Here is a 57,671-nt window from a genome sequence, read left to right on the forward strand (position 1 = left end):
ATGAATATGTCGCGCTCGGCAGCCGAACCAGTGACAGCTACACCCTGCACATCTTTCAATGCGTCGGTCAGATCGCGATAAGCGCCCTTTTCCAACTCTTCACCGGGAACGACGGTGATGCTTGCTGGAGCATCGGTGATGTTCTGCTCGAACCCTGTCGCCGTGACGACGATCTGGTTGAGCTTGACGGCACCGTCAGCGGTTGTTTCGATGCCCGCTTCTGTCGCAGATGACTTTTTCTTCTTGGCACCAGCTTCGTCTGAAGTTGCTTCTTCTGCAGTGTTGGCTACCGTTTGCGCAATGGCAGTCGTTTCGCTCAGAAGTAGTGCTGTGGAAAGGCAGGTCCCTGCAAGGATCGCCCGATAAATGAGCGATTTGCTGGCCAAACGCCTGTCTTGTGTACCGTTGGCCCACAATCCCCGAAACAAGCTGGTCATTTTCGTCACCGTTTAAAGTTGAGTTTTCAAGTCTCCTTATGTATGGCAACAAGGTGACGTCAATCGTCATGTTTTATAAGCATTCCAAATTTCAAAAACCGCAAACGAACGGGCGATAGAGTGATGTCGGGCAAGCAAGCGAAAACCCAGCAACAAACGGAGAAAGGTGAGAATGAAAGTCTTCGTTTGGGGCAATTGCGCCTGCTGATCGCGCTTGATGCACTTCTTGTGGAAGGCAGTGTTGGCGGTGCTGCCAAGCAGATGGGATTGAGCATTGCAGCCATGAGCCGGTTGCTTGGTCAGATTCGCGAGAAGTTCAATGATCCCATTCTGGTTCGTTCTGGCCGAAACATGGTTGCAACCCCAAAAGCAGAGGCGTTGCGTGGACGGCTGCGGCGGTTGGCGAGCGAAGCTGAAACGCTATTGAGTTTGGATCTTACTGAATTGCCGAAATCGAACTGCACTGGGCATCACGGGTGGAAACGAAGCGCCATTATAGCACCGCCGCCGCTTGGTATCCGCAAGGTTGTCGAGCTCGAAAATCATCCAACACCGGAACAGCTTGCCGCACAGTTCGCGAATATTCAGGGCGAGAACGACCCGGTCAGGAGACTTGCAAAATATATTGCAGTGATAGGGCGAAAGGTCGGGCACACCCGTCCGCTCGAAATGTCCGAAGCCGAAGACGCATTCACGATGATTTTTACAGGCAATGCCGATCCGATGCAGATCAGTGCATTGCTCCGGCTTATTCATTATCGCGGAGAAACCGCTCCCGAACTTGCTGGCATGGTGCGTGCGGCGAGACGAATTTATTCGTTCGACCCGGGATTGAATATACCGGCCCTGGATTGGCCAGCCTATCTGTCGCCCAATTCCATGCAGTCACCCTGGTTCATGCTTTCGGCCCTGTTGGTCGCCCGGGCCGGCTATCCGGTCGCCATGCATGGCAACTGCGGTATAGGTGAAATCTCGGGCAAACTTGAGATAGCGGCTGAAGCTATCAATCTGCCGATTGCAACGTCCCATTCCTTGGCTGAAAGTGCTTTGAGAGCGCATGGTATCTGTTTCATGCCGATGGCCGGCTTTGCGCCTCAGATTCACGCGCTGATGGCGCTTTACCCTTTATTCGAGTCACGTTCATCGATGAACAGCCTTGTTCATCTTCTCAATCCGATGAGTCTCAAGGCATCATTTCTGGGTGTTACTCAACCTACATATCGTGAATTGCATCGCGATGCGGGTGCGCTTCTTGGTATATCGTCGATCTCCGTAGTTTCAACCAGTCGTGATGTTGCCGAGCTGGTTCCGCACCGAACGCATACGATCCACAGGCTTCTCGCCGGCCGTGAAACGGATTTGTTGCTCCCAATTCTTTCCAGAGAGAGCAGTGACAAGCATTCAAACTTCAGTTCATTCGAATATTGGTATGGTGTCTGGTCCGGTGCGGCCGTGGACAAACGTGCAGAAAATACGATCGTCGCGACGGCAGCCATGGCGATGATGACGGTGGCGTCTGCGGATAATGAAAGCTATGCGCAGTTCTTTGAGAAAGCGGAAGAGCTCTGGCGCAATCGTCACGGTCGGGCGGCGGTGTGAATCAGAGGTGATTGCGATTGCGGAATGTAAAACTGTTTACGATCTGCAAAATTTGAAAAAAGCTTTCTCACGCTCGCTCGACGATGGCAAGTCTATGCTTTGTCTACTAATTTTATAGGCTTTATCTTTCTCCCCGTAAATTCGATTGAAAGAGGGGAGCACCGGTGGCTAATCCGATATTCGGCGCGGCGGGAACGTCGATTTTCGAGGCGATGTCGCGGCTTGCTGTCGAGCGTGGAGCCATCAATCTGGGGCAGGGGTTCCCAGAAGGCTTTGAACCTTCTGAACTTCTTGAAGCGGCTGCTCGTGCTCTTCGTGAAACCTCGCAACAATATCCACCCATGATGGGCCTGCCGGTTCTTCGTCAGGCTGTCGCAGAAAACGCCAGACGGTTTCTCGGTCTCGACGTTGACTGGGAAAAAGAGGTTCTGGTGACCTCCGGAGCGACCGAAGCTCTCGCCGATACGTTTCTGGCACATCTGGATACGGGCGACGAGGCCATCCTGTTCGAGCCGGTTTACGATGCGTATTCAACGCTTATCCAGCGCGCTGGCGGGAAAGTGGTGCCGGTGCGGTTGAGGCCACCTCATTGGGAACTACCGCGTGAGGAGCTGGTAAACGCGATTTCTCCCCGCACCAAACTCATTGTCGTCAATACGCCGATGAACCCAATTGGCAAGATATTCGATCTGGATGAATTGGACTTTCTCGCTGAACTCGCGGTCAAGCATGATCTCGTGATCGTTTCGGATGAGGTATACGAACATCTCGTCTTCGATGGTCGCCCGTTTCATTCTATGTTCGGTGTTGAGAAAGTCCGCGACCGTGTCGTGCGAATTGGCTCTGCTGGAAAGAGCTTTTCATTGACAGGATGGAAGGTCGGCTATGTGACAGCTTCCGCGAAGCTTCTAGCACCGATTGCTCGCGCTCATCAGTATGTCACTTTCACCACGCCGCTGGCGTTGCAGTCGGCGATTGCCGTTGGGCTTTCGTTACCTGATAACTACTTCGCCGACCTTAGGGCAACGCTGGCATCGCGGCGGGATTTGCTGGTTGGAGGGCTGAAATCCGCCGGGTTTGAAGTCGCCAGTGCGCCAGCCACCTATTTCGCCGTGGCCCACATACGGCAGCTTGACCACGGCGACGATGATCTCGATTTTTGCCGACGGCTGACACATGAAGCAGGTGTAACTCCTGTCCCGGTCTCATCTTTTTACGGTGCGCGTGATGTACGCAGCCATGTGCGTTTCTGTTTCGCCAAACGTGAAGAAACGCTGCGCGACGCCGTTTCACTACTGGCCAAGTGGAACAACAAACGGAATTGGCGTGCTGCGTCTTAGGCGTCTTTCGATATCACTACAGGGAAATCAGTATGCATTCAGTTTCATTCTTGCGCAGTGCTGTTTCAGCAGCCCTCCTTTCCGTATTCGCAGCTTCCCCTTCATTAGCGGAAAAAATCCGTTTTGGCGTGACGTCCGGGCCGCATGCAGAGATCGCCGAGGCGCTTGCACCTGTCGCCAAAACAAAAGGGCTTGATATCGAGATTGTTGAGTTTTCCGATGGTGCGCTGATTGATCCAGCCACGAATGACGGCGACCTGGATGCCAATGGCTTTCAGCATACGCCTTATTTCGATCAACCAAAGATCGAGGTCTCAACCTCGTTGCCGTTGGTGGGCGCACTGTGTTGCTACCGATGGCTGGTTACTCACGCAAGTACAAATCTCTTGCTGAACTGCCCGAGGGTGCGCAAATTTCAATCCCCAACGATCCCAGTAATGCGGGTCGCGCCTTGAAGCTTCTCGAAGCAGGCGGCATTATCAAGCTGACGCCGGGTGTGACTTTCAACGCAACTGAACTCGATATCGTAGATAATCCGAAGAAGGTCAAAATCATTCCGATGGAAACAGCCCAGCTTCCGCGGTCGCTGGAAGATGTGGATTTTTCCGTCATTACTTCACATTTCGCGCTGAGTGCCGGGCTGGTTCCGACCCGTGATGCGATCCTGATCGAAGACCAGTTATCCGATTATTTCTGCCTGCTTGCCGTCGCGGAAAAGAACAAGGATGCACCCTGGGTCAAGACGCTGGTCGAAGCCTATAAGTCTCCTGACGTCAAAGCCTTCATCGAGAAGAAATTCGATGGCAACATTATAGCGGGTTGGTGAGATGAATCTGTTCGTGCGCAGCGAATCTGTGTCGAAAGCAGTACCGGACGAAACGGGTCCGGTTCCGCCAATTATCGAAATATGCTCGCTGACAAAGATCTATGATGAGACCGCTGGTCCGGTGATTGATGACGTCTCGCTCAAAATCACGAGAGGAACCATTCACGGCATCATTGGTCGTTCAGGTGCCGGAAAAAGTACGCTCGTGCGCTGCCTCAATGGCCTTGTGCGTCCAAACAGCGGAGAGGTCTTTGTCTCGGGACGTGAGATCACAACGCTGCGTCAAGACGAATTACGACGGGTTCGTCGTGAAGTATCAATGATATTTCAGCATTTTAGTCTGCTGTCTTCACGAACTGCTTTTGGCAACATAGCACTGCCACTGGAGCTCGCAGGCGTTGATCGCAGCACTATAAGAACCCGAGTGAACGATCTACTGGATCTGGTGGGCCTCAAGGAAAAGGCTGATGCTTATCCATCAGAATTATCAGGTGGCCAGAAACAACGCGTGGGTATCGCAAGAGCATTGGCCCTGGAGCCGAGCGTCTTGTTGTCGGATGAGGCGACATCGGCGCTTGATCCGGAAACCACGGAGCAAATTCTTTCGCTATTGAAGGATATCAATCGGCGGCTGGGGCTGACGATTGTACTCATTACGCATGAAATGGATGTCGTGCGCCAGATCGCAGACCATGTGACGGTTCTTGATGGCGGCAAGGTTGTTGAAAGCGGGGGGACCTTCGACGTCTTCGCCTTTCCGCGGTCCGCTATCGCCCGGTCGTTTTTGGCAAGTATCGTTGCCCACGATTTGCCGTCGGAAGTATCGCAGCGGCTGCTTCGGGAACCGATTGCTGGGTCAGACCCCGTTCTCCGCATCATTTTCTCCGGCGAAGCCGCGCACGCACCGGTTGTTGCAACGTTGGTACAGCGCTTTGGTATCAATCCGAACATACTGCATGGACGCATAGACTATATTGCTGGGCAACCTTTGGGCATCATGACACTCGTTGCTGAGGGGGCTCCGGCCAATCTTGCGGACGTCCTCAGCTATCTTTCTTCACTTAATCTTCATGGAGAGGTCATCGGTCATGTTGTCCGATCTGTTTCCACCGGCGCTCGTTGGGCTGTTGCTTGAAGCGCTGAAGCAGACGACCACTATGGTGGCTGCATCTGCCATCCTGTCCACATTGATAGGTCTGCCGCTGGGTGTTGCGCTGGTCGTGACCAGCCCGGGCCAGTTTCTTGAGAGACCGGTCTTCAATCGCGTGGCGGGGACCGTTGTCAATCTGGTTCGATCCACACCATTCATCATTCTGATGGTGGCGATCATTCCATTGACGCGGCTGATCGCCGGAACCACCGTTGGCACCTATGCGGCCATAGTTCCGCTAACAGCGGCAATCACCCCACTCTATGCACGACTCGCCGAAACAGCGATGCGTGAAGTGGACCAAAGCTTGGTCGAGGCTGCCGAAAGCATGGGCGCATCGCCAATTCAGATCATTTTCAAAGTGCTTTTGCCTGAGGCACTCCCCGGTATCATCGCCGGGCAAACGGTTACTCTTGTCAGCCTTGTCGGGTATTCGGCGATGGCTGGAACCGTTGGCGGCGGCGGTCTGGGTGATCTGGGAATTCGCTTCGGTTATCAGCGATTCATGCCGGAAGTCATGGTTGCTGTCGTCATCATTCTGGTTGCTATCGTGCAGTCCATCCAGATCACGGGCGACTATGCCGCTCGTCTCGTCAATCACCGCGTGGCACGCAGCCGTCGCTCGCGCTGAGAGTTTTTCAGGAGGTTTCAATGACTATACACACCACCCCAATCAATCTGCCTTTGCTCGACTTGTCGCGTTTCAATGGAACTGCCGAAGAGCGTAGCAATTTTATTGAAGAGTTACGCCGCACGCTTCATGACCATGGCTTTTTCTATCTTACAGGGCATGGTGTCGACCCAAAGCTCGTGGAAGATGTGGTTGCGACGGCAAAGAAGTTTTTCGCACTTCCAGCGGAAGAAAAACTCAAGATAGAAATGGTAAAATCGTCGCATTTTCGCGGCTATAACCGTGCTGGGTTTGAACGTACGCGCGGTCAGCAGGATTGGCGCGAGCAGCTTGATATCAACACTGAATCGGAACCGGCTGCGATCGGTGCCGATAGCCCGGCATGGAAGCGTCTGATTGGTCCAAACCAATGGCCGGAAGCATTGCCCGAACTCAAGCCGTTGCTGCTCGCCTATCAGGCCGAAGTAACGCGCGTCGGTATCGATATTCTGAAAGCAATCGCTGCCTCTCTTGGGCAACCGGAAGATTTTTTCGCCCAGATCTACGAGCCGCATCCATCCCAGCTATTGAAGATTATCCGGTACCCGGGGCGTGATGTAGCGGAAAGTGAGCAGGGAGTGGGAGCCCACAAGGACGGCGGTTTCGTCACCGTGCTGCTGCAAGATGTCGTCCCCGGTCTGCGCGTCCAGCAGGAAGATGGCGAGTGGATTGACGCACCTCCGGTTCCCGGCACGTTTGTCGTCAATACGGGGGAACTGCTCGAGCTTGCCACCAATGGATTTGTGCGTGCGGATGTGCATGGTGTCGTCGCTCCCCCGGCTGGCGTGGAACGCTTCTCTGTCGCCTTCTTTCTTGGTGCCCGATACGATGCAACGATCCCGGTGATAGACTTACCGGATGAGTTGAAGACCAAGGAACGCGGCGTAACTGTTGATGCGCTGAACCCGATCTTCCGTGAAGTCGGTGCAAACAATCTCAAAAGTCGCCTCCGGTCGCATCCGGATGTTGCACGCGCCCATCATGCGGATTTGCTAACGCCTGAGCAACTGGCAGAGCGGTTACCAGGATCGGCGTATTGACGGGTTGACCGTCGTTTTTCAAGGCGTCGCGGTCATGTCGACTGGGACGCCTTTGTCCCCCATCCCTTGACGGCTAATTGCGCTGGTCTCATCAGCCGCCAAGGAACGGGCTCGGGGGTATGCCGTTAATCCAGATTTTCTGGATCGTGCGACACTCTAACGGGTGATCGCCGTTCATACTTCGCCTGTTCGCTGACATTTATAAGCTGCGATTACTGGCAGGAGAGGCGGGGCTGTCATTTTGGCGGTAGCCTTTGTCGTTTTGTGCGTTAAATTCCCACTCAACTTTGCAAAAATTTCGGCAAATTGACCGTATAGTTGTCATTTTGAACAGTTTGCCCCTCTAAATTTAACAAATCCACGGCTTGATCGTTCAAAGCAACAATGGAAATCTCCCTGCACTTATAAAAAGCGTGACGTAGGGAGGGGATCGCTGAAATGCCTGTAATGCCCGAATTGTGTGCCGATACAATAGTTTATAACGGTACTATCTGGTGTGGATATGAAGAGGGCACAGTTGAAGCCCTGGCAATCTGGCAAGGCAAGGTTCTTGCGACGGGTACGAAGGACCAAGTTTGGTCTTTGAAGGGCGACAATACGCATTTGGTCGATCTGAAAGGGCGCTTTGCTACGCCCGGACTGAATGATGCTCATTTGCATCTAATTTCCGTCGGACTGACACTCAAGTGGATCGACGCGACGCCTCAGGCAGCGCCGACATTGCAAAGCTTGCTCGATGCGATTCGGGATGCGGCTGCTTCGACACCTCCGGGAGCGTGGATTAGAGCTCGCGGTTACGACCAGACCAAGCTCGATGTAGGTCGCCATCCACATAAATCAGAGCTCGACGCCGTGGCACCAAACCACCCGGTCATGCTGGTGCGCGCCTGTGGCCACGTTTCGATTTTCAACTCCAAAGCCTTTGAGCTGGCTGGAATAGATGAAAAATCGCCAGTGCCGGATGGTGGTTTGATCGAACAGCGAAATGGGACGTTGACCGGAATGGTTGCCGAAAATGCACAGGGTGCAGTTCGCAAGGCAATTCCGAAGGCAACGACCGAAGAGATGATCGAAGCCATTGAGGCTGCAGGCAATCTGTTGCTCTCATATGGCATTACCAGCGTCATGGATGCAGCCGTCGGACAGGTTGCGGGCTTTGATGAAATTCGCGCCTATAATGTTGCGAAGCTTCAAAAGCGATTGCCGGTGCGCACCTGGCTTGTCCTGTTGGGCGACCCTGGCCCGTCGATTGTCGAGAAATGTTATGAAGCCGGATTGGTGTCTGGGGTCGGCGATGACATGCTGACGGTTGGTGCGGTCAAGATTTTCCTTGATGGTTCGGCAGGTGGGCGGACTGCATGGATGAGTAAGCCTTATCTCGGCAACGATAATAATATCGGCGTACAGATATTGCCGGATGCGGAACTGGAAGCGCTGGTGCTTGATGCCCACAAAAAGGGTTATCAGCTTGCCTGCCACGCAATCGGTGATGCAGCGATTGGTCAGCTCATTACTGCCTACGAAAAGGCGCTTGCAGCGCATCCCGATCCTGACCGTCGTCACCGTATCGAACATTGCGGTTTCTCCACGCCGGAACAACATGAGCGGATGAAAAAAGCTGGCATCTATCCATGTCCGCAGCAGGTTTTCATCTACGACTTTGGCGATGCCTATATTTCCGTTCTCGGCGAGGAGCGCGCACTTTCCAGTTATCCGCTGAAGACCTGGAAAGATCTCGGTTTCAAGCCTGCGACCGGTAGCGATTCACCTGTCTGTCACCCGAATCCCTACCCGAATATCTATTCGATGCTGACACGTGAAACGGGCAAGGGAACAGTGATGGATGCTCGTGAATGCGTGACAATCGAAGAGGCTCTTCAGGTCTATACGGAGTTTGGAGCGTTTTCTCAGAAGCTTGAGAATGTGAAGGGTAAGCTCATACCGGGGCAGGTCGCTGATCTGGCAGTCTTTTCACGCAATATGCTCACCGCAAAACCGGAAGAGATTCTCAACGATACGCATTGTGTTCTTACCATACGCGATGGGGAAGTCGTATTCGAACGATCCTGATACATATGCTCCCGATGTTCGGGGGTAGATAAAAAGAATTGAAGCGCAAACGCTTCGGGGGAATTTCGGGCGGCGAGGTTTCGACAGAGCTGCCCGAACGAACGGTTCGGTTGAATCGCAATAATGAAATCTATGAAGGGGAACAACATGAGAAAATTCGCAATGCTGGCGGCACTGTCCGCAGTTCTGTTGGCTGGAACAGCTGCCCATGCTGCGGACGAGCCGCGTTCGGGAGGTGTCATCAATTTCGTCGCACCTTATGGTGACAGCTTCTCGACACTCGACATTCAGGCTTCGCCTGCCACGCAGGATGAGTTTTACGCGAAGGCCATCCACCGCACACTCTACGATTGGGATGCTGACCTCAACAAGCCAGTGCTGGGACTTGCAACTGATGTAACGGTGTCCGAAGACAGGCTCGTCTATACCTATAAGCTTCGTCAGGATGCTTTTTTCCACAATGGCAAGCCTTTGACAGCCGATGACATCATCTGGAGCTATACCCGGATAATGGATCCGAAAAAGGCTTTCCCTCCGGCACGTTATATTGCCGAAATCAAGGGTGCAGAGGAATATACTCAAGGCAAAGCCAAGGAAATTTCCGGTCTGAAGAAGATCGACGATCATACGCTTGAGATCACGCTCAAGCAGCCAATTGATCCGGGCTTCCAGTTCATGCGCAACAACACCTCCATTTACCCGGCTGGTGAGGGCGATAGCGAAGAGTTTCAGCGTCATCCTATCGGTCTTGGACCCTACAAGTTTGCCGAATATGTTCCCGGCTCCCGTTTGACGGTCGAAAAGTGGGACAAGTACTATGAAAAAGGCAAGCCATACGCGGACAAGATCAATATCATGATCATGGGCGATGCTGCTGCTCGCGACGTCGCATTCCGCAACAAGGAAATCGACGTGGCAGTGCTTGGACCGGCGCAGTACACTGCCTATCTTGCCGATCCTGAACTTGCGAAGAACATGGTCGAGGTAGCCGAGGTCTATACGCGTGCCGTCGGCTTTAATCCGGATTTCAAGCCGTTCCAGGACAAGCGTGTCCGTCAAGCAATCAACTACGCTATCGATAGCGATCTCATCATCAAGAGGCTCGTCAAAGACAAGGCCTATCGCGCGGTTGGTTGGCTGCCAAACTCATCGCCAGCCTTCGATAAGGATGCGAAGCCTTATCCATACGATCCTGAAAAAGCAAAAGCCTTGCTTGCAGAAGCTGGTTATCCCGATGGCTTCGAATTCGAGCTTACGGCAACGCAGAACGAGAGCTGGGGCTTGACCATCGTTCAAGCGATCATTCCGATGCTCGCGAAAGTCGGTATCAAGGTAAAGGCAAAGCCTGTGGAAGCATCTGTTCTTGCCGATGTGGTTCCGGCTGGCAACTTCCATGCCTATATGTGGTCGCTTGAAAGCGGTCCAGATGCATTAACTGCGATGCAGTGCTTCTACTCCACGACCCCTCAATCCGCGTGCAACTATCAAAAGTTCTCTAACGCTGAATTCGACAAGATTGTTGATGCAGCAAAACTGGCTAAAACCGAAGAAGAGAAGAACGAGCTTTTGAAGAAAGCCAACAACCTGTTGCAGGAAGAAGCGCCGGTCTGGTTCTTTAACTACAACAAGGCTGTCATGGCGCATCAGCCGTGGCTGCATGGCCTGCAGCCAAACTCGGCAGAGCTCGCGGTCCAGTCCTATGAAAAGCTTTGGGTCGACGACACGGTTCCGTCCGGGCGTTAATTCCGGCTGATAAGGATCGGCCCGCTCGATTTCGGGCGGGCCACTGATCCCCTTTGCTCCAGCGTAATCTACGCTGATCCGAAAGGAGGACCAAGTGCTCTATTTTATTCTCCGGCGCGTCCTGCAGATGATACCGACAGTTGTTGCGGTGTCCCTGCTGATCTTCATCATTTTCAGTGTTGTTCCCGGCAGCATCGCTTCGGGACTTATTGCCAATGGCAAGGGCATGAACGATCCGAAGATGGTCGAAAAAATTACACAGGAATTTGGGCTCGATAAGCCTGTTCACGTGCGTTTCGGCAACTATCTGGTTCAGTTGGCTCAGTTTGATCTCGGGACATCCTATCGATCAAGGCAGCCGGTTGTTTCGCTTATTCAGGAGCGTATGTGGCCGACGCTGAAACTTGCTTTCGCGGCCATGGGCTTTGCGATCCTGATCGGTGTGCCGCTTGGATTTATAGCGGCGCTGAAGCCGGGAAGCATTCTCGACAGTGTGACTATGATAGGCGCGGTCTCTGGCCTTTCACTGCCGCAATTCTGGCTAGGCCTGCTCGCAATGTATCTCTTTGCACTCACACTCGGTTGGTTACCGAGTTTCGGTTACGGTGATGGCGGTATAAGGAACATCATTCTGCCGGCGCTGACCTTGGGGGTAGCGCCACTGGCATTGCTTGCAAGAACAACGCGCGCAGCCGTGCTTGAAGTGATGGGCGCCGATTTCATCCGCACCGCCCGCTCAAAAGGAATGAACAGTTTCAGGCTCGTGAAATGGCATGTCATGCGCAATGCACTGGTGCTGATCGTTACGACAATTGGCCTGCAGTTCGGATCGATGATGGGTCAGGCTGTGGTGGTTGAGAAACTGTTTTCCTGGCCGGGCCTTGGTTCATTGTTGATTGATAGCGTTTCGCTGCGCGATATCCCTGTCGTGCAGGGGGCAATTCTCGTGATCGTATTGTGGTTTCTGGTCATCAATACAATCGTTGACATTCTCTATGCGGTCATCGATCCGCGCATAAGCCACGAGTAAGCTCATGAAGCTGCGTTTCAATCTTGTATTCGGCGGGTTCGTGTGCATCGTCATCGTGGCAGCAGCCGTCTTTGCGCCACTGCTGGCGCACTATAATCCGGTTCTCGATGCCGATTTGATGAATGCCGAACTGCCGCCCGATGCACAATTCTGGTTTGGCACTGATGCACAAGGTCGCGATGTCTATTCGCGCATCCTCTATGGCGCCCAGGTGTCTTTGACCGTGGGCGTGGTCTCACAGTGCATCAACACCGTCATAGGTCTCTGTTTTGGCATTTCTGCGGGTTATTTCGGCGGCTGGTGGGACGATTTCGTCAATGGTCTCACAAATCTTATGCTGGCAATCCCGTCGCTGATCTTCGCTTTGGCAATCATGGCGGTTCTAGGCCCTGGTTTGCCGAGCCTTTTGCTCGCACTTGGTCTCACGAACTGGTCCTGGACTTGCCGTATTGCGCGCAGTTCCACCCTTTCGCTCAAGAAGCAGGGTTATATTCAGGCCGCCAAGATGCTTGGTTATAGTGATGTTCGTATCATGATTACGCAGATCGTGCCGAACATGATTGGACCTATCCTTGTGATCGGCACACTCGGAATGGGTGACGCGATCCTCGCAGAAGCAGCACTTTCCTATCTTGGTCTTGGTATCAGTCCTCCAGATCCAAGTTGGGGCAACATGCTCACTGATGCGCGTGAGTTGATCGTGAATGCACCCTGGGCAGCCGTGTTCCCCGGTCTTGCCATCTTCTTCACAGTGCTTGGACTCAATCTGTTTGGTGACGGTCTTCGTGACTGGCTCGACCCGCATATGAGGACGCGCAAGGTATGAGCGAGCAAACACTTCTCGAGGTCGAAAACCTGCGGATCGATATCGTATCCGGTTCGGCCAAGCATAATGTCGTTGAAGACGTATCCTTCACAATTGGCGCTGGTGAAACATTCGGACTGGTGGGAGAGTCCGGCTGCGGAAAAAGCATCACCGCTTTGTCGATGATTGGGCTGCTGCGCAAACCGTTGACCATAACGGGAGGAGCGATACGCTTCAAAGGGCAGGATTTGCGTTCCATGTCGTCACGCGAAATGCGAAGGCTGCGTGGCAATCGCATCGCGATGATCTTTCAGGAGCCGATGACCGCACTCAATCCGCTTTCACCTGTAGGGCGGCAGATTGCGGAAATGTTTGTGCTGCATCAGGGTGCAACCTGGCATGAGGCAGAACGCAAGGCGGTCGAAGCATTAGCCAGTGTTCAGGTGCCCGCGCCAGAGCAACGCGTGAAGAATTATCCGCACCAGATGTCTGGCGGTATGCGTCAGAGGGTGATGATCGCTATCGCGCTTGCGTGTGATCCCGATCTGCTGATCGCTGACGAGCCCACAACAGCACTTGATGTGACGGTTCAGGCGGAAATTCTGCGTCTGATGCAGGAACTTTGCACAGCGCGGGGAACCTCTGTACTCATGATCAGTCACGATCTTGGTGTGATTGCCAAAATGTGCCGCCGCGTCGGTGTCATGTATGCCGGGCATCTGGTCGAAGAGCGGATAACATCGGGCCTGTTCCATCATCCGGCGCACCCTTATGCGCATGGCCTTCTTGCTTCGCTCCCGCAGCTTGGCTCACGTCAGAAAGAAGGCCAGTTACGGCTTCAGGAAATCGAAGGCGTCGTACCTTCTATCTCGGCCTTTCCTAAAGGCTGCAGATTTGAGCCGCGCTGCACGCGCGCGACCGATATTTGCCGCGCGCAAAAGCCGGGCTGGACGCCACTTGAGGATGCTGGTGTGGTGAGGTGTTTCCATCATGAATGATATGCATTCAACCAAACTAGCAGAGCCGCTGGTCAGCATTGATGATGTCTGCGTTTACTTCCCGGTGAGTGGTGGCATCTTCAGTCGCTCCAATCAATTGCTGCGCGCCGTCAACAATCTCAGCCTAACCCTCAACAAGGGCGAGTGCTTGTCCATCGTAGGTGAGTCTGGCTGTGGCAAATCTACGCTCGCACTCTCCATCGTCGGTTTGCAGAAACCGACTAGCGGGCAGATCTATTTTGAGGGGCGTCCGATCACTGGCAAGAATGAGCCTTCGCGGCTGGAACGGGCGAAGATGGCGCAGATGGTCTTTCAAGATCCGTTTGCTTCACTCAATCCGCGCCAGTCAGTCTATACTTCACTCGCCGCACCTTTGCGACTTCATGGTGTGACATCGCGCAGCGAAGTTGATGGACGCGTAGAGGAAATTCTGCGTCTCGTCGGATTGAAGCCCGAACAGGCAAAACGTTTCCCACACGAGTTTTCCGGCGGTCAACGCCAGCGTATTGGGATTGCGCGCGCCTTGCTGCTTAATCCCAAAGTCATTGTGCTGGATGAGCCTGTCTCCGCACTCGATGTTTCGATCCGGGCGCAGATCATCAATCTGCTGCTGGAGCTGAAAGAGCGACTTGGTCTTTCCTACATCATGATCAGCCATGATCTGAGCGTCGTAGAGCACATGAGCGATCGGGTGGCCGTTATGTATTTCGGCCAGATTGTTGAGAGTGGCCCGTGGGATCGGATATTCTCGAACCCGACGCATCCCTATACGCGGCGGCTGATCTCCGCTATTCCCGATCCGATGACGGAATTGACAGGCGGCCGACTAATTGACGACACCAACCCGCCTCGTGCACCAGACGGTTATGCGTTTTACCCCGAAAGCTTCGGTACGCACGACGTTCATGAAGTGCCGCCACCAACGCAGTTCATCGATATTGGCGGCGATCAGCGCATTCGAGTTATCGGGAAAAATTAACTTCGAGTAAAAGACCAAAAAGCGCCGCTAAACGGCGCTTTTTTATTGTCATCTTATTGGTCAGCCGCTGATGAGCTTTACTTCCATGAAATCTTCCAGACCCCATTTCCCGCCTTCGCGACCATTACCCGATTGCTTGTATCCTCCGAACGGGCTGCCCGGCGCACGCGAGGTGCCATTGATCTGCACCATACCTGCACGCAGTTTGCGGGCCACGCGCTTTGCCCTTTCCGGGCTCCCGGTCTGGATATAAGCTGCAAGCCCGTAAGGTGTATCGTTGGCGATAGCGATTGCTTCTTCTTCTGTATCGAAGGGGATCATGGCGAGTACTGGACCGAAGATTTCCTCGCGGGCAATCGTCATATCATTGTTCACGTCAGCAAAGACGGTCGGCTTGACGAAGTCACCTTCGGAGAAGCCATCTGGGCGACCGGTGCCGCCGGCCACAAGTCGCGCGCCTTCATCAATGCCTTTCTGGATCAGCGTTTGAACCTTCTCGAACTGGATCGATGAGGACAGCGGGCCGATATGGTCGCCTTCTTGTGCAGGATCGCCGACCTTTGTGTCTTCAGTCACCTTCCTGGCGAGTTCAACCGCCTTGTCATAAACTGATCGTTCGACAAGCATGCGTGTCGGCGCATTACAGGACTGTCCGGTATTCTCGAAACAGTGAGCGAGGCTGCGCGCAATGGTTTTTTCAAGATCGGCATCGGCAAAAACGATGTTTGGTGATTTACCACCAAGTTCCAGCGAGACCCGCTTTACTGTTGTTGCCGCTGCGCGGGAAACCGCTGTTCCGGCGCGCGTTGAACCGGTGAAAGACATCATGTCGATATCCGGGTGTTGTGACAAAGCTTCGCCAACGATAGCGCCTTCGCCATTGACGAGATTGAAAACACCCTTTGGAACGCCAGCCTGATCCACAAATTCTGCAAAGAGCATGGCCGACAATGGTGCAATTTCCGAAGGCTTCAACACGACTGTGCAACCAACAGCTAGCGCAGGAATAACTTTCAGCGCGATCTGGTTCATTGGCCAGTTCCACGGCGTAATGAGGCCGCAAACACCAATTGGTTCGCGCACAACCGTCTGGTTCGGATACTTCGAGGAAAAGACCTCTTCGAATTCAAAGTTCTCAAACGCGGCGATGAAGGCTTTTGTATGCGATAGGCCTGCTGCAGCTTGGGATTCCCGAGCGAGTTTAATTGGAGCGCCCATTTCGAGTGAAATCGTCTTGGCCATTTCGTCCAGACGAGATTCGTAAATTTCGACGATACGTCGGATATAGCCGATGCGTTCTGCGGCTGGCGTTTCGCTCCAGGATGGAAAAGCATTGCGTGCGGCAGCGACCGCCAGATCTATATCTTTCGCAGAACCTGCCGAGATGACGGCATAAGGCTTTTCATCGGCAGGATTGATGACCTCGATGGACTTGGCTTCCATTGGGGCACGCCACGCCCCATCGATATAGAAGTCGGTTTTCTGGGTGAGGTTTTTCTGAAGCATCGTGCCGTCCTCCGTCGTGCTCACTGTTCAGGGTCAGCATAAGCCAGCCCAATTTGTTTCCAACACTAATGTCCGGATACAGCAGCGTCAAAACAGAAGGGTGCATGGAAACATCAATTTTTCTTATTCATTATCGTAGGCTTCGACGTCGAAGCCGAGAGCAACCAAACCTTCTTCGAGATAATCGCCGAGAAGCGGCGTGCCAATGAGATATTTGGCTTCGCGGCCATTATCGCGATCAGCAGCAGTTGAGAGGGCTTCGTCCCATTCTTCGGCGCTGAAATCGCCGCGCCCCACCCACATGAGTGCCAGCAATTCCTGCCGTTCATCAATGTTCAGAGATCGTATGGCGGCAAAAAGCTCCTTGCGGGTAGGATTTGCCAGTGAAGCGTCGAGAATGTCAACTTCACTGTCGTCGCTGGCATTAGACCCGGATTCTTCATCAACTGCGGGAACCTGAACGTCATATTCCCGAGCTTTGGCGATTATAAATTCCAAGTTGTCGATATTGTTTACCAGCTCAACCACGCTTGCCTCCGTCACTTTGGCTGTTTGGCAAACAACGCTTCTGGAAAGCCTTGGTTCCCGCTGTCTCAGAGAGCTGGATCAGCTTCGCGCAGCCTGTAGCCCACGCCCGTTTCGGTTAGAATATAATGCGGCTGATCCGGGGATTTTTCAATCTTCTGCCGCAACTGCCGGACATAGATGCGGAGATATTGCACATCAGCGGCCGGTCCCCAGATCTGGTTCAGAATATAATGATGGGTCAGCACTTTTCCGGCGTGCTGTACGAGTAGACGCAGAATGTCGTATTCCTTTGGCGACAGCTTAATTTCTTCCCCATTTACTTTCACAAGGCGGCGCACGAGATCGACCATCAGACCATCGCTTTGGAAAAGCGGCTTTTCGCCCTGCTGTTGAAGCCGATGACGCAAAGCGACACGCAGACGCGCGGCAAGCTCCTTCATACCGAAAGGCTTTGGGACGTAATCATCGGCACCATCTTCCAGCGCACGGACGATTCCTGCTTCGTCGGTACGGCTAGAGAGGATAAGAATGGGCAAAACGATGCTATTTTCTCTCCAGCGTTGCAGCAAAGCATGCCCATCAGTATCGGGAAGCCCAAGATCCAGAAGCACAATATCCGGTTTTTCTGTCGCTATACGCTCCTCGGCTTCACCACCATTCACCGCTTCTACGACGGTATAGCCCTCCGTCGTCAGCCCCACCCGCAACAGTTTGCGGATAGCTGGTTCATCGTCAACAACAAGAATTTTCAATTTCAGATCGTTCATGAGTTCCTGTCAATTTCGTCAACGAGCACGGGTAGCGTGACTGTAAATATAGCACCGGTACCTTCATGCCGGTTGCCTGCCCGGATGGAGCCTCCCATCGCCTCGATGAAACCGCGAGCAATGGGAAGACCCAGCCCAGTTCCAGCCTGCACGTGGTCACCTTTGCGCACACGATAGAACGTATCGAACACGCGCTCCAGATCGGCCGGCGGAATACCGGGACCCTGATCGCTGATTTCCAGTGTGATACGAGCCGGATCGGCGCGAACTGCAATTGTAATGGAGGAATTCTGCGGCGCGTATTTGGCTGCATTGTCGAACAAGTTGAACAATGCCTGTTCGAACAGGACGGCATCAAGCTGAACCATCGGCAGGTCGACTGGAACGACAACGTTCACCTGATGATGAGCTAATATTTTGGCTGCACGCTTGAGGGCGGCTCCGATAAGGTCGCCAACGTCGTGAAATGATAGATTGGGCTTCATAGCACCCGCTTCGATCCGTGTCATATCGAGGAGGTTGGCAATGAAGCGGTTCAGGCGCTCCGACTGGTCGACCACCGTTGCCACCAGTTCAGAACGGTCGGCATCTGGCAGCGATGCAGAATAATCGCGCAGCGTCGTCGCTGCACCCAGAATAGCGGCCAAAGGAGTCTTCAGATCGTGTGAAATCGAGGTGAGCAAAGCTGAACGCAGCTTGTCAGCTTCCGCCGCAAGTTTCGCTCGCTCTACATCACCGACAAGCTGAACGCGTTCGATCGCAATTGCGGCCTGATCGGCCAAAGCTTCAAAGAGGCGTTGTTGTTCAGGTGTGAGGATAGGGCCCGCACGATCATTGTCGAGACCGATGACGCCTACCGATGTCCTCGCGGTTTTGAGAGGTAAATAGAGGCGTTTGGCACCCGGTAAAGTATTAGCTCCGCGCCCCGCTGGAAGATCGTGTTCCCAGGTCCAGTGTGCGGCGGCGATATCAGCGTCATCCAAAGTGTCATCCGGCGGATAACCGCCCCTGACGGCGATGCTATTACCTTCAGGCAAAAGGATCACGGCTCGTACCTTGAGCATCGATGCGATCTGGAATGCGGTGGCCCATAGCACATCATCGAGTGAGCCGGTCCCTGCGAGCTTTTTGCTGAAAAGATACAGATCTTCCGTCATGCGCGCGCGCTGTCGTGCTGCTGCGGCCTGGCGCTGGACCCGGCTTGCCAGATTGCTGGCAATGAAACTTACAAACAAAAAGAAAATCAGAGCTACGACGCTTTCGGGATCTGCGATAGAAAGTGTGTAGAGTGGTGAAAGAAAGAAGAAATTATAAGCAAATGCGCTAAGAACGGATGAAAAAAGCGCTGGCCAGAGACCAAGTGTGACTGCGACGCCAAGCACGCCAACAACAAACACCAGTGCGATGCTGCGCACGTCCAGAAACTGTTCAAGCAATAATCCCGCAACAAGCGCAATGCCTGTTATCGCGATGCCGATCAGATAGGGCCCAATGTCAGGCGATGTTCTTTGAGTGGCGGTATTTACCTTGCGGGTTGGCGCTCCGTTTTCAACGTCGACACCCGCAGTTATATGAATATCAATAGCGCCGGAGAGCCGGACCAGTTCGCGTGCTATGGAGCCGTCAATCATCTCCCGCCAGCGTGATTTTATTGATTTTCCGGCGACAATCTGGGTGAAGTTGTGAGCCGAGGCGTAGCGCACAATATCTTCGGCGACCGATTGGCCTGGAATGACGATTGTTTCTCCGCCAAGCTGTTCGGCCAGCCTCAACGCAGTTGCAAGCCTATCCTTTGCTTGTTCGGTAAGTCCGGCAGACCGTGCCGTTTCTATATGGATGGCGGCCCATGGTGCACGAAGACGATCTGCAAGCCGACGCGCGTAACGAACCAGCGATACACTACGGGGACGCTCGTCGATGGCAACCAGTATGCGGTCGCCAGCAGCCCAGGGTCCTTCGATAGCATGGGCTCGCATATGGCTGAGAAGTTGCTCGTCCACACGCTGGGCGGTACGACGTAGCGCCAGTTCTCGTAGTGCTGTCAGATTTCCGGGCGAAAAGTAATTGCGGATCGCCCGTTTCGCAGTCTTGGGAAGGTAAATTTTGCCTTCATTGAGACGCTTGATGAGATCATTCGGCGTGAGATCGATCAGTTCGATATCGTCGGCTCGGTCGATGATACTGTCGGGCACGGTTTCACGTACTCGGATGCGGGTGATTTGCGCCACAACATCGTTGAGGCTTTCGACGTGCTGGATATTGAGCGTTGTATAAACATCGATCCCGCGCGCCAGAATTTCCTCGACATCCTGATAGCGTTTAGGGTGTCTGCTGCCCGGCGCATTCGTGTGCGCCAGTTCATCCACTAGAACCAGTTGTGGTTTGCGGGCGAGCACAGCATCGATATCCATCTCATCGAGAAGATGACCACGATAGGCCACTTGTGCACGCGGGACGATCTCAAGCCCGTCTGTCAGGGCTTCGGTTTCAGCGCGTCCGTGGGTTTCGACCACGCCGATGACGACATCTACTCCATCGGCTTTGCGCGCGCGGCCGGACATCAGCATTTCATAAGTTTTACCGACACCTGGCGCGGCACCGAGAAATATTTTCAGGCGGCCACGCGTCTCGCGTTCCGCCTGTTCAAGCAGAGCATCGGGTGAAGGTCTGTTATCGCCAAAGCGAAGGGCATCCGATGTCAAGCAAAGCTCCTGAAAAGAAGGGGCGGCAAATCATGCCACCGCCAGTTATTCTACTTGGTGCCGGTCCTGTCCAGAACAAGGTTCAGCTTCAAAACATTGACCACTGGTTCACCGAGAAAGCCAAGTTCACGGGCTTCAACCTGTTGCTCGACAATTCCGCGTAGTGCGGTTTCATCAATCCCCCGCGCTTTCGCGATACGAGACGCCTGATAGAACGCGGCTTCCGGTGAAATATGCGGATCGAGACCACTTGCAGATGCAGTTACGAGGTCGATCGGCGGCGGCGCAGAGCCTTCGCTTTGCACCAAAGCGGTAGCGTCGGCTTTAACCCGCTCAATGAGTTTTGGATTGGTCGGTCCCAGATTGGAGCCACCGGAGCTTGCGGCGTCATATCCGCCACTCCCTGCGGCAGATGGTCGACCGTGAAAATAGCGGTCACCGGTAAAATTCTGGCCAATCAACTCGGAACCGACGATTTTGCCGTCCTTTTCGATCAGGCTGCCATTGGCGCTGGCTGGAAAGATCGCTTGGGCGATACCTGTCATGCCAAGCGGATAGAGCAAACCTGTTATGACGGTAAGCGATACGATCATGACAAGTGCTGGACGAAGCTGTTTCAGCATTTTTGCAAATCCTTATGCGAGGCCAAGAGCCGTAATGGCCATATCGATGGCCTTGATGCCGATAAAAGGCACGATGACGCCGCCGAGGCCGTAGATCAGAAGATTGCGCGAAAGGAGCGCTCCTGCACCAACTGGCTTGTAGGTGACGCCTTTCAGTGAAAGCGGGATCAGGGCCACAATAATCAGGGCGTTGAAGATAATGGCCGACAGGATGGCGCTCTGTGGCGTAGCGAGCCCCATGATGTTGAGCGCACCGAGTTGGGGATAGAACGCCAGGAACATTGCCGGAATAATCGCAAAATATTTTGCAATGTCATTGGCGATGGAGAAGGTCGTCAATGCTCCTCGTGTCATCAGCAATTGCTTGCCGATTTCAACGATTTCGATGAGCTTGGTGGGATCGCTGTCGAGATCGACCATATTTCCGGCTTCTCGCGCGGCAACTGTACCGGTGTTCATGGCCACGCCGACATCCGCCTGCGCAAGAGCAGGGGCGTCGTTGGTGCCGTCGCCGCACATTGCAACAAGTTTGCCCTTGGCCTGTTCCTCGCGGATCAGCGACAACTTGTTTTCTGGTGTTGCCTGCGCAAGAAAGTCGTCCACGCCCGCTTCAGCGGCGATGGCCGCTGCAGTCATCGGGTTGTCACCGGTAATCATAACCGTGCGGATTCCCATGCGGCGCAACTCTGCGAAGCGTTCACGGATACCGCCTTTGACGATGTCTTTCAGGTGCACGACACCGAGAAGAAATCCATCTTTGGCAACAGCGAGCGGCGTGCCACCCGCTTTGGCGATTGTGTCAGCAATGGATTGCAGTTCCGCAACCGCTTTTTCATCGGCGCGGCTATTCTGGCTTACATAGGCCAGCACCGCATCAACAGCACCTTTGCGAATGACCGAACCTTCGATATCGACACCGCTCATGCGGCTTTGTGCGGTAAAGGGCACGAAATGCGCGTGAAGCCCCTGCATGTCGCGCCCGCGCAACCCGTATTTTTCCTTGGCCAATACAACAATGGAGCGGCCCTCCGGTGTTTCGTCCGCAAGTGAGGCCAATTGTGCTGCGTCGGCAAGCGTCTGCTCGGTTACGCCGCTCACAGGTGCAAACGCAGCCGCCTGACGGTTTCCGAGCGTAATCGTACCCGTCTTGTCGAGAAGAAGCGTGTCGACGTCACCTGCCGCCTCGACCGCACGACCGGACATGGCAAGCACGTTGAACCGAACGAGACGGTCCATGCCTGCAATGCCAATAGCAGAAAGCAAAGCGCCAATCGTAGTTGGGATCAGGGTGACGAAGAGTGCAACCAGCACCGTTACAGGAATATAGCCGCCTGCATAGGTCGCAAAGCTAGGGATGGTAACAACGGCCAAAACGAATATCAGCGTCATGCCTGCAAGCAGAATGTTGAGCGCTATTTCATTCGGCGTTTTCTGACGTTCGGCACCTTCTACCAGACTAATCATCTTGTCGATGAAAGTCGAACCTTGTGCCGCAGTGATGCGAACCTTGATCCAGTCTGAAAGAACCTGTGTTCCACCGGTAACAGCAGAACGGTCTCCACCGGATTCGCGGATGACGGGCGCAGACTCCCCGGTAATGGCGGCTTCATTGACGGACGCAACGCCTTCGATGACTTCGCCATCCGAAGGGATGATGTCGGTGGCTTCCACCAGAACGACATCACCGACTTTCAAGCTTGTTCCCGGTACGCTTTTCCAGCTTGGCCGTTCTGGATTGTCCAGAAGTTTGGCTTGCGTTTCGGTCCGTGTCCGACGCAATGAATCCGCGTGTGCTTTGCCGCGGCCTTCGGCGACGGCCTCGGCAAAATTTGCAAACAGCACGGTAAACCACAGCCATAGGACGATCTGGAATGAGAAGCTGACATCGGGATTGCCGGCGGCAACGTCTTTCAAAAGTAGCAAAGTCGTCAGCAGTGAAACAACTGCAACCACGAACATCACCGGATTACGTGCAAGACTCCTGGGATTGAGCTTGCGAAAGGCATCGCCAATGGCGGGTAAAAGGATGCGGGCATCGAGAACGCTCGCGGATTTGGACTGGCTCATAACAGAGGCTCCAGTGAGAATACGTTTCCGTTCGGAAAACTTAGATCAGTCCGGCAAGCTGAACCGCGAGAAGGAGGGCGGTCGTTACCAGAAGAATCGAGAGAATGCAGCTTGAAGGCCTGAGCATCAGAACGTCTGTCCCTTGATTATCGCGAGGTGCTCGGCAACCGGGCCAAGCGCTAGCGCCGGGAAGAAGATCAAACCTCCAACCACAAGTATGACACCGATCAGCAAGCCGACGAAAAGCGGCCCGGTTGTCGGGAATGTGCCTGCGGATTGTGGGGCCGCTTTCTTGGCGACAAGCGAACCGGCTATGGCGAGTGCGGGAACAATCACGAGAAACCGGCCCATCAACATGGCAAGACCGATGGTGATATTGTACCAGGGCGTATTGCCTGAGAGGCCGCCAAAGGCTGAACCATTGTTCGCGGTGCCTGAAGTATAGGCATAGAGAATTTCCGAGAAGCCATGCGGTCCGGGGTTGGCGATAGAAGCCAGGCCGGTCGGAAGAACCGAGGCGATGGCCGTGAAGCCCAGAATGGACAATGGCAGACAGAGAACGGCGAGCATCGCCATTTTCACTTCCTTGGCTTCGATTTTCTTGCCCAGATATTCGGGAGTACGCCCGACCATCAACCCGGCCACGAAAATGGCAACGACAACGAACAGGACGATACCGTAGAAGCCTGCGCCTACACCGCCGATGATGATCTCACCCAGCATCATATTGATCATGGGGATCATTCCGCCCAGCGCCATCATACTGTCATGCATGGCGATAACGGCCCCGCATGATGCAGCGGTTGTGACGACTGCGAAAAGCGCAGACATTGCGATGCCGAAGCGCGTTTCCTTGCCTTCCATGTTGCCGCCATCAATACCGAGCGCATGGATGAGGGGATTGCCAGCAGCTTCTGCCCAGTAGCAGATTGCGACACCTGCAACGAACAATATGCCCATGGCAGCAAAGATCGCCCATCCCTGACGCTCGTTGCCGACCATTCGCCCGAAGACGTTGGTCAGTGAAGCGCCGATGACGAAAATCGCAACCATCTGGATCATGTTGGAGATGGCATCAGGGTTTTCGAAGGGATGCGCGGAATTAGCATTGAAGAAGCCGCCCCCATTGGTGCCAAGCATCTTGATGGCCAACTGTGAAGCAACCGGCCCAAGTGCGATCACCTGTCTTGCGCCTTCCAGCGTCGTAGCTTCGGCATAAGCGCTAATTGTTTGCGGCACGCCCAGGCTGACGAACGCCAACGTAAGCGCGATGCAGAGCGGTAAGAGAATGTAGAGCGTGCATCGCGTAAGGTCGATCCAGAAGTTTCCGAGTGTCTTCATGGATTTGCGCGAGAACGCTCGAATGAGCGCTATGGCAATGGCAACGCCTGTTGCGGCCGAAACAAAGTTCTGCACCGTCAGCCCCACCATTTGAGTCAGGTAGGACATGGTACTTTCTCCACCATAGTTCTGCCAATTCGTATTGGTGACAAAACTAGCAGTGGTGTTGAAGGCGAGATCTGCCGGAACGTTGCTCATACCCATCGGATTGAAGGGCAGGGAGCCCTGAAACCGTTGCAGCATGTAAAGCAGCAGAAAACCGGCAAGGTTGAATAGCAGCAGGGAGGTAGTGTAGGTCGTCCAGTGCTGTTCTTCTCGTTCGCTTGTGCCTGCGAGACGATAAAGCCCGCGCTCGACAGGAACGAGGACAGGTGAAAGGAACATCCGTTCACCGCTGAAAACGCGCGTCATGTAGCCGCCGAGCGGCTTGACGAGCAAAATGATGATCCCGCAAAAAACGAGAATCTGAATCCATCCATTAAGTGTCATGATTTTTTCCGAGGCCTGAATGGCTGCCGGTTACGCGGTTGGCCGGAGACCGGCTTAGAACCGCTCCGGTCGTATAAGCGCGTAAAGGAGGTAGGCGGCTATGAAGACCGCAACCAAAGCGCCAGCGATGTATTCAATCATCATGGCGTGCCTCAGAGCTTTTCGCAGATGCGCAGATAGCCGAACAATAGCGCAAAGAAGCCGATGCCAATTGCAAGGACGGCGAGATCCATAGTCATGCCTGAATTGCCCGAAAGGGCTCCCTGTTTCTTACAGGGGCATTATGTTGCTGCTATGCATAGGGTTTCGAGAGCAGGCACGACGCAAAAAAATAAAAAACTCATATATGGAATGCGGTCGAAGGCGAAACGGCCTGGGTTGATGTTGCGCCTCAAGCTGCTCAGGAATTAGAGCGATGTTGCCGCAGCGGCTGCACGACCGGCCGCTCGACCGGAAAATATACAGCCGCCGAGAAACGTTCCTTCAAGTGCATTGTAACCATGGTAGCCGCCCCCACCGAAGCCGGCAGCTTCGCCTGCTGCATATAGTCCGGGTATCTTTTCGCCGGCCTCGTTCAGCACTTGCGCGTCCAAGTCCGTGTGCAGCCCGCCAAGTGTCTTGCGCGTTAGAATATGCAGTTTGACGGCAATAAGTGGCCCGTTCGAGGGGGCCAGCAGCGGGTGTAGCGGTACAGCACGTGTGAGACGATCACCGATATAAGCTCGGGCATTGTGTATCGCCATCACTTGAGCATCCTTGGAATAACGGTTCACTATCTCGCGATCCCGTGCTTCGATTTGATCGCGGATATGGTCGAGTTTGAGAAGCTTTTCTCCTGTCAAGCCATTCATTTTTTTAACGAGTTCTTGCAGAGTTCCGGCTGTAAGGAAATCGGCTCCGTTTTCCAGGAACGCTTTGACTGGCGGTGGCGGCGCTTTGCCGAGGCGGCTTTTCAGTAAGAGCTTCCAGTCTTTGCCGGTAAGATCCGGATTTTGCTCCGATCCAGACAGAGAGAATTCTTTGCGGATGATTTTCTCGGTTAGAATAAACCAGGAATAGTCGTAGCCGGTCGAAAGAATGTGCTTGAGCGTACCAAGCGTATCGAACCCCGGGAGATAGGGAGCGGGAAGACGATTACCCTTGGCGTCGAACCACATTGAGGATGGTCCCGGTAGAATACGAATACCATGGTTCGGCCAGATGGGGTCCCAGTTCCGGAGTCCCTCGGTATAGTGCCACATGCGGTCGGCATTGATGACGTGACCGCCTGCAGCCACAGCGATATCGATGCCTCGCCCGTCGACATGGGCTGGTACACCCAACACCATTTCTTTCGGTGGGTTGCCGAGCCTGTCGCGTGGCCAGGCTCTCCGGACCTTATCCGGATCGCCGCCGATGCCGCCAGATGTGACGATTACACAGTCAGCGAAATAGGCAAACTCTCCCGCGATATCCCGGGATGAAGATTGCCCACGCTCAACGGTCGAGGGTGCCAGTACTTCGCCGTAAACTCCACTGGCTCGTCCGCCGGTAGTGGCGATGCTATTGACGCGATGGCGGCATTTTAAGGTTATGAGTCCTTTGTTGATAGAATCACGGAGCGATCGCTCGAATGGAGCCACGACACCTGGTCCAGTGCCCCAGGTTACGTGAAAACGTGGTACTGAGTTGCCGTGGCCATCTGCTCTCGCCCCGCCACGTTCTGCCCAGCCGACGACAGGAAACCAGCGCATGCCTAGACTATGCAGCCAGGATCGCATTTCGCCAGCGGCGAACTCCAGATAGGATGCGGCCCAGCGCTTCGGCCAATGATCCTCGAGCCTGTCAAATTGTGCCGACCCGAACCAATCCTGCCGCGCGAGATCGATATTGTCCTTTATGCCAAGGCGACGCTGTTCGGGACTGTCGACCATGAACAGTCCACCGAGTGACCAGAACGCTTGTCCGCCAATGGAATTCTCACCTTCTTGTTCGAGAAGAATGACTTTGCGCCCGGCAGCGGCCAGTTCATGCGCTGCGACAAGTCCGGCTAGTCCTGCTCCAATGATAATGGCGTCTGCATCCTCCATCCCCGCTTCCTCTCTCCAAAAAGCGCTTGATAAGCGCATCGTGACCGAAGGGATGATTTGTTGCAAGCTGCAGCCGCAAGTCGTCAACCGAAGAAATACGGCACGATCCAATCGGTAATCAGCTTGATGGAAAGCCCGAACAAGGTCATCTGTACCAAGAGGAAAAATGGGCCATCCGGCATGATCCGGGTCAGCTTGGCGCCGACGAAGGTGCCGATGACTGCGGCAGGGACAAGCCAAAGACCAAGTGATGTGTCGAGATTGGAAAACTGTTGCAACTGCCAGTAAGGCACCAGCTTTACGGCGTTGACGATGGCAAAAAGAATGGTCGATGTACCAGCGAAAACCAGTTTTGGAAGGTGCTGCGGCAGCACATACATCTGAAACGGTGGTGCGCCGGAATGAGAGACAAAGCTGGTCAAGCCTGTGATTACGCCCCAGAAAATGCCGCCGGGAACATCCGCCTTTCGTGCCTTTTTACGATAATGCGCACCGAACCACGCATTGAAGCAGAAAAGGATGCCGACCAACCCAACCAGCATTCCAATGAATGTGGGAGACAGATGTGCGCTGAACATCCAGCCTATGCCGACGCCGAGAATTGCCGCTGGTGTCAGGATCGCAAGATTGCGTGCGGAAAAGTGATGGCGATAAAGATACAGGCCGAACATGTCGCTGATAACATAGATCGGGAGCAGAAGTGCGGCTGCGGTGACTGGAGATATGACAAGTGCCATCAATGGAACGGCAAGCGTACCGACCGATGGTAGTCCGCCTTTTGAAAGCCCGACGAGAAATGCTGCAATCACTGCGATTGCCAGGAACAGGGGCGTATGTTCGATCATATGATGGTGAGGTTATCTTTTGTGGGGGGCAGGAACACATCTCCGGTCGTTGGGCCGGAGATGTTTTGTTTGGAGATCAGGCGTGAGCCCATTCCCAATAAAGAGCACGAGCGCGTTTCGTCAGCGGTCCATATTCAAGTTTGCGATCATCAAACCCGATAATCGGCACGACTTTACTCATATTACCTGTTGAGAAGATTTCGTCAGCTTCGCGGAAATCGTCAATCTTCAAAGTGGTTTCGTGAACGGAGATACCTGCTTCGCGTAACAGATTGAGTACACGCTGACGAGTGATGCCGTTCAGGAATGTGCCATTGGGAACCGGTGTGAACACCTCGCCGCCCCGGACCATGAAGACGTTCGAGGTTGCAGTTTCGGCGACGTTTCCGAGAACATCGGTCACCAATGCATTGTGAAAGCCTTTTGCCTTTGCCTCACGCAGCATACGTGCGTTGTTCGGATAAAGACAGGCGGCCTTAGCATTGACCGGCATGACTTCCAGGTACGGTCGCCGGAATGATGTCGTGGTGATCGTAAAACCCTTCGGCTCGACCATAGGGATCGCTTCAAGGCAGAGCGCAAAATCCGTGGATGACGCAAGCGGCGCGACTGTGCTGGCGTCACCTTCTTCTGCCCAGTACATGGGGCGGATATAAACATCCGTACCCGGCGCGAACTTTTTCAAGCCCTCACGTGCGAGTGCCTCGATATCGTTGGCGGAGAGCGTCGGCTCCAGGCCCAGGGCACAGGCTGAATCATTGGCGCGTGCAGAGTGACGATCAAGGTCCGGTGTTACACCTTCAAAGAGGCGTGCGCCGTCAAATACCAGCGAACCAAGCCAGGTCGCTTGTGAGGCCGCACCGAGAATGCGAACATCGCCTTCGCGCCATTCGCCCTTGTAATAGGTCCACATCGCCCGTTTATCGGTCATTTCCCTAGTCCTTTAACAGTATCAGTTTTCATGTTTTTGCCTGCGTCAGGGCGCATTCAGACACAGATCGTTATCGGAATAATGTTTGAAACGCGTCTCGACAACTTTGGATCGGATCAATGTCCTAAGCACTTCTAATCGAAACGTAATTTTATCGATCATGTACAGGTTACCTATATCGTAGGAGGAGGCAACGCTGTAGACAAGCGCGAAGTTGTCATTACCTGCTTTCAAGATTGCTCCATTTTGTCTTCTACAAGTGCCGGGGTCGGTTCCGATGTGGCAACAGCAGGAGGCCCTTTGACGCCCCGTTGCCTTTCGCGGATGAAAGTGAAGAGCCCGGAAATGGTGATGAGAACAATGCCGATCAGCATCGGCGTGTCTATGTGATCGTGGAAGACAAAATATCCGAAAAGGATCGCCCATATCATCTGGCTATACTGTGGGGAGGCAATCGCACTCGCCGGCGCGCGTTGGGCCGCGAGTATCAGCAGGATGTTGGCAAGCGCGGCGAGAAGGCCATATCCTGCGAGATAAACCCATTGCTCGGTATTTGGCGCTTCGTATGAGGAAACCATCAATGCGCCACAGATGATGATGGGTCCGATCAGTCCGCTCGTATAGAGCGATATGCGCTTTTCGTGCTTGCCCATGACACGGAAGATGATGATGCTCATCGCGCCACCCATGCCGGCCGCAAGCGCTCCGAGGTGGCCGATTGAGAGCTCCCTGAAGCCGGGGCGGAGTACAATCAGCACGCCAACAAAGCCGATCAGAACCGCCGACCATCGCCGCCAGCCAACTTGCTCCTTCAAGAACACGACAGAAAGTATTGTCACATATGCCGGCAGGAGGAAAATGAGCGCGAAGGCTTCCGCCATGGACAGATGCGTAAATGCTGTAACGCTGCCTATCGTTCCCATTGCAGCGGTCACGGTACGCAGCAACCACATTTTGATATTGGTTGTGCGAAACATATCGAGCCAGACATCGCCAGCTTTTTTTGTAAAGGGAATGGCAAGTAGACCAAGTACAGCGCCGAAGAAAGCAACTTCGTAAGGCGACAGCGTGCCATCAAGAAACTTGACGCAGGCATCGCTGACGGCGAATGCCGCATAGGACGCAAATGCGAGAAAAATACCATAAAGCATGACGATGTCCGAAAGAAACGGGGGAGGAGTTCGTTCCGAACGCTCCATTAATCGATTAGAAGCCTATTGGCAAAAGACATTTCGGAAATTCCGCATTTAAGTCTATAAGCGAGCCATTGCTTTGAAGAGAAGTAAATTCGACCTTTTCAAGGTTGCGAGCTCAAGCAAAAACGCATGCCTTGTTTGCAATCATATCCGTGGTGGAAATTTAGACAAACGCCTATTTAGCAATCATCCAAACGAGGAGAAAGCAAATGAACATTCGTCAGAAAGTACAGCAGTTCGTATCCCGCCGCCGCGCTATCCGTGAGCTTGGTGCTATGGACGACCACCTTCTTGCCGACATTGGTGTTTCGCGTTCGCAGATTCATAGCGCCGTTTTCGGTAAGTAATAACTTATGGCGTGTCTCTCGAAGGATCGCCCTGTAAGTATAAATCGAATAAAGTAACAAAGCGTCGGTCTCCAGTCCCGGCGCTTTTGTTTTATGGATTGCTCATTTAATTAATTCTTTGATCAGAACCCTTCAGTCTTCGGTCGTGTGATGCCTCTTTTATGTTCCGTTATCAGCTTGAAATCCTCGTTTGCTTATTCTTCGGTCACACATCGCTAATGAGACGCAATCCGTACCATTTTGGGACAGGCGGCAATTGTCGTCGGGCCAATTTTCCGTCAGCTTATATCTGCGGGGGCAGGCGATGAAGATGGGATCCTTCCGTTGTAGCTGCGGTAAATTTGCCGTTCTTCATCGCCTCTTATTTCATAGCGATGTCTATTGCCGGAATTTATTGCATTCATTATCCGAAGTGATTGCTACAGGCATTGTGAAAAATGCAGGAGTGCACGTACATCTACCTCTTGCGCATCGGGTGGTCTCCGGCTTATCTGGCCACCCGATGACGCAAAGGCAATTACATCATGGACATTATCTGGCGTGGGATTCTGATTGGAATCGGCGCAACGGTCGTAATGGACTTGTGGGCACTTTTGCTGGCTGCATTGCCGGGGCAGGCACGCCCCAATTGGGGATTGGTTGGCCGGTGGTTCTGGCATCTTCGCCACGGGAAAATTTTTCACGATGATATTTCCGACGCCGAACCTTATGGGCATGAAATAGCGCTTGGGTGGATTGGACATTATGCCGTCGGTATTCTTTACGGTGTCGTCTTTGCCATTTATGGTGGCTCGGAATGGTTCGCTGACCCCGTATTTCTACCGGTCTGGATTTTTGGCATTCTGACAGTTGCGGCAGGGTGGTTTTTGCTGCAACCCGGTTTGGGAATCGGTTGGGCGGCATCCAAATTGCCGAACGCTCGCAATGTCCGCTACCTCAACCTTATTGCGCATACGGTTTTTGCGCTTGGCATGTATGGCACGGCACTGCTCTTACAAAGCCCATTTCAATCAGTCAGTTAGAAAAAAGAACACACGCTCGCGAACTGTCTTTTTTGAATCTGTTTCAAATATTTCCTGACAAATGAGTGGCTGGCGCACAACGAGATCTCAGTCCACACTAAATCATGTCAACAAACTGGCATGCACACGGCAGAACTGTGCTTTTGTTCGTGATGGGTGTATGGGGAACATGTCCGACTGCAAATCTGCAGCGGCAACTAACATTATGGCAATCGCATAGGTTGCTTCAGTTCGACACATTGCGAAGCGCAACAGGTTGCGCGTCGTGATTTCACGCGAACTGAGGTGCCAATTGACGGGCGCTTTGCCTTGGAGGGACGATGCTCGAAAAGCTGTTCAAATTGCAGGAACACGGCACTACGGCGAGAACGGAAATTATCGCCGGCGTGACGACCTTCCTGACCATGTCTTACATCATCTTCGTAAATCCGGACATTCTGTCCACGACAGGTATGGATCGAAACGCTGTTTTCGTTGCCACCTGCCTAGCGGCAGCTCTCGGCTCGATCATCATGGCGCTCGTTGCGAACTGGCCTATCGGCATGGCGCCAGGCATGGGTCTCAACGCCTTCTTCGCGTTCACCGTTGTCGGGGCGATGGGTTTTTCTTGGCAGCAGGCGCTGGGTGCCGTTTTCATTTCCGGTATTATCTTCCTTCTTCTGACCGTGACAGGCATACGCCGCTGGCTGGTTGAAGGCATTCCGCATTCGCTGCGAAGTGCGATCGCTGCGGGTATCGGCATGTTCCTGGCCCTGATCGGTCTGAAAAGCGCTGGTGTCGTCGTTGGCAATGAAGCAACTTTGGTCGGGCTTGGGGATCTGACGAAATCTGGTCCACTGCTGGCTATTGCCGGCTTCTTCATCATCGCCGTGCTGGATGCTTTGAAAGTTCGCGGTGCGATCCTTATAGGTATTCTTGTCGTCACCGTTGCATCTATCGCTCTTGGCATCAGCCAGTTCGGTGGTGTTTTCTCGGCTCCACCGAGCCTTGCGCCGACCTTCCTTCAGCTTGATGTGATGGGCGCTCTGCATACCGGCATTCTGCATGTCATTCTGGTTTTCGTTCTGGTTGAAGTTTTCGATGCTACCGGTACGCTGATTGGTGTGGCGAAGCGGGGCGGCCTGATCGAACCAGGTAAACCCAACCGTCTCGGGCGTGCCCTTTTTGCCGATAGTACTGCCATTCTTGGCGGCTCGCTTCTCGGTACTTCCTCTACGACGGCTTATGTCGAAAGTGCATCGGGTGTTCAGGCTGGTGGCCGTACGGGCCTGACAGCTTTGGTTGTCGCACTTCTGTTTCTTGCAGCCTTGTTCATTTCGCCGCTTGCCGGTTCGGTTCCGGCTTATGCGACTGCACCGGCTCTGATCTACGTCGCTTGCTTGATGATGCGTGAATTGACCGAGATCGAATGGCACGATGTAACGGAAGCTGCACCTGCAGCGCTGACGGCTTTGGCCATCCCGTTCACCTACTCGATTGCCAACGGCCTGGCCTTCGGCTTCATCAGCTATGTCGTTCTCAAAGCCTTCACTGGCAAGGCACGAGACATTCATCTCGCTACATGGCTGGTTGCCGCACTCTTCGTCATCCGCTTCGCATTCTTTGCGGAATGACAATAAAAGCGCCGGGCTGAAATGGTCCGGCGCTTGTTCTGCAATATCGGGAGGAATAGAACTGTGCAAACAGATGAACTGAAACTGCTGGAAAAACTGATCGACGTTATCGAGCAGGATGTTATTCCGCTGACTGAACGAGGAGTTGCAGAAGGCAATAAGGTGTTCGGTGCGGCCTTGTTGCGCAAATCAGATCTATCTCTTGTTCTTGCTGAAACCAACAATGAGACTGAAAATCCGCTCTGGCACGGCGAAGTGCATACTTTGAAGCGCTTCTACGAGATGCCGGAGAACGGACGTCCAGACCCGAAGGATATGGTCTTTCTTTCCACCCACGAGCCTTGTTCGATGTGTCTTTCAGCCATCACTTGGAGCGGTTTCGACAATTTCTACTATCTCTTCAGCCATGAAGATTCACGAGATGCTTTTTCAATTCCGCACGATTTGAAGATTCTCAAAGAAGTCTTCACGCTGGAGCCAGGTGGGTACAATCGCGATAATGCTTTCTGGCATAGTCATTCGATTCCTAAGATGGTTGCATCTCTACCGGACGCCGATCGGTCGCGCCTCGGCAAGAGGCTTGACGCCATTTTCGCCCAATACGATGAATTGTCCCGGACTTATCAGGCCAGTAAAGATGGAAACGCTATTCCGCTTAACTGAGAAATTTATGGAATTCGGCGAAAGCGTTTCAGTACCGAACAGGCTCACAGTCTTGCGCGTACTCGCAAGCTGGCTGAACGGATCAATAATTGTCTGAAGGCTGCTTGAATCATCAGAATAGGCGGCGCGATGAGCGCGGCCTATTCTTTTGGTTCAGGCTTTATTATTTGCGGATTTCACTGATCTGCTTTTGTACCGCATCGATGACATCGTCGCCGATCTGCGACTTGTACTTGGCATAGATCGGCTGGGACTTCTCGAGCATGCGGGCATGCTCTTCCGGTGAAAGAGTGTTCACCTCCAGACCTGCTTCCTTAATCTTCTCGAGCGACTTCTGGTTCAGTTCGCGAATGACCTTGCGTTCAACGTCGCGGCCGACAACTGCGCATTCACGCAACGCGGCCTGTTCCTCCGGTGAATACGTGTCGAAGATCGGCTTGGAGTACAGGAAAAGAAACGGCGTGTAGGCGTGTTTCGTTTCCGTGACGAATTTCTGTACCTCATAGAACTTTGATGTATCGATCGTGACGTAAGGGTTTTCCTGTGCGTCTATAGCCTTTGTTTCCAGTGCTGAGAAGATTTCACCAAAAGCCATAGGCGTGGCATTGGCACCGAAATTCTGGAACGTATCGAGGAAGATGTTGTTCTGCATCACGCGGACTTTCATACCGCTGAAGTCTTCCCACTTATTGACCGGATGTTTTGAGTTCGAAAGATTCCGGAACCCGTTCTCCCAATAGGCAAGATTGACGAGGCCGACGGCTGCCAACTTTTCGTCCATCATCTTCCCGAACGAACCGTCGACGACAGCATCTGCTTCTTTATCATTTGCGAAGAGAAACGGCAGGTCGAACACGCCCAGTGCCGGAACGATGCCGACGAGCGGTGATGATGACGTGACCACACCTTCTTGCACACCGGAACGTAGCGCCTGTGTTGCCTGCAAATCGCCACCCAGCGCTCCACCCCAGAAAGCGGTTATCTTCATCTTGCCGCCGGACTTCTCTGCAAGGCATTCATTCATGGCCTTTATGCCATTGCCGACGGGATGATCCTCATTAATACCGTTCGAGACGCGGATGTTGCGATCTTGAAATTCGGCGAATGCAGGTACGGTTAGCGCTCCCGCCATGAGGGCGGTCGTTGCCAGCATAATCAGTTTTCTCATAGAACTCTCCTCCCAGAGTTGATGTTAAACCTAATGAAGCCAGTTCATGGGCACCAATACGAGACTTGGAAACAGAACCAGCAGGAACAGAACGATCACCTGTGAAATCAGGAACGGATTGACACCAGCGACCACTTTTCCAAGCGGCACCTTTGAGACGCCGCTCACCACGTTCAGCACTACGCCAACAGGCGGAGTGATAAGCCCGATACTGTTGTTCATGATGAACAGGACACCGAAATAGGCCGGATCGATGCCCGCTTGTTTGACTATCGGCATCAGGACCGGAGTCAGGATCAGGATTGTCGGCGTAAGGTCCAATGCGGTTCCGACCACGAGCACCAGGATCATGATCGCAAACATCAGCAGTTTGGGGCTGTCAATCAGCGGAGCAATATAGCCGCTGATTTCTGCCGGAATGTTTGCTGCCGTTATCAGCCATGACGAAACCAGCGCCGAGGCGACAAGAAACATAATGACGGAGGTTGTTTTCGCGGCCCGTAGAAAGACGCCATAGAGATCGACAAATCTGAGTTCTCGATAAATGAACATACCAACAAAGAGAGCATAGGCTGCGGCTACCACGGCTGCTTCTGTTGGCGTCATGACACCCATTCGAATGCCGCCGAGGATGATGATTGGCATACCGAGCGCCCATAGTGCGCGCGCGGTCGCTTGTAGCCGATCTTTACCGGATTGCTTCGGAAGTACTTTTAGATTGTCTTTTCTGACAACAATCTGCCAGGTGAAGAGAAGGGCGATACCCATCATCAGGCCCGGCACGATGCCGGCCATGAAAAGCTGCGTTATGGATACATTGGCCGCAACACCGAATACGATCATTGCCATTGATGGCGGGATAACCGGCGCGATGATGCCACCGGCAGCCATTAACCCGGCAGAACGCGGGATGTTGTAGCCCGCTTTCGCCATCATGGGGACGAGGATGGTTGCAAGCGCCGCAGTATCGGCAGCGGCCGAACCCGATACGCTTGCCATGATGATAGCCGCGAGAATTGCAACGACACCGAGGCCGCCGCGAATATGGCCCACACAAGCTATGGCGAAATCAATGATGCGGCGGGATAAACCGCCCGAATTCATCAGTTCACCGGCCAGAATGAAAAAAGGAATTGCCAGAAGGGTGAAGGAGTCGACACCGGCAATCATGTTCTGCGCAATGATCTGCGTGTTGAACATTCCCATGTACAGCATGAGAATGACACCACAGAACATAAGCGAGAATGCGATCGGAACACCGATGGCCATGGCGCCGAGGAGCGAGCCGACAAATACTACAAGTGTCATGTCGTCTACTCCATAAGATGGTCGAGTGAGTGTTCGCCCGCAAAGGTGGCAATTTCCTCATCGGTCAAGCGACCGGTGACAGCCCGCAAGAAACGCTCGGTAGCAATGATGAACATCGCACTGCCTGTGAATAGCCCGACGCCATATACCCAGATCATCGAAAGGCCCGTAACGGGTGCAACCATGCTGGCATTGATGTCGAACTGTTTCCACGTGCCCCAAAAGAAGATTCCCGAGCACAACATGACGATCAGATAGCTGATTGCCATGCACGTGATACGGCCTTGTCGCCCGAAGCGAGCAACGAGGGACTCAATACCCAGATGGCTGTTCTCTCGGAAGGTGAGAACAGCGCCGAGAAACGCTACCCAGACGAAGAAATAACGTGAAAGTTCTTCCGATACGGTCAGTCCGGAATTTGCGGCGTAGCGCAAAATCACGTTGACGAAGACCATGATAGCCATGCCGGCGAGGAGGAAGACGAGAATTGCGCCAAGTATCTTATAGAAGAGGTCGATGGCTTTCGTCATATGTCCGCCCTCAGACTTTATCGAGCAGATCGCGGGCTTGCAGATTCTGGATCAGCGCCCTGATGCCGAATGTCCATTCCGGACATTTGTCGGTGCGGTCGACCCAGTTGACGAGTCGCCCGAGCTTGGGAGTGGATATTTCAACGCGGTCACCGACTTCGTGCGTGAAGCCTTGTCCGGCACCACGACGGTCCTTGACGGGGGCGAACATCGTGCCGAGGAATAATACAGCGCCGTCTGGATATTGATGATTGCGGTTCATCATCTGTGATGCGAGATTTTCCGGGTCGCGGCTGATTGCTTCCATCGGGCTTTCGCCCGTCATTTCGAAGCGGTCCGCTCCATGGACCGTCAGCGACAGCTTGAGCTTGCGCAATACATCCATGGTGAATTCACCGTCAAACAGACGAATGAATGGCCCGATAGCGCAGGATGCATTGTTATCTTTAGCTTTGCCAAGCAGGAGTGCCGAACGCCCTTCGACGTCTCGAAGATTGACGTCATTGCCGAGGGTTGCACCAATAATGCGTCCGTCTGAAGCGACGACCAATACGACTTCAGGTTCGGGATTGTTCCATTGCGAAATCGGTAGAATGCCGACAGTCGCACCGCATCCGACGGCGGACATAGGTTGGGATTTGGTGAAGATTTCTGCATCTGGGCCAATGCCCACTTCCAGATATTGGGACCATAGCCCCATTTCCTGGAGGAGCGCTTTGACCTCCGCGGCTTTTTCGGAGCCAGCCACGACGCCCCGCAAACTGTCGCCAATAACGGGGGCGAGACGTTCACGAACTTCGCGGGCGCGGGAAGGGTCGCCCTTTGCCTGTTCCTCAATCACGCGTTCGAGCATGCTGTCAGCGAAGGTGACGCCTGCTGCTTTTATGGACTGTAAATCGATAGGAGCTAGCAACTCCCCGCGGTTGCCGGAAAGAAAATCGTCGAGTGAGCCAAGGTTTGGGAAGCTGTCCGTATTTTTTAATTCGTTTACTAGCGAATTGCGTTCCAGAAGACCTGAAACAGTAGCCGACAAGCCGGATAAATCGTGCAGATGACCGTCTTTCACCAGTACCGGACAGGGGCCATTTTCTGCTTTTGACCATGCTCGGCCGATCAAAACCGCAGAATGGCTGTCTTCAGGCAAAATCGCCGTTGCTTTCAATTCACGCTTGTCTTGCACAGATATCCTCCCAATGCATGACCGTTTCCCGTGGGCCATATGTTGTCAGGATGTCTGACAACAATAGTAATATTATTATTAGCAGTCTGGAGTTGAGTCCAGCCTTCAGGCAGCGCCAAACTCAAAAATTAGATCGATCTGTTTTTCTTCGACTTACAGTGTATGCCTTGTCCATTTCCGGATTGAGTTCCATCCCGAGGCCTGCACCGGGTGGAACCGTAATCATGCCGTCCTTTACTTCGGGCAAGGCCGTAACAAGATCGCGATACCAGGTCTTGTAGAATGCGCGCACACTTTCCTGAATAAGTGCGTTCGGTGCGTTGAGCGACAGGTGCGTTGAAGCACACAGAACGACAGGACCGGTACAATCGTGTGGTGCAACCGGAAGATGCCAGGCTTCTGCCATAGCTGCGATCTTACGGGCTTCTGACAGACCACCGCACCAACTCAAGTCGAGCATGACAACGCCTGCGACGCCCGTTTCGAGCAAATCACGAAACGCCCAACGGCTTCCCAAGGTCTCTGAGGCACAGATTGGTGCGATGCTTGCTTCCGAATAACGTTTAAGACTGCCAAGGCTGTCCATCTTGATCGGGTCTTCGTGCCAGAAGGTCTTGAATGGCGCGAGTTCTCGCGCAATCTGCATGGCCGGTAGAAGCTGCCACATAGAATGGAATTCAACCATGATGTCCATGCGATCACCGACGGCTGCACGGATTTTCTCGAAAGGCTGCAATGCCGCCTTCAGATCAGGCTGGGAAATATATTGCCCGCGTGTTTTCTCCGCCGCCATGTCGAACGGCCAGATTTTCATTGCCGTTATGCCCTCGTCCAGCAACGAGAGTGCAAGTTCGTCTGCACGATGCAGGAAGCCATTAAGATCGTCATAATTGGCTCCTGCATTTGCAAGGCCATAATTGGTGGACTGCTGGCCAGTCGCTTTCTTTATGTATTCTGTTCCGGCACATGTATTGTATGTACGGATGGATTGACGGCTGAAGCCGCCGAGCAACTGAGCGATCGGAAGGTTGGCGGCTTTACCGTAGAGATCCCACAAGGCGATGTCGAACGCGGAGTTCCCACGCACTTCGGCGCCGGTTGAACGAAATCCGAGATAACCCACAAGGTCAGAGGCTAGCAGATCGATTTGCAACGGATCGCGCCCCAGAACACGCGGTGCCACATATTCGTGCAAGTAGGACTCGACCGTCTCGGACATGAAAAAAGTTTCGCCGAGCCCGGTAATTCCTTCGTCCGTATGAACTTCGACCCACAACAAGTTTGGCCGTTCGGCTACGCGGATCGTTTCGACTGCGATAATCTTCATTGCACCTCCCAATGCAACCGGAGTGCGTATGTACTAGCTCTTTCCGCCTTCATTGAGTTTTTCGAGATGAAGGAGCAGGGCGCTATGATCCTTTTCGCCACCACCTTCTTCCACGAAAGCGGCAAAGGCATCGCGTACGGCCTCGGTCAACGGCAAGTTCAACGATAGGTCGCCCGCAGTCTTGAGGATCGAATTGAGATCTTTCAACTGAATACGCGATGTGCCGCCCGGCTCAAAATTACGATCAATCATTCGCTTGCCGTGCAGTTCGAGAATGCGGCTTTCACAGAAGCCGCCGCGGATGGCGTCGCGGAACGCTGAGCGCGAACCGCCACCTTTTTCGACAAGAACCATTGCTTCCGCAATCGCTCCGATGGTCACGGCAACAATCTGCTGATTGGCGAGTTTTGCCAGTTGACCGGCACCAGATGGGCCGACGCGGGTAAGGCGTCCCATTGGTTGGAAAACATCAGCGAGTTCAGCAATGACCGCCTCATCGCCTCCAGCCATGATGGCAAGCGTACCTTCCTGTGCTCCCACCACGCCTCCTGAAACCGGAGCATCGATATGATTGATGCCAACGGCCTGCAAACGCTGAGCATGTTCGCGGGCAAAGTCGGGCGAAATTGAACTCATGTCGATGACGGTGCTACCATTTTTCATGACGGCAGCAACCCCTTGGTCGAAAAGAACGTCGCGTACTGCCGGGCCATCGGTTAACATGGTGATGACTATATCGGCGTTCTCTGCCGCCTCGGCGGCGGTTTGGGCGAGTTTGGCACCTTTTCCGCCAAGAGAGGCTAACTTGGCGCTATTCCGGTTCCAGGCTGTTATACCGAAGCCAGCATCCAGAAGACGACCAGCCATCGGCGCGCCCATCAGGCCAGTCCCAAGAAATGCAATCCTGCGCGTCAAAGTTTGCCTCCCATCTCATCTTCGATGTGAACACGAATGATCTCATCAAAGGATGTTTCTGCGGTGAAACCAAGAGCCTGCGCGCGTTTTGCCTCGAAACCGGGAGCCCAGCCGGCAACCATACGCATGATCATTTCGTCCGGCTCATGGCGGATCAGCCCTACGGCCGATTCACCAGCAACACGGCGCAATGCTTCAATCTGTTCGCCTACTGTCGCACTGAGACCGGGCATGGAAAGATTGCGGCGTGCTCCCACCGCTTCCGTATGGATGGTGGCTCCATGGACCAGAAAGCCGACCGCTGACCGCGGCGAAGTATGCCAGTGTCGGACATCTTCGGGAACAGGCAAGACCGCTTCCTGCCCGGAGAGCGGCTCACGCAGGATGTTGGAGAAAAAGCCGGAAGCTGCTTTGTTCGGCCTGCCCGGACGTATGCAGATCGTCGGAAGGCGAATGCCGATACCATCGAAGAAGCCGCGCCGGGTGTAGTCCGACAACAGAAGTTCGCTGATTGCCTTCTGCGTGCCGTAACTCGTCAATGGAGTCGTGTGAAACTCATCGGGGATAGGGTGGGGGAGCGGGGCGCCGAAAACTGCTATGGACGATGTGAAGACCACACGCGGCTTATAGCCATCGGCAATGTGTGCAAGCCTGATCGCATCAAACAGATGGCGGGTGCCATCCAGATTGATTCGATATCCCTTGTCGAAATCGAGTTCCGCTTCACCGGATACGATTGCCGCAAGGTGAAAGATGATGTCGGGGCGTGCTGACACGATGCTTTGGGCAGTTTCCATAGTGGATATATCTGCTGCCAGGGTATCGACTGATCCGGCAAAGCCGACTGGAGGTTCTGCTGCAACGATATCGATAAGCGTAAGCTTTTCAATGGGATTCCCGCCGAGATGCCTATCTTTTGAGAGGCGTTGTGTCAGTTTGCATCCGACCATGCCTGCAGCGCCGATGATTGCAATATGCATTTTTAAGCCTCCTCCCAATCTTGTAGCCGATTGCAACTCAGAACGCGGTGTTGGCTACCATAACAACACTTATCCGATCTCCCACCAGATTTCTGTTGTAGGGTTGTCTGATAACCTTATATGTAGGCATTGAAAACAATTTTCTCGATCTTGCCACAAGAATGAAACGGAAAAGCCTGTTGCGTTCCCAAAGCTGTCGTACATCCACGGCAGCCGATTGCGCATCAACCAGGTCTATGAACAAGAGGATATTATGTACGGTTTGGGGGACATGACCGGAGACAAGCAGACTGATCTCGTTACCCTTTTGGGTGATGATCTGGTTATGACCGCGCGAAGCGATATGCTCCGCTATTGTCGGGACTGGCCGGGTGATGTGGAGAATATAGCGGTTGCTGTGATCCGCCCGCGCTCGACAGAGGACGTTTCCGCTGTGGTTAAAGCTTGCGCTTCACTGGGATTGTCCATCATTCCGCAGGGCGGAAATACCGGTCTTGTGCAAGGCGGTGTACCGGATGGGCGCGACAATCTCGTCATTCTAAGTCTTGAGCGGATGAACCGTATTCGAAAGGTCGACCCGGATGATTTTTCAGCGGTTGTTGATGCCGGTTGCATTCTCTCCGAGCTGAAAGACAAATTGGCGGTTGAAGGAATGTTTTTCCCACTGGCCCTTGGCGCGCAGGGAAGCTGCCGTATCGGTGGCAATGTCAGCACCAATGCCGGAGGCCTCAACGTGTTGCGTTATGGCATGACACGCGAGTTGGTCCTGGGGTTGGAGGTCGTCTTGCCTGATGGCACGATATTCAACGGTCTTTCCACGTTGCGGAAAGACAATCGCGGCATTGATCTGAAACAGCTTTTCATCGGTGCGGAAGGCATTATGGGAGTGGTGACCGGCGTCGCAATCAAACTGACGCCTTTGCCGGACAAGGTGGAAATCGCACTGTTGGGACTCAATTCGCTCGCTGACGCTATTGCGCTTTATCGGCGTGCACGCGTGCAATGCTGTGATCTGATGTCCGCTTTCGAATTCATGCCGCCGGTGGCTTTTACCTTGGCGCAAGAGGCGATGCCGGATCTTGCCATGCCGCTTGGACAATATCCTGCCTACGTCTTGATGGAGATTTCAGGCTCTGGGCTGGTGGATATAGCGTCCTTGATGGAACAGTTTCTTGCTGGCGCAATGGAAGATGGCCTTGTTCTGGATGGCACCATCGCGTCATCTCGTGCGCAAGGTCAAAATCTCTGGATGTTCCGCGAGGCGATGAACGAAGGGCAGGCGCTGCGTGGCAAACACCTTCGCACTGACATATCGGTCCCGCTGTCAAAACTGGCGTCATTCGTCGCTGAAGCTGAAACCGAACTGGCTGAGGTGCTTCCGGATTGTCTTGCTGTTTCTTACGGGCATGTGGGTGACGGTAATGTGCATCTCAATGTTATCCCTGGAAGCGATCTCGATGTTGCGGCGATAGACAAGAGGATCAAGCTTGCAAAGGAAACGATCAATGCTGTTCTCGATCGTTATGCAGGCAGCATCAGCGCCGAGCACGGCATCGGTCGCCTGAAGCGGGAAGATTTCGAGAAGCGCATTGACCCCGCACGGCGAAAACTGCTTGAAGGCATCAAGCAAGTCTTCGATCCGGGCAATATCATGAATCCGGGCTGCCAGCTTTCGCTTGACTCTTCGAGAGGCTGACGACACACCACTTGCACGGGTAATCAGGGAGGCTCTATCATTTTGTTTGGTGAAATCAGGCGCAATGAACAACTTCCCGGACGCATTGCTTCCGAAATTACGCGGCAGATCAGTGAAGGTAGTCTTCTGCCGGGGCAAAAGCTGCCGACAGAACATAATCTAGCGCAGAGCTTCGGTGTAAGCCGCTCGGTTGTACGCGAAGCAATTGCTCAATTGCGCAACGAGGGATTGGTCGAAACTCGACAGGGTGTTGGCGCTTTCGTAACGGAGCCCGATAAACGCCATGCCATCCGAATAGAACCTGAAACACTTGCTAATCGCGATAGTTTCAGAAGCCTGTTCCAGTTGCGAATGGCTCTGGAGATAGAAGCGGCGGGACTCGCCGCAGTGCATCACGATGAAAACGACATGATGCAACTGAACGAGGCGCTGGCGGAGATGAGTGGTTCAAAAAAGTGGACTGACACGGGTATTGCTGCTGATCTGGCATTTCACCGTGCACTCGCGTCTGCAACACATAACGAATATTTTCCGCTGGTCCTCGGTTTCATTGCCGAACGCATCAATCAGGCAATCAACGCTGCTCGTGCTCGCGCAGTGCTTGAGCAGATCGTAGAGATCACCATTGATGAGCACACTGCAATCAGAGATGCCATTCATTCACGTGATCCGTTACGAGCTCGCGAAGTAATGCGCCGCCACATTGTGCAGGCAGCAAGCCGTGTTGGCCTCAAACTGGAAACTTTCTAATGGCGTCTTCTTTCGAACTTTTCAGTCTGGAAGGGCGCATTGCCTTGGTCACCGGTTCTAGCCAGGGTATTGGTTTTGCATTGGCTCGGGGGCTCGCAGAACATGGTGCAACGGTAATCATCAATGGTCGTGATCGAAACAAGGTCGATGCGACGGTTACGCTACTGGAAGACGAAGGTTATAATGTCTTTGCGTCGGCGTTTGATGTAACGGATGCCGAAGAAGTTCGTGTGTCTATTGATGTGATCGAACAGGAAATTGGTCCGCTGGGTATTCTGGTCAATAATGCGGGGATGCAGTATCGCGCCCCGCTGGAAGATTTCCCGATCGAGAAATGGCAGCAGCTTTTGGAAACCAATATTTCCAGCGCTTTTTATGCGGGGCAGGCGGCTGCGCGCTACATGATCGCACGAGGACGTGGCAAGATAATCAACATTGCTTCGGTACAAAGCGAACTGGCCCGACCTTCCATCACGCCTTATACTGCAACGAAGGGAGCTATTCGCAATTTAACGCGCGGTATGGCCACCGACTGGGCACGGTATGGCTTGCAGATTAATGCGATTGCTCCAGGCTATTTCAAGACGCCGCTGAATCAGGCATTGGTTGATGATCCCGAATTTACTGCATGGCTGGAAAAAAGAACGCCGGCAGGCCGTTGGGGGGATGTAAAAGAGTTGGTAGGTGCTGCAGTTTTCCTAAGCAGCGACGCCTCCTCTTTCGTCAATGGACAGGTTTTGCACGTCGATGGCGGCATGACCGCGAGCGTATGAGGAATTGATGCTGCGTATTATCGTTATGGGTGTTTCGGGCTCTGGAAAGTCGACCGTGGGCGAGAAGATTGCCGATGCATTGGCACTCCCATTTCTTGAAGGCGACTCGCTGCATCCAAAATCCAATGTCGACAAGATGTCAGCAGGCATTCCCTTGCAAGATGAGGATCGTTGGCCCTGGCTCGATAAAATCGGTGAACGTCTTGCCGCCTCGACTGACGGTATTGTCGTTTCCTGTTCGGCACTGAAAAAGAGCTATCGTGATCGTCTGCGTTCCGCTGCCGGTACGCCCGTGATGTTTGTTTTCCTGGACGGTAGTTTTGAAGTTTTGTACGAGCACATGGGGCATCGCACCGGCCATTTCATGCCGGTAACGATGCTGGAAAGCCAGATTGCTACACTCGAGAGCCCCGTAGGGGAGCCGCTGGTATTCCGCGCAGATATCGCCGAAACCGTGGGAAGGATTGTCTCCGACAGCCTCAAATGGATACGTTCAGTTGAGTTCTAGCGCTATTTCAACGGCCAGAAGAACATCAATGTTGGAACTGTTACAATCGCTATAATGATTGATAGCGGTAATCCCAGACGCGGATAGTCACTGAATCTGTAACCTCCTGGTCCCATAACCAGGGTATTGCACTGATGACCAATTGGCGTAAGGAAATCACACCCCGCGCCGATCGCGACCGCCATCAGAAAGGCCTCCGGCTTGAAACCGAGTCCGGAAGCAAAACTTGTCGCGATGGGGGCCATGACGAGCACTGTCGCAGCATTGTTGAGAAATGGTGTCACCATCATTGCGGCTACAAGAATTAACGCCAGAGCTCCGGCTGGCGGTAATTGGTGGCCGATTGTAGCAAGCCCTTCGGCTATGAGATCTGTACCTCCCGTTGTTCTGAGAGCATCCGAAACCGGAATGAGTGCAGCCAGCATGACCAGAATGGGACCATCAATTTCGTCATAGACCTCGTTGAGAGGTATCACTTTGAACAGCAGCATAGCGACTGCGGCGGCAAAGAAAGCGACCGCAACTGGTACAAGGCTTAAAGCGGTTGCCCCAATGGCCGCAATCAGAATGGCAAGCGGGATCAATCCGCGCCGGACGCTGCCGAGCATCAGTTTGCGGCGCGCAAGCGGGAGCAATTCGAACTCCGGCAGGAAGGTGGAAAGATTTGCCTGTCTGCCTTGCAACACAATCACGTCGCCGAAACGGAGAATGACTTCGCTAAGACGTTCGGTAATGCGTTCACCCGGTCGGCTCACCGCCAGCAGGTTCAGGTCATAGCGCGCGAAAAGAGCAAGTCGTTGGGCGGTCAGCCCAATGAGACGCGAGTTCTTGCCAATAACAGCTTCAACGGCCTCAATGTCGGTGGAACCGCTGGTTTCAGATGGATTGCGATTTTCAGACAGGGTGAGCTTTCCGGCACTTATGATCGCATCAAGCGCTTTAGGATCGCCTTCAAGAAGAACGACATCACCTTCATTTAGGATCGTATCGGGAAGCGGCGTCAGTCGCTGTTCGTTGCGTACAATGGAAGTCACCATTGCCTCGCCTTCAGCCGCCTTGATGAGATCGGTCACGCGCTTGCCGGTCATTGTCGATGATTTGGTGATACGTGCTTCGGAAGCATAGTTCTTGATTTTGATTGCCTCATCCAGCGAAACATTTTCGCGGGTGCGTTGAGGAACGAGCCAGTAAAAAAATACCAGATAGATGAGCCCTACTGCCGAGAGCACAGCGCCGACCGGTGTGAAGTCGAACATTGTGAAGGGTTCGCCGACCATTTCACCGCGAATGCGAGAAACAACAATATTGGGAGAAGTGCCCACCTGGGTCATCAAGCCGCCAAGCAACGCACCGAATGCCATGGGCATGAGGAAAGTTGATGGGGAAACATTGGAACGGCGAGCGAATTGAAAGGCGACTGGAATCATGATTGCCAACGCGCCGACATTTTTTACAAACGCGGAGAGGATGGTGACGACTGTGACAAGAACGGCAAGCTGGAGCCGCACGCTGTTTATTTCCGGCAGAAAGCGCTGAATCGCCGCCTGCATAAGACCAGAGCGTGCGACACCCGCACTGACCACCAATGCGCTGCCCACGATAATGACGATGTCGTCGCTGAAACCTGAAAAGGCTCGGTCAAAGGGCACAACGCCGACCGCTATCGCCAGGAGAAGCGCACATAGCGCGACCACATCATAGCGAAACTTGCCCCAGATAAACGCCCCCATCATGAGTATGATCACCGCGAAGGAGAGTATCTGCTGATGCGTCATCTATCGGGATTTCCTCACAGGTGGAAAAATATTCCACCTGTGTAGCCGATAAACTCTAAAACAGAAATCGATTATTATAGCGGGTTGTGCCCTTTTGAAGGGCGTGACCCTTATCGAATTCAAGCATTTACACGCTGGCCGTCATCGCCGAAAATATGGATGTGTCCTGCAGATGCGCCAATCCTGACGGTTTCATCGACGCTATGTGTCGAGCGCCCGGCAACGCGGAAGATGAGCGACTTACCGTCCGGCAATGCGCTATGAATATAACTTTCCGCGCCGACGAGTTCTACAGCTTCAATACGAACGGTCGCATTGAAACCGTCGGCATCCGGCTCGTCGTCTTCCAGAATGCTGATATCTTCGGGGCGAACGCCGATGGTGAAGTTTCCGATAGGTGTTTTCACCGCCCCGCCCGTTTTCCAGGCAATGTTTTCTGCGCTTTGCAGCAGATTCATCGACGGCGAACCGATAAATGTTGCCACGAATGTGGAGGCTGGCTTTTCATACAGTTCGATCGGCGTACCGACCTGTTCAATATGGCCTGCATTCAGCACAACGAGGCGGTCAGCCATGGTCATGGCTTCCATCTGGTCATGGGTGACATAAACGCTGGTTGTTTCGAGCGAACGTTGCAGGCGCTTGATCTCGACACGCATCTGCACGCGTAGTTTCGCATCCAGATTGGAGAGTGGTTCATCGAAGAGAAAAGCTGCCGGTTCGCGCACAATGGCACGCCCCATGGCGACGCGCTGGCGCTGACCGCCAGAAAGCTGACGCGGCTTACGCTCAAGAAAAGGTTCGATTTCGAGTGCCTTTGCCGCTTTGGCAATGCGGCGTTCGATTTCGTCTTTCGGTGTTTTCCGGTTCTTCAGGCCATAAGCGAGATTTTCCCGGACCGTCATATGCGGGTAGAGCGCATAATTCTGGAACACCATGGCAATATCGCGTTCTGCAGGTTCAACATCATTGACCACGCGATCGCCAATAGCGATGGTGCCGGACGTAATACCTTCAAGGCCGGCAATCATGCGCAGGAGAGTGGATTTACCGCAGCCTGACGGACCTACCAGTACTACGAACTCGCCGTCGTTGATCTCCAGCGATACACCTTTGATGACTTCGACATTGCCGCCATAGCTCTTGCGGACGTTATCAAGAACAATTTTGCTCATTACTTTTCCGTTTCAACGAGACCTTTGACGAACCAGCGCTGCATCAGCACCACAACGAGGATCGGTGGGATGATGGCCAGAATGGCTGTTACCATGACGTAGTTCCAAGGTGTGGACGCATCAGCCCAATCGACCATGCGGCGCAGGCCGATGATGATCGTGTTCATCTTGGCATCATTAGTAACGAGCAGCGGCCAGAGATACTGGGTCCATCCATAAATGAAGAGAATGACGAAAAGTGCTGCAATGTTCGTCTTCGAAAGAGGAAGCAGGATATCCCGCATGAAGCGGAATGGCCCGGCATTATCGATACGCGCAGCTTCAACCAGTTCACCCGGTATGGTGAGGAAAAACTGACGGAACAGAAACGTTGCCGTCGCAGATGCCATCAATGGCAGGGTGAGCCCTGCATAGGTGTCGATCATGCCGAGGTCCACTATCACCTTGTAGGTTGGCAGGATACGAACCTCCACAGGCAGCATCAAGGTTATGAAGATCATCCAGAAGAAGAACATGCGTAGCGGAAAGCGGAAAAACACAATCGCGAAAGCCGACATGAACGAAATAATGATCTTGCCGACGGCGATTGCCATGGCGACCACGAACGAGTTCCAAAGAAGCCGCTCCAGACTTACGCCGACAACGCGTTCCACGCCGCCAAAGATGGCTTCACCATAGTTTTCGACGAAATGGTCGCCAGGCAACAACGAGATGGGGGGACGTATGATTTGCGTCGATGTCATCGTTGAAGCGACGAAGGTATAATAGATCGGAAAGGCGACAATTATGATGCCTACGATCAGGATCAGGTGGCCGATCAGGTTTGAGACAGGGCGTTTTTCTATCATTGTCCCCTCACTCACGAATAATGCACACGCTTCTCAACGAAGCGGAACTGGAAAGCGGTCAAGGCAATCACGATTGCCATTAGAATAACCGACTGTGCCGAAGATGAGCCGAGGTTGAGATTGACGAAGCCATCATTGTAAACCTTGTAGACCAGCGTTTCGGTAGCTCTGGCAGGGCCGCCGCCGGTCACGGCATGGATGATACCGAATGTGTCAAAGAAGGCGTAAACCGTGTTCACGACAAGCAGGAAGAATGAAGTGGGTGCAAGAAGTGGAAATACGATAGACCAAAATCGCCGTGATCCGCGAGCGCCATCAATGGCTGCTGCTTCGATCAACGACTTAGGGATTGCCTGTAACCCTGCAACAAAGAACAGGAAATTATAAGAAATCTGTTTCCATGCGGCAGCAACGACGACAAGGCCCATAGCCTGATTGCCATCAAGCAGCGGATCCCACGCGACGCCATTACGCCGCAGAATGTAAGCAAAAGTACCCATGGCTGGATTGAACATGAAGAGCCATAACATGCCGGCAACAGCGGGAGCCACTGCATATGGCCAGATCAGGAGCGTACGATAAAATGTCTTCCCGCGGATAACGCGATCCGCTGCCGTCGCAAGTATTAGTGCTGCGCCCATGGCAAGCAGCGCGGTCAGGATATTGAAGACAATCGTTACTCTGAATGAATGCAGATAGTTAGGGTCCGCCAGAACGGTCGTGAAGTTTGCCAATCCGACGAAGGTGGATTTAAGCCCGAATGCGTCTTCACGCATGAATGATTGATAAACCGCCTGACTGGCTGGCCAGAAGAAGAACACCACAGTCAGGACGATCTGTGGGGCCAACAGAAAATAAGGCAAAACTTTATTCGGAAAGATAACTTTCTGCACGGGGAGCTTCCTCGTGGGGTAACAAGGCCGCCTGCCGCAGAGGCAGGCGGCGTTGTATCAATGTGAACGGTTACTGAGCGGCGGCAATTGCGTCGTTGCCGCGTTTGACGGCGTTCTCGAGCGCGGTCTTCGCGTCTTGTTTGCCGCCGAGCATGGCTTCGAACTCTTCATTCAGAATATCGCGTACCTGCGGCAGGTTGGTGAGGCGCACACCCTTGGAATTTTCGGTGGGGGCTTTGCCCATCATCTGCAAGATCGGCGTTTCGCGACCTGGATTCTTTTCATAGAAATCCGACTTCTTGGTCTCTTCGTAAGCAGCCAGTGTCACCGGCAGGTAACCGGACTTTTCGTGAAGTTTGACCTGAATTTTGGTCTGCGAGAGAAAATTGAAGAATTCTGCGACGCCCTTGTACTGTTCATCGCTAAGACCGGCAAAGACCCATAGAGCTGCGCCACCGGGGATCGTGTTTTGCGGACCGTGACCTTCATAGTAAGGCAGTTGGCCAATGCCGTAGTTGATGCCTGACTTTACAACATCTCCGAGACCGCCCGATGATTCAGTCAACATAGCGCATTCCCCGGAGGTGAAAAGCTGCTTGGCTTCTGACGTGCGGCCGCCATAACGGAACGTACCGTCTTTCGCGAGATCGGCGATTGACTGGAAATGCTGTACGTAAAGCGGCGAATTGATTTCAAGCTGTACATCAGTGCCGCCGAGACCATTTTCATTTGTACCATAAGGAACGTTATTCCATGCAGCGAAGTTTTCGGTCTGAATCCAGGTCAGCCACGTAGACGTGAATCCGCACGGTGCTGCGCCGCTGGACTTGATCTTCTTGGCAGCCTCGAAAACTTCCGGCCACGTCTTCGGCGGATTGTTTTCGTCGAGACCAGCTTTCTTGAAGGCGTCCTTATTGTAATAGAGGATCGGCGACGAGGAGTTGTAAGGGAAGGACAGCATGGTGCCATCCGGCTTCGAATAGTAAGCGACGATGCCGGGTAGATACTGCGACTTGTCGAACTTGAAGCCGCCCTTTTCCAAAACTTCAGCGGCCGGGACCACTGCGCCTTCGGCGGCCATCATAACGCCGCTACCGGCGTCGAATACCTGAAGAATTGCTGGCGGCTGCTTGGAACGGAACGCAGCGATGCCGGCATTCAGCGTTTCAGGATAGGTTCCCTTATAAACGGGAACGATCTTGTATTCGCTCTGGCTTTCGTTGAACTCTTTCGAAAGCTCATTGACCATTTCGTTGTTGGCACCGGTCATGCCGTGCCACCATGCCAGTTCCGTCTGGGCGAATGCCTGCGAACCGATGGTGAGGGCGAGGGCGCTTGTCAGCGCCGAGGTCGTGATCAGACGGATAAGCATGTTTCCTCCTCGAGTGTGAGATTGCGTGAACATTCGAGCTTTCTTTGTGAGAGGCTCAAAGTTTCGACATCTGCGTTATATTCATTGCACTTATATGAATGCAATTTTTGTCAAAGGATCAACCTTCGATTCTTCCAATGGCAGAATAAATTCGAAAACGATAGCGTTCAAAATGAAAAAAAACGAAAGGTAAGTGACAATCGTGGGGAGAACAGGTGAATAGTTGAAGGTTCAAGAATACCTCCCAACTACATCATCGTATGATATTCAAGGCTCGGTATCAGGCGGATTGACCAATGCACAAGACTGAATTGATTATGCACTCTTCGAATCTGGTCGATGGTTTTTTGGATTATCTGCCGTAACCGTACCGCCCATTGCCCAACTTGCTGACAGGTGAATTTATGCCCAGTGACGATCGCAAGAAAAGTCGCGTTACGCTTCTGGATGTGGCACGCCATGCCAATGTATCACGCGCGACGGCTTCTCTTGTCATACGCAAAAGTCCGTTGGTGGGTGCGGCAACGCGCGAAAAGGTGGAGAAGGCCCTACGGGATTTAGGTTATGTCTACAATATGGGCGCTGCTAGTCTTCGCGTAGAGCGGTCGAATACGGTTGGTGTTATCGTACCGACACTCGGTAATCCGTTCTACGGTGAATTGCTTTCAGGAATAGACAGTGTTGTTGGTGAAGCAGGGTTAGTTGTTCTCCTTGCAAACAGTCACGAGAATTTCGCGAACCAAAGCACTCTCATGCAGCGTATGCGCGAGCATGGTGTTGATGGTGTGATTATCTCGCTGACCGCAGAAACTGCACCGGAGTTCATCGAACAGATCGCCGATTGGGGCTTGCCTGTGGTGCAGGTCCTGCGCCATGTAACTGATCGAATTGACTATGCAGGCGTTGATTACGCAGGCGGTATGCGACAGGCGGTCAATCATCTTGCCGGGCTTGGGCACAAGACAATCGCATTTGCTGTACACGGCCCGATTCATTCAGCATATAGCGAGCGCGTGGAGGGATTTCGCGATGCGATGCAACAGCAAGGCCTTGATCCCGAGATGATTGTTCGTTTTCCGCATATGATGCCGGAAATTGCCAGGGCTGCTCCGATACTCTTTCAGGAAGGTCGGGGGCCGACGGCGGCAATCTGTTTCAATGACGTAATTGCACTGGGTCTTTCGGCCGGTCTTTACGATTGTGGGAGAAAAATTGGTGAGGATTTTTCTCTTATCGGCTTCGATGATGTAAGCGATGCCGAAGCAACGCGCCCACGATTGAGTTCCGTATCGACCCGACCTGTTACAGTTGGCCAGAATGCTGCCAGATTGCTTCTTTCCCGTTTGGTAGATCCCCAAAAACAGGCACAGCGGATCGTCAGTGAAGCATATCTGCAGGTTAGACAGTCCTGTGGCCCGGTAAAAACTTCTGTCATCTAATCCGAATTAATGATTGACGAACAAGGTTAAACGCATTTAGATCGATCTAAATTTATTGCCGCCAGGAGGAAAAGTCGGCATAATCCGCGTACCGGGAGGTTCAGCATTGTACAATTTCAACTTCGCGCCTGTCTTCGCGTCGATGGATAAGCTGCTGGTTGGCGCATGGCAGACAATCGAGCTTTCCTGCGCTGCCATGGTGCTTGGTTTGATCGTTTCGATCATCTGCGCGGTCGGCAAGACTTCCGGTCCAAAGCCGGTCCGGCTCATTATCGATGCCTATATCGAGATCATCCGGAACACACCGTTTCTGGTGCAGATTTTCTTCATCTTCTTTGGGTTGCCGTCTGCCGGCTTGCGTCTGTCACCGAACAGCGCTGCACTTCTCGCACTGGTGGTGAATTTCGGTGCCTATGGCACGGAGATTATTCGCGCTGGCATCGAATCTATTCATAAAGGTCAGGTGGAAGCCGGAACTGCCCTCGGTCTCTCCAAGCTGCAGGTCTTCCGCTATGTCATCATGAAACCGGCTTTGCGGACAGTCTATCCTTCGCTCACCAGCCAGTTTATTTATCTGATGCTGACTTCGAGTGTAGTTTCGGTCATTTCGGCGAATGAGCTTGCAGCCGCTGGTAACGATCTCCAGTCAGCGACCTTTGCGAGCTTCGAGGTCTATATCGTTATCACGCTCATGTATCTCGTCATGTCCATCGGTTTCTCAGCCATCTTCGCGCTGATCGAGAAGGTGGCATTCAAATACCCTTTGAGCCGATAGGAGCAGGCCATGATCAGACCTTTCGGCTGGAACGAATTTCTCATTATCGTCTACGCAGCACAGTGGACCATCGCTCTCTCCGCTATTGCCTTTGTCGGCGGCGGCATCGGAGGACTGCTTGTTGCGCTGATGCGTGTTTCGAATGCTCGTGTCCCGCGTTACATCGCGCTCGGCTTTATCCGGCTGTTTCAGGGTACACCGCTTCTGATGCAGCTCTTCCTGGTGTTCTTCGGCCTCAATATTTTCGGCCTTGGTATCAATCCGTGGATTGCCGCGACCATCGCACTGACATTACATGCGAGCGCTTTTCTGGGAGAAATCTGGCGCGGTTGTATCGATGCAGTACCGCCCGGTCAGGGCGAAGCTGCGACGGCGCTGGGGCTGCGTTATTATAACCGCATGCGCTATGTGATCCTGCCGCAAGCTGCGCGCATTTCGGTTGCACCGACAGTGGGTTTTCTTGTGCAGCTCATCAAGGGCACTTCGCTTGCCGCAATCATCGGTTTTACGGAACTGACACGGCAGGGTCAGATCATCAACAACGCAACTTTCAGCCCGTTCATGGTGTTTGGCACGGTGGCGGTTGTTTATTTTGTCCTGTGCTGGCCGCTCTCCATTCTGGCGCGCCGCATGGAAACGAGGTTTTCTCGCGCTACAGCTCGATAATTGGGGGCATGAGGAAGACGATCAGCATTTCCGACTGAGTGTGACGCGATACTGCATCGGGAAATATGCTGAGAAATAACAAAACGGTGCCGGTGAGGAGACCGGCCCTTAATAGGGAAGGAATAAACATGATTATCACCAGACGTTTGGCTATGGCTTTGATTGGAGCGGGAGCTTTTGCAACAGTAATGGCCCCGACTGCGTTCGCGCAGACCGTTGACGACATCAAAACTGCCGGGAAAATCAAAATCGGTATGCTGGTGGATTTTCCGCCATTCGGTATCATGAACACCAGCAATGAACCGGATGGCTACGATGCCGATGTGGCGAAGTTGTTGGCCAAGGAACTGGGTGTCGAAGCACAGATCGTGCCGGTTACCGGCCCCAACCGTATTCCATATCTGCAGAGCGGACAGGTCGATGTTCTGGTCGCCTCCCTGGGTATTACCGAGGAGCGCGCCAAGAGTGTTGATTTCTCTCAGCCTTATGCAGGTATTTCGATCGGCGTCTTTGGACCGAAAGATATTTCTGTGGCAAAACCAGAGGATCTGTCCGGCAAGACCATCGGCGTCGCACGCGCTTCCACACAGGACACGGCCGTAACCAAGGTTGCGCCGCAGGATGCCAACATCCGTCGCTTCGATGATGATGCGAGCGCTGTGCAGGCTCTGCTTTCGGGCCAGGTTGAGTTGATCGGTCTTTCCAACGTTGTGGCTGCCGAGATCGAAAAGGCTGCGCCGGGTCGTTATGAACAGAAAATCCAGCTCAGCCAGCAGGTGCAGGGTATTGCAGTTCGCAAGGGCTCGACGGAAATGCTCGATTTCGTCAACAAGTTCATCGAAAAGGCGAAGAGCGACGGCGAGCTGAACAAGATCCATGAAAAATGGCTCGGTGCGCCGCTGCCGGATTTTGTTTCCCAGGCAAAATAAGTTCTTGAATTCTGCCGTGCCCGTTAATCTGGCGGGCATGGCGATCCAGTCCACAAAAGTGAGTTTCTCGACATGAACCAGATGGCTCAGGGAAAAACGAACCGGCCGCCGCAGGATGCTTCGGGTTCTGCGGTGCTCATGCAGGGGGTGAATAAGTGGTACGGCACGTATCATGCACTCAGAGATATCAATCTGACCGTGGCGCGCGGTGAACGTATTGTTATCTGCGGCCCATCTGGTTCGGGGAAATCGACCCTTATCCGCTGTATTAATCAACTGGAGACCATTCAGGAAGGACGTATCGTTGTCGACGGCCACGACCTCACAGCAGGTGGAAAAAACGTTGACATTGTACGGCAGGAAACCGGCATGGTTTTCCAGCAGTTCAATCTTTTTCCGCATATGACGGTTCTCGAAAACTGCACTTTGGCTCCAATGAAAGTGCGCGGCATTTCGAAGACTGAAGCTGAAAAGACCGCGCGCAAATATCTTGAGCGCGTTCGCATTCCAGAACAGGCAGATAAATACCCGGCCCAGCTTTCCGGCGGGCAACAGCAGCGCGTAGCGATTGCACGTGCGCTCTGTATGAATCCGAAGATTATGCTTTTTGATGAGCCGACTTCGGCACTCGATCCTGAAATGGTCAAGGAAGTCCTGGACACCATGATTGATCTGGCGAAGGAAGGCATGACCATGCTTTGCGTTACCCATGAAATGGGTTTTGCACGACAGGTGGCAGACCGCGTCATCTTCATGGATCAGGGGCAAATTCTGGAAATGGCGGAGCCGGAGGAATTTTTCGGTAATCCGAAACACGAGCGCACGAAGGCCTTTATCGGCCAGATTTCCTGATTGCCTCCAATAGATTAGTAATGGAGTTTGAAGTGACGAACGAAGTTCTGCTCATCGAACCGATGATGCCGTTGATCGAAGAGCAATTAGACGCAGCTTACAAGGTGCTCCGGCTATACAAGCCGGAAGACAAAGCGGCTATTGACGCCGCTCAAGGTGTCATTCGTGCAGTCGTTACCGGCGGCGGAACAGGGCTTTCCAACGAATGGATAGAGCGTCTGCCATCGCTCGGTCTGATCGCCATCAATGGTGTTGGGACGGATAAGGTCGACCTAGCCTTTGCGCGAGACCGTAACGTGTATGTCAGCACGACACCTGGTGTTTTGACCGACGATGTTGCTGACATTGGAATCGCTCTCATGCTTGCGGTAATGCGCCATGTCGCGACGGGCGATCAATTTGTGCGGGAAGGCAAGTGGGCTCGCCGGGAAGGTTTCCCTCTTGGGGTCAGTCCAAAAGGCAAGCGTATTGGCATTCTGGGGCTTGGTCAGATCGGGAAAACATTTGCACGTCGTGCGGAAGCATTCGGCATGGAAGTGCATTATTGGAACCGCTCACCTGTCACTGACACGAACTGGATTGCACATATGACTCCAGTGGAGCTTGCACAACACAGTGATGTGCTTGCGGTTTGTGTCGCAGCTAACCCGTCGACAGCAAATATCGTCAACACGGATGTTCTCGCGGCGCTTGGGAGTAAAGGTTATCTCATCAACGTGGCTCGCGGCAGCGTCATCGACGAGGATGCACTTTTAGCTGCTTTGAATAATGAGGTCATCGCCGGTGCAGGCCTTGATGTCTTCGTCAATGAGCCGACGATACGTGAGGATTTTCTAACAGCGCCAAATATGGTTCTGATGCCGCATCAGGGCAGCGCAACGGTGGAAACACGTGTCGGAATGGGCGAACTCGTGCTCGCCAATCTTGCAGCCTATTTTTCCGGCGATGTTCCGCCGACCACGGTAAACTGAGTTATTCCCATGATTGTCAGACAAGCCTTTTTTGAAGGCACTATTCATGCTGGGCGCGAGAATGCGTTCAAAGCTTATGTCGCGGATACTCTTATGCCGATGTGGCTCGCTTTTCCGGGTATCAGGCAAGTGCGTGTTCTTTACGCTGTTGAACGCGACGAAGGTGCACCAGCTTATCCTATGGTGCTTTGGACCATGTATGACAGCAGGGAGGCGTTGACGGAAGCGCTTGCCTCACCTGTCCGATATGAAAGTCGGGAGGCCACGAAAGGCCTCCTGGAAATGTTCGACGGTCATATCCATCATCATGTTTTCGATCTCGCCCTTGAAGGGTAAGATCTTTCTTGTTTATGCACCCCACGTCCGCTCAAGGACATTGATCCAGTTTCCGTGAGCCAGTTTGACGATGGAAGCATCGTCGTAGCCGTGCTTACGGAAAGCTTCTATGACAAGCTGGAGATCGCTAACGTCGCGAAGTGTCGAAGAAATCGTGGTACCGTCAAAATCGGAACCCAGAGCCAGATGGTCGATCCCAATGCGATTGACGATATAATCGGCATGGCGAACTAGCTCGCCCAGATCCGTATTCGGATCGCGTTTTCCGTCTTCACGCAGGAATGAAACACCAAAGTTAAGCCCGACGAGGCCGCCAGTATCGCGAATGGCGTCAAGTTGTTTGTCGGTCAGGTTGCGGCTTTGCTGGCAAAGCGCGTGAGCATTGGAATGCGAAGCCACGAGCGGCGCATCGGAAATTGCCGCGATGTCCCAGAAGCCTTTCTCGTTCATATGGGAAAGGTCGACCATGACCTTGAGTTCGTTGCAAGCGCGTATGAGTGCTTTGCCATGATCCGTGAGGCCAGGACCAATGTCAGGTGATGCCGGAAACCGAAACGGGATACCATGGGCAAAAATATTTGGGCGGCTCCAGACAGGCCCCAGTGTTCTGAGGCCCGCTTCATACAAAACATATAGGGCATCAAGGTCCTCGCTAAAGGCCTCCACACCTTCGATATGGTAGACCGAAGCGAAAACTCCTTTGGCAAACGCATCGCGAATATCTGCTGCCGTGCGGCAGATCCGAACTTTGCCTTCAGACGCCTGCTCGATCTTCAGAAGGATCGCCGACATGGCGAGCGTTGCCTTCATCGCATCCGTCTGGGTTGGCGTCGCCAGATTGCCATTTGTATCGAGTTCCCGCGAAGGCGAGGGCACATACACAGCACAAAGTCCGCCGCCCAGCCCACCCTTCTGGGAGCGTGGAAGGTCGATATGTCCGACTTGCTCGCCTTGAAGAAAACGCTTTTCCGGCGCGGAAGCATCAGATGACCATAGGCGCAGCAGCACGTCGTTGTGACCATCGAAAACGGGGATCTTCTGTTCTGTCGCCATAGGGGAGCCTTCTCAAATCAAATCCAGGATTCAAAAAGGGGTGATGGACCCAAGCG

General features: G+C 53.4%; 52 protein-coding genes and 1 pseudogene (1 of these 53 only partly in view). 27 read left to right on the forward strand and 26 right to left on the reverse strand.

What is annotated here, in order from left to right:
- On the reverse strand, positions 1 to 437 hold the start of the coding sequence (locus tag FIB18_RS01295; protein WP_140019027.1) for a TonB-dependent receptor domain-containing protein. The gene continues 1,822 nt to the left of window position 1, outside the view; the window shows 437 of its 2,259 coding nt (coding positions 1–437); the start codon lies at positions 435 to 437; the stop codon falls past the left edge of the window.
- A gap of 123 nt (positions 438 to 560) precedes the next feature.
- Between FIB18_RS01295 and FIB18_RS01300 the strand changes: the two genes are divergently transcribed.
- The 12 genes and pseudogenes from FIB18_RS01300 (at position 561) to FIB18_RS01355 (ending at position 14,687) form a co-directional block, all read left to right on the forward strand.
- Positions 561 to 2,036 carry a glycosyl transferase family protein gene (locus tag FIB18_RS01300; protein WP_140019028.1) on the forward strand — a complete coding sequence of 492 codons (1,476 nt, stop codon included), beginning with the start codon at positions 561 to 563 and terminating at the stop codon, positions 2,034 to 2,036.
- Between the two features lie 164 nt (positions 2,037 to 2,200).
- Positions 2,201 to 3,376, forward strand: a complete 1,176-nt coding sequence (locus tag FIB18_RS01305) for an aminotransferase (protein WP_140019029.1) — start codon at positions 2,201 to 2,203, stop codon at positions 3,374 to 3,376.
- 32 nt (positions 3,377 to 3,408) lie between these two features.
- Positions 3,409 to 4,202: pseudogene (locus tag FIB18_RS01310) on the forward strand (MetQ/NlpA family ABC transporter substrate-binding protein).
- Position 4,203: 1 nt separating this feature from the next.
- Positions 4,204 to 5,337, forward strand: a complete 1,134-nt coding sequence (locus FIB18_RS01315) for a methionine ABC transporter ATP-binding protein (RefSeq protein ID WP_140019030.1) — start codon at positions 4,204 to 4,206, stop codon at positions 5,335 to 5,337.
- Positions 5,291 to 5,983: a methionine ABC transporter permease gene (locus FIB18_RS01320; RefSeq protein ID WP_140019031.1), complete on the forward strand. Its 693-nt coding sequence runs from the start codon at positions 5,291 to 5,293 to the stop codon at positions 5,981 to 5,983. The genes FIB18_RS01315 and FIB18_RS01320 overlap by 47 nt, the downstream gene beginning before the upstream one ends.
- Positions 5,984 to 6,003: 20 nt before the next feature.
- Positions 6,004 to 7,062, forward strand: coding sequence for an isopenicillin N synthase family dioxygenase (locus tag FIB18_RS01325; RefSeq protein WP_140019032.1), 1,059 nt, complete (start codon positions 6,004 to 6,006; stop codon positions 7,060 to 7,062).
- 447 nt (positions 7,063 to 7,509) lie between these two features.
- Entirely contained in the window at positions 7,510 to 9,132 is a 1,623-nt protein-coding gene (locus FIB18_RS01330) for an amidohydrolase (protein WP_407921839.1), read from the forward strand.
- A 147-nt stretch (positions 9,133 to 9,279) separates the two neighbouring features.
- Positions 9,280 to 10,875: an ABC transporter substrate-binding protein gene (locus FIB18_RS01335; RefSeq protein WP_140019034.1), complete on the forward strand. Its 1,596-nt coding sequence runs from the start codon at positions 9,280 to 9,282 to the stop codon at positions 10,873 to 10,875.
- 94 nt (positions 10,876 to 10,969) lie between these two features.
- On the forward strand, positions 10,970 to 11,905 hold the full coding sequence (locus tag FIB18_RS01340; RefSeq protein WP_140019035.1) for an ABC transporter permease: 936 nt from the start codon (positions 10,970 to 10,972) through the stop codon (positions 11,903 to 11,905).
- 4 nt (positions 11,906 to 11,909) lie between these two features.
- Positions 11,910 to 12,731 carry an ABC transporter permease gene (locus FIB18_RS01345; protein ID WP_122001870.1) on the forward strand — a complete coding sequence of 274 codons (822 nt, stop codon included), beginning with the start codon at positions 11,910 to 11,912 and terminating at the stop codon, positions 12,729 to 12,731.
- Positions 12,728 to 13,708, forward strand: coding sequence for an ABC transporter ATP-binding protein (locus FIB18_RS01350; RefSeq protein WP_140019036.1), 981 nt, complete (start codon positions 12,728 to 12,730; stop codon positions 13,706 to 13,708). Before FIB18_RS01345 ends, FIB18_RS01350 begins: the two co-directional genes overlap by 4 nt.
- On the forward strand, positions 13,701 to 14,687 hold the full coding sequence (locus FIB18_RS01355) for an ABC transporter ATP-binding protein (RefSeq protein WP_140019037.1): 987 nt from the start codon (positions 13,701 to 13,703) through the stop codon (positions 14,685 to 14,687). The genes FIB18_RS01350 and FIB18_RS01355 overlap by 8 nt, the downstream gene beginning before the upstream one ends.
- 60 nt (positions 14,688 to 14,747) lie before the next feature.
- On the opposite strand, the gene FIB18_RS01360 is transcribed toward FIB18_RS01355, so the two are convergent.
- The 12 genes from FIB18_RS01360 to FIB18_RS01415 all read right to left on the reverse strand — a co-directional run bounded on the left by FIB18_RS01360 (position 14,748) and on the right by FIB18_RS01415 (position 29,706).
- Positions 14,748 to 16,193 carry an aldehyde dehydrogenase family protein gene (locus FIB18_RS01360; RefSeq protein WP_140019038.1) on the reverse strand — a complete coding sequence of 482 codons (1,446 nt, stop codon included), beginning with the start codon at positions 16,191 to 16,193 and terminating at the stop codon, positions 14,748 to 14,750.
- A gap of 123 nt (positions 16,194 to 16,316) precedes the next feature.
- Positions 16,317 to 16,721 carry a DUF3775 domain-containing protein gene (locus FIB18_RS01365; RefSeq protein WP_140019039.1) on the reverse strand — a complete coding sequence of 135 codons (405 nt, stop codon included), beginning with the start codon at positions 16,719 to 16,721 and terminating at the stop codon, positions 16,317 to 16,319.
- Positions 16,722 to 16,786: 65 nt separating this feature from the next.
- Positions 16,787 to 17,488: a response regulator gene (locus FIB18_RS01370; protein ID WP_140019040.1), complete on the reverse strand. Its 702-nt coding sequence runs from the start codon at positions 17,486 to 17,488 to the stop codon at positions 16,787 to 16,789.
- On the reverse strand, positions 17,485 to 20,190 hold the full coding sequence (locus FIB18_RS01375; RefSeq protein ID WP_140019041.1) for a sensor histidine kinase: 2,706 nt from the start codon (positions 20,188 to 20,190) through the stop codon (positions 17,485 to 17,487). The genes FIB18_RS01370 and FIB18_RS01375 overlap by 4 nt, the downstream gene beginning before the upstream one ends.
- Positions 20,191 to 20,240: 50 nt before the next feature.
- Positions 20,241 to 20,813: a potassium-transporting ATPase subunit KdpC gene (gene kdpC / locus FIB18_RS01380; RefSeq protein ID WP_140019042.1), complete on the reverse strand. Its 573-nt coding sequence runs from the start codon at positions 20,811 to 20,813 to the stop codon at positions 20,241 to 20,243.
- 12 nt (positions 20,814 to 20,825) lie between these two features.
- Positions 20,826 to 22,880, reverse strand: coding sequence for a potassium-transporting ATPase subunit KdpB (gene kdpB, locus FIB18_RS01385; protein ID WP_140019043.1), 2,055 nt, complete (start codon positions 22,878 to 22,880; stop codon positions 20,826 to 20,828).
- Between the two features lie 126 nt (positions 22,881 to 23,006).
- Positions 23,007 to 24,710: a potassium-transporting ATPase subunit KdpA gene (kdpA, locus tag FIB18_RS01390; RefSeq protein WP_140019044.1), complete on the reverse strand. Its 1,704-nt coding sequence runs from the start codon at positions 24,708 to 24,710 to the stop codon at positions 23,007 to 23,009.
- A gap of 54 nt (positions 24,711 to 24,764) precedes the next feature.
- Positions 24,765 to 24,854, reverse strand: coding sequence for a K(+)-transporting ATPase subunit F (gene kdpF / locus FIB18_RS01395; protein ID WP_140019045.1), 90 nt, complete (start codon positions 24,852 to 24,854; stop codon positions 24,765 to 24,767).
- 263 nt (positions 24,855 to 25,117) lie between these two features.
- Positions 25,118 to 26,779 (reverse strand): FAD-binding dehydrogenase, encoded by a 1,662-nt coding sequence (locus FIB18_RS01400; RefSeq protein ID WP_140019046.1) that lies wholly within the window; start codon positions 26,777 to 26,779, stop codon positions 25,118 to 25,120.
- An 83-nt stretch (positions 26,780 to 26,862) separates the two neighbouring features.
- On the reverse strand, positions 26,863 to 27,624 hold the full coding sequence (locus FIB18_RS01405; RefSeq protein WP_140019047.1) for a sulfite exporter TauE/SafE family protein: 762 nt from the start codon (positions 27,622 to 27,624) through the stop codon (positions 26,863 to 26,865).
- Positions 27,625 to 27,700: 76 nt separating this feature from the next.
- Positions 27,701 to 28,555, reverse strand: a complete 855-nt coding sequence (locus FIB18_RS01410) for a branched-chain amino acid aminotransferase (RefSeq protein ID WP_140019048.1) — start codon at positions 28,553 to 28,555, stop codon at positions 27,701 to 27,703.
- Between the two features lie 230 nt (positions 28,556 to 28,785).
- Positions 28,786 to 29,706, reverse strand: coding sequence for a DMT family transporter (locus tag FIB18_RS01415; RefSeq protein WP_140019049.1), 921 nt, complete (start codon positions 29,704 to 29,706; stop codon positions 28,786 to 28,788).
- A gap of 254 nt (positions 29,707 to 29,960) precedes the next feature.
- Between FIB18_RS01415 and FIB18_RS01420 the strand changes: the two genes are divergently transcribed.
- The 4 genes from FIB18_RS01420 (at position 29,961) to FIB18_RS01435 (ending at position 33,396) form a co-directional block, all read left to right on the forward strand.
- Positions 29,961 to 30,098, forward strand: coding sequence for a DUF1127 domain-containing protein (locus tag FIB18_RS01420; protein WP_010658957.1), 138 nt, complete (start codon positions 29,961 to 29,963; stop codon positions 30,096 to 30,098).
- 521 nt (positions 30,099 to 30,619) lie between these two features.
- On the forward strand, positions 30,620 to 31,120 hold the full coding sequence (locus FIB18_RS01425) for a DUF2938 domain-containing protein (protein ID WP_174977385.1): 501 nt from the start codon (positions 30,620 to 30,622) through the stop codon (positions 31,118 to 31,120).
- Positions 31,121 to 31,440: 320 nt separating this feature from the next.
- The gene (locus tag FIB18_RS01430) at positions 31,441 to 32,733 is read left to right on the forward strand and encodes an NCS2 family permease (protein WP_105544169.1); all 1,293 of its coding nucleotides are present in this window, start codon (positions 31,441 to 31,443) and stop codon (positions 32,731 to 32,733) included.
- 63 nt (positions 32,734 to 32,796) lie between these two features.
- The gene (locus FIB18_RS01435) at positions 32,797 to 33,396 is read left to right on the forward strand and encodes a nucleoside deaminase (protein WP_140019051.1); all 600 of its coding nucleotides are present in this window, start codon (positions 32,797 to 32,799) and stop codon (positions 33,394 to 33,396) included.
- A gap of 163 nt (positions 33,397 to 33,559) precedes the next feature.
- Here FIB18_RS01435 and FIB18_RS01440 read toward each other — a convergent pair whose 3' ends face one another.
- The 7 genes from FIB18_RS01440 to denD all read right to left on the reverse strand — a co-directional run bounded on the left by FIB18_RS01440 (position 33,560) and on the right by denD (position 40,804).
- Complete coding sequence (locus FIB18_RS01440; protein ID WP_140019052.1) at positions 33,560 to 34,564, reverse strand: TRAP transporter substrate-binding protein; 1,005 nt, start codon at positions 34,562 to 34,564, stop codon at positions 33,560 to 33,562.
- Positions 34,565 to 34,594: 30 nt separating this feature from the next.
- Entirely contained in the window at positions 34,595 to 35,872 is a 1,278-nt protein-coding gene (locus FIB18_RS01445; protein WP_140019053.1) for a TRAP transporter large permease, read from the reverse strand.
- A 5-nt stretch (positions 35,873 to 35,877) separates the two neighbouring features.
- Positions 35,878 to 36,402 carry a TRAP transporter small permease gene (locus tag FIB18_RS01450; protein ID WP_140019054.1) on the reverse strand — a complete coding sequence of 175 codons (525 nt, stop codon included), beginning with the start codon at positions 36,400 to 36,402 and terminating at the stop codon, positions 35,878 to 35,880.
- Between the two features lie 10 nt (positions 36,403 to 36,412).
- Positions 36,413 to 37,582 carry a fumarylacetoacetate hydrolase family protein gene (locus FIB18_RS01455; protein WP_140019055.1) on the reverse strand — a complete coding sequence of 390 codons (1,170 nt, stop codon included), beginning with the start codon at positions 37,580 to 37,582 and terminating at the stop codon, positions 36,413 to 36,415.
- A 121-nt stretch (positions 37,583 to 37,703) separates the two neighbouring features.
- A complete protein-coding gene (locus tag FIB18_RS01460) occupies positions 37,704 to 38,909 on the reverse strand; it encodes a mandelate racemase/muconate lactonizing enzyme family protein (protein WP_140019056.1) in 1,206 nt (401 codons plus the stop codon).
- 33 nt (positions 38,910 to 38,942) lie between these two features.
- Positions 38,943 to 39,824, reverse strand: coding sequence for an NAD(P)-dependent oxidoreductase (locus FIB18_RS01465; protein WP_140019057.1), 882 nt, complete (start codon positions 39,822 to 39,824; stop codon positions 38,943 to 38,945).
- Positions 39,821 to 40,804, reverse strand: a complete 984-nt coding sequence (gene denD, locus FIB18_RS01470) for a D-erythronate dehydrogenase (RefSeq protein WP_140019058.1) — start codon at positions 40,802 to 40,804, stop codon at positions 39,821 to 39,823. Before denD ends, FIB18_RS01465 begins: the two co-directional genes overlap by 4 nt.
- A 253-nt stretch (positions 40,805 to 41,057) precedes the next feature.
- Between denD and FIB18_RS01475 the strand changes: the two genes are divergently transcribed.
- From FIB18_RS01475 to FIB18_RS01490, 4 genes are read left to right on the forward strand one after another with little or no spacing between them, the layout of a single operon-like run.
- A complete protein-coding gene (locus FIB18_RS01475; protein WP_140019059.1) occupies positions 41,058 to 42,500 on the forward strand; it encodes an FAD-binding oxidoreductase in 1,443 nt (480 codons plus the stop codon).
- 42 nt (positions 42,501 to 42,542) lie between these two features.
- Entirely contained in the window at positions 42,543 to 43,250 is a 708-nt protein-coding gene (locus FIB18_RS01480; protein ID WP_140019060.1) for a FadR/GntR family transcriptional regulator, read from the forward strand.
- Complete coding sequence (locus tag FIB18_RS01485; RefSeq protein WP_140019061.1) at positions 43,250 to 44,023, forward strand: SDR family oxidoreductase; 774 nt, start codon at positions 43,250 to 43,252, stop codon at positions 44,021 to 44,023. The genes FIB18_RS01480 and FIB18_RS01485 overlap by 1 nt, the downstream gene beginning before the upstream one ends.
- A 7-nt stretch (positions 44,024 to 44,030) precedes the next feature.
- On the forward strand, positions 44,031 to 44,531 hold the full coding sequence (locus FIB18_RS01490; RefSeq protein WP_140019062.1) for a gluconokinase: 501 nt from the start codon (positions 44,031 to 44,033) through the stop codon (positions 44,529 to 44,531).
- A 2-nt stretch (positions 44,532 to 44,533) separates the two neighbouring features.
- Here FIB18_RS01490 and FIB18_RS01495 read toward each other — a convergent pair whose 3' ends face one another.
- The 5 genes from FIB18_RS01495 to ugpB form a co-directional block, all read right to left on the reverse strand.
- The gene (locus tag FIB18_RS01495) at positions 44,534 to 46,306 is read right to left on the reverse strand and encodes an SLC13 family permease (RefSeq protein WP_140019063.1); all 1,773 of its coding nucleotides are present in this window, start codon (positions 46,304 to 46,306) and stop codon (positions 44,534 to 44,536) included.
- A gap of 119 nt (positions 46,307 to 46,425) precedes the next feature.
- Positions 46,426 to 47,481, reverse strand: a complete 1,056-nt coding sequence (locus FIB18_RS01500) for a sn-glycerol-3-phosphate import ATP-binding protein UgpC (protein ID WP_140019064.1) — start codon at positions 47,479 to 47,481, stop codon at positions 46,426 to 46,428.
- The gene (ugpE, locus tag FIB18_RS01505) at positions 47,481 to 48,329 is read right to left on the reverse strand and encodes a sn-glycerol-3-phosphate ABC transporter permease UgpE (protein ID WP_104754895.1); all 849 of its coding nucleotides are present in this window, start codon (positions 48,327 to 48,329) and stop codon (positions 47,481 to 47,483) included. The genes FIB18_RS01500 and ugpE overlap by 1 nt, the downstream gene beginning before the upstream one ends.
- Positions 48,330 to 48,340: 11 nt before the next feature.
- Positions 48,341 to 49,222 carry a sn-glycerol-3-phosphate ABC transporter permease UgpA gene (gene ugpA / locus FIB18_RS01510; RefSeq protein WP_140019065.1) on the reverse strand — a complete coding sequence of 294 codons (882 nt, stop codon included), beginning with the start codon at positions 49,220 to 49,222 and terminating at the stop codon, positions 48,341 to 48,343.
- A 70-nt stretch (positions 49,223 to 49,292) separates the two neighbouring features.
- Positions 49,293 to 50,594 carry a sn-glycerol-3-phosphate ABC transporter substrate-binding protein UgpB gene (gene ugpB / locus FIB18_RS01515; RefSeq protein ID WP_168436742.1) on the reverse strand — a complete coding sequence of 434 codons (1,302 nt, stop codon included), beginning with the start codon at positions 50,592 to 50,594 and terminating at the stop codon, positions 49,293 to 49,295.
- Between the two features lie 404 nt (positions 50,595 to 50,998).
- On the opposite strand from ugpB, the gene FIB18_RS01520 reads away from it, so the two are divergent.
- The 7 genes from FIB18_RS01520 (at position 50,999) to FIB18_RS01550 (ending at position 56,562) form a co-directional block, all read left to right on the forward strand.
- Positions 50,999 to 52,033, forward strand: a complete 1,035-nt coding sequence (locus FIB18_RS01520; RefSeq protein ID WP_140019385.1) for a LacI family DNA-binding transcriptional regulator — start codon at positions 50,999 to 51,001, stop codon at positions 52,031 to 52,033.
- A 106-nt stretch (positions 52,034 to 52,139) separates the two neighbouring features.
- Positions 52,140 to 52,808 carry an amino acid ABC transporter permease gene (locus FIB18_RS01525; protein WP_140019067.1) on the forward strand — a complete coding sequence of 223 codons (669 nt, stop codon included), beginning with the start codon at positions 52,140 to 52,142 and terminating at the stop codon, positions 52,806 to 52,808.
- Positions 52,809 to 52,817: 9 nt separating this feature from the next.
- Complete coding sequence (locus FIB18_RS01530; RefSeq protein ID WP_140019068.1) at positions 52,818 to 53,474, forward strand: amino acid ABC transporter permease; 657 nt, start codon at positions 52,818 to 52,820, stop codon at positions 53,472 to 53,474.
- A 128-nt stretch (positions 53,475 to 53,602) separates the two neighbouring features.
- Positions 53,603 to 54,403 (forward strand): transporter substrate-binding domain-containing protein, encoded by an 801-nt coding sequence (locus FIB18_RS01535; RefSeq protein WP_140019070.1) that lies wholly within the window; start codon positions 53,603 to 53,605, stop codon positions 54,401 to 54,403.
- Positions 54,404 to 54,475: 72 nt separating this feature from the next.
- Positions 54,476 to 55,255: an amino acid ABC transporter ATP-binding protein gene (locus FIB18_RS01540; protein WP_140019072.1), complete on the forward strand. Its 780-nt coding sequence runs from the start codon at positions 54,476 to 54,478 to the stop codon at positions 55,253 to 55,255.
- A 20-nt stretch (positions 55,256 to 55,275) separates the two neighbouring features.
- Positions 55,276 to 56,226 carry a 2-hydroxyacid dehydrogenase gene (locus tag FIB18_RS01545; protein ID WP_140019073.1) on the forward strand — a complete coding sequence of 317 codons (951 nt, stop codon included), beginning with the start codon at positions 55,276 to 55,278 and terminating at the stop codon, positions 56,224 to 56,226.
- 9 nt (positions 56,227 to 56,235) lie between these two features.
- Positions 56,236 to 56,562: a hypothetical protein gene (locus FIB18_RS01550; protein ID WP_140019075.1), complete on the forward strand. Its 327-nt coding sequence runs from the start codon at positions 56,236 to 56,238 to the stop codon at positions 56,560 to 56,562.
- Between the two features lie 12 nt (positions 56,563 to 56,574).
- Here the strand turns inward: FIB18_RS01550 and FIB18_RS01555 are convergent, their stop codons facing one another.
- The gene (locus FIB18_RS01555) at positions 56,575 to 57,615 is read right to left on the reverse strand and encodes a dipeptidase (RefSeq protein WP_140019076.1); all 1,041 of its coding nucleotides are present in this window, start codon (positions 57,613 to 57,615) and stop codon (positions 56,575 to 56,577) included.
- Positions 57,616 to 57,671 lie beyond the last annotated feature (56 nt).

The sequence above is a fragment of the Brucella pecoris genome, assembly GCF_006376675.1.
Classification (GTDB): domain Bacteria; phylum Pseudomonadota; class Alphaproteobacteria; order Rhizobiales; family Rhizobiaceae; genus Brucella; species Brucella pecoris.

Coding starts and splice junctions, on each gene's coding strand:
- FIB18_RS01300 (WP_140019028.1), top strand. CDS start 561: ATGTCGGGCAAGCAAGCGAAAACCCAGCAACAAACGGAGAAAGGTGAG.
- FIB18_RS01315 (WP_140019030.1), top strand. CDS start 4,204: ATGAATCTGTTCGTGCGCAGCGAATCTGTGTCGAAAGCAGTACCGGAC.
- FIB18_RS01320 (WP_140019031.1), top strand. CDS start 5,291: ATGTTGTCCGATCTGTTTCCACCGGCGCTCGTTGGGCTGTTGCTTGAA.
- FIB18_RS01325 (WP_140019032.1), top strand. CDS start 6,004: ATGACTATACACACCACCCCAATCAATCTGCCTTTGCTCGACTTGTCG.
- FIB18_RS01330 (WP_407921839.1), top strand. CDS start 7,510: ATGCCCGAATTGTGTGCCGATACAATAGTTTATAACGGTACTATCTGG.
- FIB18_RS01335 (WP_140019034.1), top strand. CDS start 9,280: ATGAGAAAATTCGCAATGCTGGCGGCACTGTCCGCAGTTCTGTTGGCT.
- FIB18_RS01345 (WP_122001870.1), top strand. CDS start 11,910: ATGAAGCTGCGTTTCAATCTTGTATTCGGCGGGTTCGTGTGCATCGTC.
- FIB18_RS01350 (WP_140019036.1), top strand. CDS start 12,728: ATGAGCGAGCAAACACTTCTCGAGGTCGAAAACCTGCGGATCGATATC.
- FIB18_RS01355 (WP_140019037.1), top strand. CDS start 13,701: ATGAATGATATGCATTCAACCAAACTAGCAGAGCCGCTGGTCAGCATT.
- FIB18_RS01360 (WP_140019038.1), bottom strand. CDS start 16,193: ATGCTTCAGAAAAACCTCACCCAGAAAACCGACTTCTATATCGATGGG.
- FIB18_RS01370 (WP_140019040.1), bottom strand. CDS start 17,488: ATGAACGATCTGAAATTGAAAATTCTTGTTGTTGACGATGAACCAGCT.
- kdpC (WP_140019042.1), bottom strand. CDS start 20,813: ATGCTGAAACAGCTTCGTCCAGCACTTGTCATGATCGTATCGCTTACC.
- kdpB (WP_140019043.1), bottom strand. CDS start 22,880: ATGAGCCAGTCCAAATCCGCGAGCGTTCTCGATGCCCGCATCCTTTTA.
- kdpA (WP_140019044.1), bottom strand. CDS start 24,710: ATGACACTTAATGGATGGATTCAGATTCTCGTTTTTTGCGGGATCATC.
- kdpF (WP_140019045.1), bottom strand. CDS start 24,854: ATGATGATTGAATACATCGCTGGCGCTTTGGTTGCGGTCTTCATAGCC.
- FIB18_RS01400 (WP_140019046.1), bottom strand. CDS start 26,779: ATGGAGGATGCAGACGCCATTATCATTGGAGCAGGACTAGCCGGACTT.
- FIB18_RS01405 (WP_140019047.1), bottom strand. CDS start 27,624: ATGATCGAACATACGCCCCTGTTCCTGGCAATCGCAGTGATTGCAGCA.
- FIB18_RS01410 (WP_140019048.1), bottom strand. CDS start 28,555: ATGACCGATAAACGGGCGATGTGGACCTATTACAAGGGCGAATGGCGC.
- FIB18_RS01415 (WP_140019049.1), bottom strand. CDS start 29,706: ATGCTTTATGGTATTTTTCTCGCATTTGCGTCCTATGCGGCATTCGCC.
- FIB18_RS01420 (WP_010658957.1), top strand. CDS start 29,961: ATGAACATTCGTCAGAAAGTACAGCAGTTCGTATCCCGCCGCCGCGCT.
- FIB18_RS01430 (WP_105544169.1), top strand. CDS start 31,441: ATGCTCGAAAAGCTGTTCAAATTGCAGGAACACGGCACTACGGCGAGA.
- FIB18_RS01440 (WP_140019052.1), bottom strand. CDS start 34,564: ATGAGAAAACTGATTATGCTGGCAACGACCGCCCTCATGGCGGGAGCG.
- FIB18_RS01445 (WP_140019053.1), bottom strand. CDS start 35,872: ATGACACTTGTAGTATTTGTCGGCTCGCTCCTCGGCGCCATGGCCATC.
- FIB18_RS01450 (WP_140019054.1), bottom strand. CDS start 36,402: ATGACGAAAGCCATCGACCTCTTCTATAAGATACTTGGCGCAATTCTC.
- FIB18_RS01460 (WP_140019056.1), bottom strand. CDS start 38,909: ATGAAGATTATCGCAGTCGAAACGATCCGCGTAGCCGAACGGCCAAAC.
- denD (WP_140019058.1), bottom strand. CDS start 40,804: ATGCATATTGCAATCATCGGCGCTGCAGGCATGGTCGGATGCAAACTG.
- FIB18_RS01475 (WP_140019059.1), top strand. CDS start 41,058: ATGTACGGTTTGGGGGACATGACCGGAGACAAGCAGACTGATCTCGTT.
- FIB18_RS01485 (WP_140019061.1), top strand. CDS start 43,250: ATGGCGTCTTCTTTCGAACTTTTCAGTCTGGAAGGGCGCATTGCCTTG.
- FIB18_RS01490 (WP_140019062.1), top strand. CDS start 44,031: ATGCTGCGTATTATCGTTATGGGTGTTTCGGGCTCTGGAAAGTCGACC.
- FIB18_RS01495 (WP_140019063.1), bottom strand. CDS start 46,306: ATGACGCATCAGCAGATACTCTCCTTCGCGGTGATCATACTCATGATG.
- FIB18_RS01500 (WP_140019064.1), bottom strand. CDS start 47,481: ATGAGCAAAATTGTTCTTGATAACGTCCGCAAGAGCTATGGCGGCAAT.
- ugpE (WP_104754895.1), bottom strand. CDS start 48,329: ATGATAGAAAAACGCCCTGTCTCAAACCTGATCGGCCACCTGATCCTG.
- ugpB (WP_168436742.1), bottom strand. CDS start 50,594: ATGCTTATCCGTCTGATCACGACCTCGGCGCTGACAAGCGCCCTCGCC.
- FIB18_RS01520 (WP_140019385.1), top strand. CDS start 50,999: ATGCCCAGTGACGATCGCAAGAAAAGTCGCGTTACGCTTCTGGATGTG.
- FIB18_RS01530 (WP_140019068.1), top strand. CDS start 52,818: ATGATCAGACCTTTCGGCTGGAACGAATTTCTCATTATCGTCTACGCA.
- FIB18_RS01535 (WP_140019070.1), top strand. CDS start 53,603: ATGATTATCACCAGACGTTTGGCTATGGCTTTGATTGGAGCGGGAGCT.
- FIB18_RS01540 (WP_140019072.1), top strand. CDS start 54,476: ATGAACCAGATGGCTCAGGGAAAAACGAACCGGCCGCCGCAGGATGCT.
- FIB18_RS01545 (WP_140019073.1), top strand. CDS start 55,276: ATGGAGTTTGAAGTGACGAACGAAGTTCTGCTCATCGAACCGATGATG.
- FIB18_RS01550 (WP_140019075.1), top strand. CDS start 56,236: ATGATTGTCAGACAAGCCTTTTTTGAAGGCACTATTCATGCTGGGCGC.
- FIB18_RS01555 (WP_140019076.1), bottom strand. CDS start 57,615: ATGGCGACAGAACAGAAGATCCCCGTTTTCGATGGTCACAACGACGTG.